The organism is Streptomyces sp. NPDC059247 (genome assembly GCF_042754005.1).
Taxonomy (GTDB): Bacteria; Actinomycetota; Actinomycetes; order Streptomycetales; family Streptomycetaceae; genus Streptomyces.
Map to the genome: position 1 here is coordinate 1 of NZ_JBHYZW010000012.1, position 54,893 is coordinate 54,893.

Annotated in this window: 57 protein-coding genes, 1 tRNA gene and 2 riboswitches (1 of these 60 running past the window's edge); of the genes, 37 read left to right on the top strand and 21 right to left on the bottom strand. The window is 71.5% G+C overall.

From position 1 onward, the window contains the following. Positions 1-177: 177 nt before the first annotated feature. Positions 178-1,518: a tetratricopeptide repeat protein gene (locus ACFXGN_RS21445; RefSeq protein ID WP_384861448.1), complete on the bottom strand. Its 1,341-nt coding sequence runs from the start codon at positions 1,516-1,518 to the stop codon at positions 178-180. A gap of 179 nt (positions 1,519-1,697) precedes the next feature. Here ACFXGN_RS21445 and ACFXGN_RS21450 point away from each other — a divergent pair, with 179 nt between their 5' ends. The 3 genes from ACFXGN_RS21450 to ACFXGN_RS21460 all read left to right on the top strand — a co-directional run bounded on the left by ACFXGN_RS21450 (position 1,698) and on the right by ACFXGN_RS21460 (position 2,912). Continuing rightward, on the top strand, positions 1,698-1,886 hold the full coding sequence (locus tag ACFXGN_RS21450; protein ID WP_384861451.1) for a hypothetical protein: 189 nt from the start codon (positions 1,698-1,700) through the stop codon (positions 1,884-1,886). Then, the gene (locus ACFXGN_RS21455) at positions 1,883-2,353 is read left to right on the top strand and encodes a hypothetical protein (RefSeq protein ID WP_384861453.1); all 471 of its coding nucleotides are present in this window, start codon (positions 1,883-1,885) and stop codon (positions 2,351-2,353) included. Before ACFXGN_RS21450 ends, ACFXGN_RS21455 begins: the two co-directional genes overlap by 4 nt. Positions 2,354-2,474: 121 nt before the next feature. Then, positions 2,475-2,912, top strand: a complete 438-nt coding sequence (locus tag ACFXGN_RS21460; protein WP_384861456.1) for a Mov34/MPN/PAD-1 family protein — start codon at positions 2,475-2,477, stop codon at positions 2,910-2,912. On the opposite strand, the gene ACFXGN_RS21465 is transcribed toward ACFXGN_RS21460, so the two are convergent. Then, positions 2,891-3,847 (bottom strand): GlxA family transcriptional regulator, encoded by a 957-nt coding sequence (locus ACFXGN_RS21465; protein WP_384861458.1) that lies wholly within the window; start codon positions 3,845-3,847, stop codon positions 2,891-2,893. The genes ACFXGN_RS21460 and ACFXGN_RS21465 overlap by 22 nt on opposite strands. Before the next feature lie 72 nt (positions 3,848-3,919). Here ACFXGN_RS21465 and ACFXGN_RS21470 point away from each other — a divergent pair, with 72 nt between their 5' ends. The 7 genes from ACFXGN_RS21470 (at position 3,920) to ACFXGN_RS21500 (ending at position 9,068) form a co-directional block, all read left to right on the top strand. Next, the gene (locus ACFXGN_RS21470; RefSeq protein ID WP_384861461.1) at positions 3,920-4,558 is read left to right on the top strand and encodes an HD domain-containing protein; all 639 of its coding nucleotides are present in this window, start codon (positions 3,920-3,922) and stop codon (positions 4,556-4,558) included. Between the two features lie 32 nt (positions 4,559-4,590). Then, positions 4,591-4,662: riboswitch (cobalamin riboswitch) on the top strand. 60 nt (positions 4,663-4,722) lie between these two features. Further along, positions 4,723-5,694: an ABC transporter substrate-binding protein gene (locus tag ACFXGN_RS21475; RefSeq protein WP_384861463.1), complete on the top strand. Its 972-nt coding sequence runs from the start codon at positions 4,723-4,725 to the stop codon at positions 5,692-5,694. 10 nt (positions 5,695-5,704) lie between these two features. Continuing rightward, positions 5,705-6,799, top strand: a complete 1,095-nt coding sequence (locus ACFXGN_RS21480) for a FecCD family ABC transporter permease (RefSeq protein ID WP_384861465.1) — start codon at positions 5,705-5,707, stop codon at positions 6,797-6,799. Continuing rightward, entirely contained in the window at positions 6,796-7,581 is a 786-nt protein-coding gene (locus ACFXGN_RS21485) for an ABC transporter ATP-binding protein (RefSeq protein WP_384861468.1), read from the top strand. Before ACFXGN_RS21480 ends, ACFXGN_RS21485 begins: the two co-directional genes overlap by 4 nt. A gap of 44 nt (positions 7,582-7,625) precedes the next feature. Beyond that, positions 7,626-7,742, top strand: coding sequence for a putative leader peptide (locus ACFXGN_RS21490; protein ID WP_384861471.1), 117 nt, complete (start codon positions 7,626-7,628; stop codon positions 7,740-7,742). Positions 7,743-7,833: 91 nt separating this feature from the next. Further along, entirely contained in the window at positions 7,834-8,112 is a 279-nt protein-coding gene (locus ACFXGN_RS21495) for a MoaD/ThiS family protein (protein WP_366441042.1), read from the top strand. A gap of 5 nt (positions 8,113-8,117) precedes the next feature. Continuing rightward, the gene (locus tag ACFXGN_RS21500) at positions 8,118-9,068 is read left to right on the top strand and encodes a PLP-dependent cysteine synthase family protein (RefSeq protein ID WP_384861474.1); all 951 of its coding nucleotides are present in this window, start codon (positions 8,118-8,120) and stop codon (positions 9,066-9,068) included. A gap of 381 nt (positions 9,069-9,449) precedes the next feature. Here the strand turns inward: ACFXGN_RS21500 and ACFXGN_RS21505 are convergent, their stop codons facing one another. Beyond that, the gene (locus ACFXGN_RS21505; protein WP_384861477.1) at positions 9,450-9,938 is read right to left on the bottom strand and encodes a type II toxin-antitoxin system PemK/MazF family toxin; all 489 of its coding nucleotides are present in this window, start codon (positions 9,936-9,938) and stop codon (positions 9,450-9,452) included. 200 nt (positions 9,939-10,138) lie between these two features. On the opposite strand from ACFXGN_RS21505, the gene ACFXGN_RS21510 reads away from it, so the two are divergent. Then, positions 10,139-10,891, top strand: a complete 753-nt coding sequence (locus tag ACFXGN_RS21510; RefSeq protein WP_384861479.1) for an MBL fold metallo-hydrolase — start codon at positions 10,139-10,141, stop codon at positions 10,889-10,891. Positions 10,892-11,027: 136 nt separating this feature from the next. Here ACFXGN_RS21510 and ACFXGN_RS21515 read toward each other — a convergent pair whose 3' ends face one another. Together ACFXGN_RS21515 and ACFXGN_RS21520 are read right to left on the bottom strand one after the other, a co-directional pair. Beyond that, positions 11,028-12,293 (bottom strand): PTS transporter subunit EIIC, encoded by a 1,266-nt coding sequence (locus ACFXGN_RS21515; RefSeq protein ID WP_384861482.1) that lies wholly within the window; start codon positions 12,291-12,293, stop codon positions 11,028-11,030. A gap of 286 nt (positions 12,294-12,579) precedes the next feature. Then, a complete protein-coding gene (locus tag ACFXGN_RS21520; protein WP_384861484.1) occupies positions 12,580-13,878 on the bottom strand; it encodes a PTS transporter subunit EIIC in 1,299 nt (432 codons plus the stop codon). A gap of 233 nt (positions 13,879-14,111) precedes the next feature. Here ACFXGN_RS21520 and ACFXGN_RS21525 point away from each other — a divergent pair, with 233 nt between their 5' ends. The 4 genes from ACFXGN_RS21525 to rdgB all read left to right on the top strand — a co-directional run bounded on the left by ACFXGN_RS21525 (position 14,112) and on the right by rdgB (position 16,266). Beyond that, the gene (locus tag ACFXGN_RS21525; RefSeq protein WP_018517946.1) at positions 14,112-14,345 is read left to right on the top strand and encodes a glucose PTS transporter subunit EIIB; all 234 of its coding nucleotides are present in this window, start codon (positions 14,112-14,114) and stop codon (positions 14,343-14,345) included. Positions 14,346-14,430: 85 nt separating this feature from the next. Then, entirely contained in the window at positions 14,431-15,162 is a 732-nt protein-coding gene (gene rph / locus ACFXGN_RS21530) for a ribonuclease PH (protein WP_384861487.1), read from the top strand. 112 nt (positions 15,163-15,274) lie between these two features. After that, the gene (locus ACFXGN_RS21535) at positions 15,275-15,655 is read left to right on the top strand and encodes a hypothetical protein (protein ID WP_351782748.1); all 381 of its coding nucleotides are present in this window, start codon (positions 15,275-15,277) and stop codon (positions 15,653-15,655) included. Between the two features lie 8 nt (positions 15,656-15,663). Next, entirely contained in the window at positions 15,664-16,266 is a 603-nt protein-coding gene (gene rdgB, locus ACFXGN_RS21540) for an RdgB/HAM1 family non-canonical purine NTP pyrophosphatase (RefSeq protein WP_384861490.1), read from the top strand. A gap of 55 nt (positions 16,267-16,321) precedes the next feature. Here rdgB and ACFXGN_RS21545 read toward each other — a convergent pair. The 5 genes from ACFXGN_RS21545 to bcp all read right to left on the bottom strand — a co-directional run bounded on the left by ACFXGN_RS21545 (position 16,322) and on the right by bcp (position 19,967). Continuing rightward, positions 16,322-16,394: transfer RNA gene (locus ACFXGN_RS21545), tRNA-Leu, on the bottom strand. 12 nt (positions 16,395-16,406) lie between these two features. Next, positions 16,407-17,060 carry an HNH endonuclease gene (locus ACFXGN_RS21550; RefSeq protein ID WP_384861493.1) on the bottom strand — a complete coding sequence of 218 codons (654 nt, stop codon included), beginning with the start codon at positions 17,058-17,060 and terminating at the stop codon, positions 16,407-16,409. Then, positions 17,057-17,698 carry an HNH endonuclease gene (locus ACFXGN_RS21555; protein WP_384861496.1) on the bottom strand — a complete coding sequence of 214 codons (642 nt, stop codon included), beginning with the start codon at positions 17,696-17,698 and terminating at the stop codon, positions 17,057-17,059. The genes ACFXGN_RS21550 and ACFXGN_RS21555 overlap by 4 nt, the downstream gene beginning before the upstream one ends. Before the next feature lie 127 nt (positions 17,699-17,825). Further along, positions 17,826-19,322, bottom strand: a complete 1,497-nt coding sequence (proP, locus tag ACFXGN_RS21560) for a glycine betaine/L-proline transporter ProP (protein ID WP_384861498.1) — start codon at positions 19,320-19,322, stop codon at positions 17,826-17,828. A 171-nt stretch (positions 19,323-19,493) separates the two neighbouring features. After that, on the bottom strand, positions 19,494-19,967 hold the full coding sequence (bcp, locus tag ACFXGN_RS21565) for a thioredoxin-dependent thiol peroxidase (RefSeq protein WP_384861499.1): 474 nt from the start codon (positions 19,965-19,967) through the stop codon (positions 19,494-19,496). Between the two features lie 144 nt (positions 19,968-20,111). Between bcp and ACFXGN_RS21570 the strand changes: the two genes are divergently transcribed. The 3 genes from ACFXGN_RS21570 (at position 20,112) to ACFXGN_RS21580 (ending at position 21,288) form a co-directional block, all read left to right on the top strand. Further along, positions 20,112-20,432 (top strand): DUF3618 domain-containing protein, encoded by a 321-nt coding sequence (locus ACFXGN_RS21570; RefSeq protein WP_384861502.1) that lies wholly within the window; start codon positions 20,112-20,114, stop codon positions 20,430-20,432. Positions 20,433-20,478: 46 nt separating this feature from the next. Then, positions 20,479-20,817: a GroES family chaperonin gene (locus tag ACFXGN_RS21575; RefSeq protein WP_384861504.1), complete on the top strand. Its 339-nt coding sequence runs from the start codon at positions 20,479-20,481 to the stop codon at positions 20,815-20,817. A 43-nt stretch (positions 20,818-20,860) separates the two neighbouring features. Continuing rightward, a riboswitch (guanidine-III (ykkC-III) riboswitch) is annotated at positions 20,861-20,934 on the top strand. Positions 20,935-20,967: 33 nt separating this feature from the next. Continuing rightward, positions 20,968-21,288, top strand: coding sequence for a DMT family transporter (locus ACFXGN_RS21580; protein ID WP_384861507.1), 321 nt, complete (start codon positions 20,968-20,970; stop codon positions 21,286-21,288). Here the strand turns inward: ACFXGN_RS21580 and ACFXGN_RS21585 are convergent. Continuing rightward, complete coding sequence (locus tag ACFXGN_RS21585) at positions 21,282-23,528, bottom strand: transglycosylase domain-containing protein (protein ID WP_384861510.1); 2,247 nt, start codon at positions 23,526-23,528, stop codon at positions 21,282-21,284. The genes ACFXGN_RS21580 and ACFXGN_RS21585 overlap by 7 nt on opposite strands. Before the next feature lie 193 nt (positions 23,529-23,721). On the opposite strand from ACFXGN_RS21585, the gene ACFXGN_RS21590 reads away from it, so the two are divergent. Further along, complete coding sequence (locus ACFXGN_RS21590) at positions 23,722-24,522, top strand: ABC transporter permease (RefSeq protein WP_384861872.1); 801 nt, start codon at positions 23,722-23,724, stop codon at positions 24,520-24,522. A 70-nt stretch (positions 24,523-24,592) separates the two neighbouring features. Beyond that, positions 24,593-25,369 carry an ABC transporter permease gene (locus ACFXGN_RS21595; RefSeq protein WP_384861874.1) on the top strand — a complete coding sequence of 259 codons (777 nt, stop codon included), beginning with the start codon at positions 24,593-24,595 and terminating at the stop codon, positions 25,367-25,369. A gap of 27 nt (positions 25,370-25,396) precedes the next feature. Here the strand turns inward: ACFXGN_RS21595 and ACFXGN_RS21600 are convergent, their stop codons facing one another. Next, the gene (locus ACFXGN_RS21600; RefSeq protein WP_384861512.1) at positions 25,397-25,633 is read right to left on the bottom strand and encodes a hypothetical protein; all 237 of its coding nucleotides are present in this window, start codon (positions 25,631-25,633) and stop codon (positions 25,397-25,399) included. Between ACFXGN_RS21600 and ACFXGN_RS21605 the strand changes: the two genes are divergently transcribed. Together ACFXGN_RS21605 and ACFXGN_RS21610 are read left to right on the top strand one after the other, a co-directional pair. Then, a complete protein-coding gene (locus ACFXGN_RS21605; protein WP_384861515.1) occupies positions 25,622-26,632 on the top strand; it encodes an ATP-binding cassette domain-containing protein in 1,011 nt (336 codons plus the stop codon). The genes ACFXGN_RS21600 and ACFXGN_RS21605 overlap by 12 nt on opposite strands. Before the next feature lie 11 nt (positions 26,633-26,643). Further along, positions 26,644-27,912 carry a DUF445 domain-containing protein gene (locus ACFXGN_RS21610; RefSeq protein WP_384861518.1) on the top strand — a complete coding sequence of 423 codons (1,269 nt, stop codon included), beginning with the start codon at positions 26,644-26,646 and terminating at the stop codon, positions 27,910-27,912. A 52-nt stretch (positions 27,913-27,964) separates the two neighbouring features. On the opposite strand, the gene ACFXGN_RS21615 is transcribed toward ACFXGN_RS21610, so the two are convergent. Both ACFXGN_RS21615 and ACFXGN_RS21620 read right to left on the bottom strand, forming a co-directional pair. Continuing rightward, entirely contained in the window at positions 27,965-28,267 is a 303-nt protein-coding gene (locus ACFXGN_RS21615) for a hypothetical protein (RefSeq protein WP_384861520.1), read from the bottom strand. A 37-nt stretch (positions 28,268-28,304) separates the two neighbouring features. Further along, positions 28,305-29,285, bottom strand: a complete 981-nt coding sequence (locus ACFXGN_RS21620; protein ID WP_384861523.1) for a hypothetical protein — start codon at positions 29,283-29,285, stop codon at positions 28,305-28,307. Between the two features lie 228 nt (positions 29,286-29,513). Here ACFXGN_RS21620 and ACFXGN_RS21625 point away from each other — a divergent pair, with 228 nt between their 5' ends. Then, complete coding sequence (locus ACFXGN_RS21625; RefSeq protein WP_384861525.1) at positions 29,514-29,981, top strand: NUDIX hydrolase; 468 nt, start codon at positions 29,514-29,516, stop codon at positions 29,979-29,981. Between the two features lie 51 nt (positions 29,982-30,032). Here the strand turns inward: ACFXGN_RS21625 and ACFXGN_RS21630 are convergent, their stop codons facing one another. From ACFXGN_RS21630 to ACFXGN_RS21640, 3 genes are all read right to left on the bottom strand, one after another. Then, the gene (locus ACFXGN_RS21630; protein ID WP_384861527.1) at positions 30,033-33,170 is read right to left on the bottom strand and encodes a DUF3427 domain-containing protein; all 3,138 of its coding nucleotides are present in this window, start codon (positions 33,168-33,170) and stop codon (positions 30,033-30,035) included. 92 nt (positions 33,171-33,262) lie between these two features. Then, on the bottom strand, positions 33,263-33,748 hold the full coding sequence (locus ACFXGN_RS21635) for a TrmO family methyltransferase (protein WP_384861530.1): 486 nt from the start codon (positions 33,746-33,748) through the stop codon (positions 33,263-33,265). Positions 33,749-33,806: 58 nt separating this feature from the next. Further along, positions 33,807-35,192 (bottom strand): Tat pathway signal protein, encoded by a 1,386-nt coding sequence (locus ACFXGN_RS21640; protein WP_384861533.1) that lies wholly within the window; start codon positions 35,190-35,192, stop codon positions 33,807-33,809. Positions 35,193-35,880: 688 nt separating this feature from the next. On the opposite strand from ACFXGN_RS21640, the gene ACFXGN_RS21645 reads away from it, so the two are divergent. Both ACFXGN_RS21645 and ACFXGN_RS21650 read left to right on the top strand, forming a co-directional pair. Beyond that, on the top strand, positions 35,881-36,519 hold the full coding sequence (locus tag ACFXGN_RS21645; RefSeq protein ID WP_384861536.1) for an ATP-binding protein: 639 nt from the start codon (positions 35,881-35,883) through the stop codon (positions 36,517-36,519). Positions 36,520-36,590: 71 nt separating this feature from the next. Continuing rightward, positions 36,591-37,727, top strand: a complete 1,137-nt coding sequence (locus tag ACFXGN_RS21650) for an MrcB family domain-containing protein (RefSeq protein ID WP_384861539.1) — start codon at positions 36,591-36,593, stop codon at positions 37,725-37,727. Between the two features lie 8 nt (positions 37,728-37,735). Here ACFXGN_RS21650 and ACFXGN_RS21655 read toward each other — a convergent pair whose 3' ends face one another. Then, the gene (locus ACFXGN_RS21655) at positions 37,736-38,737 is read right to left on the bottom strand and encodes a hypothetical protein (protein ID WP_384861542.1); all 1,002 of its coding nucleotides are present in this window, start codon (positions 38,735-38,737) and stop codon (positions 37,736-37,738) included. 63 nt (positions 38,738-38,800) lie between these two features. On the opposite strand from ACFXGN_RS21655, the gene ACFXGN_RS21660 reads away from it, so the two are divergent. Next, positions 38,801-39,586, top strand: a complete 786-nt coding sequence (locus ACFXGN_RS21660; protein ID WP_384861545.1) for a class E sortase — start codon at positions 38,801-38,803, stop codon at positions 39,584-39,586. A gap of 307 nt (positions 39,587-39,893) precedes the next feature. On the opposite strand, the gene ACFXGN_RS21665 is transcribed toward ACFXGN_RS21660, so the two are convergent. Next, positions 39,894-41,534, bottom strand: coding sequence for an MFS transporter (locus ACFXGN_RS21665; protein WP_384861547.1), 1,641 nt, complete (start codon positions 41,532-41,534; stop codon positions 39,894-39,896). Between the two features lie 102 nt (positions 41,535-41,636). On the opposite strand from ACFXGN_RS21665, the gene ACFXGN_RS21670 reads away from it, so the two are divergent. The 5 genes from ACFXGN_RS21670 (at position 41,637) to ACFXGN_RS21690 (ending at position 46,102) form a co-directional block, all read left to right on the top strand. Further along, complete coding sequence (locus tag ACFXGN_RS21670; RefSeq protein WP_384861549.1) at positions 41,637-42,167, top strand: winged helix-turn-helix transcriptional regulator; 531 nt, start codon at positions 41,637-41,639, stop codon at positions 42,165-42,167. 234 nt (positions 42,168-42,401) lie between these two features. Continuing rightward, entirely contained in the window at positions 42,402-42,698 is a 297-nt protein-coding gene (locus ACFXGN_RS21675; protein WP_384861551.1) for a DUF6412 domain-containing protein, read from the top strand. A gap of 109 nt (positions 42,699-42,807) precedes the next feature. Beyond that, the gene (locus tag ACFXGN_RS21680; protein ID WP_384861555.1) at positions 42,808-43,551 is read left to right on the top strand and encodes a YidC/Oxa1 family membrane protein insertase; all 744 of its coding nucleotides are present in this window, start codon (positions 42,808-42,810) and stop codon (positions 43,549-43,551) included. A gap of 137 nt (positions 43,552-43,688) precedes the next feature. Continuing rightward, entirely contained in the window at positions 43,689-44,546 is an 858-nt protein-coding gene (locus tag ACFXGN_RS21685) for a fumarylacetoacetate hydrolase family protein (RefSeq protein WP_384861557.1), read from the top strand. Between the two features lie 107 nt (positions 44,547-44,653). After that, positions 44,654-46,102 (top strand): choice-of-anchor A family protein, encoded by a 1,449-nt coding sequence (locus tag ACFXGN_RS21690; protein WP_384861560.1) that lies wholly within the window; start codon positions 44,654-44,656, stop codon positions 46,100-46,102. Positions 46,103-46,120: 18 nt separating this feature from the next. On the opposite strand, the gene ACFXGN_RS21695 is transcribed toward ACFXGN_RS21690, so the two are convergent. Continuing rightward, positions 46,121-47,227: a Gfo/Idh/MocA family oxidoreductase gene (locus tag ACFXGN_RS21695; protein ID WP_384861562.1), complete on the bottom strand. Its 1,107-nt coding sequence runs from the start codon at positions 47,225-47,227 to the stop codon at positions 46,121-46,123. 56 nt (positions 47,228-47,283) lie between these two features. Between ACFXGN_RS21695 and ACFXGN_RS21700 the strand changes: the two genes are divergently transcribed. Beyond that, positions 47,284-48,372: an ROK family protein gene (locus tag ACFXGN_RS21700; protein WP_384861564.1), complete on the top strand. Its 1,089-nt coding sequence runs from the start codon at positions 47,284-47,286 to the stop codon at positions 48,370-48,372. Between the two features lie 230 nt (positions 48,373-48,602). On the opposite strand, the gene ACFXGN_RS21705 is transcribed toward ACFXGN_RS21700, so the two are convergent. Further along, positions 48,603-49,688, bottom strand: a complete 1,086-nt coding sequence (locus ACFXGN_RS21705; RefSeq protein ID WP_384861567.1) for a TolB family protein — start codon at positions 49,686-49,688, stop codon at positions 48,603-48,605. Between the two features lie 368 nt (positions 49,689-50,056). Here ACFXGN_RS21705 and ACFXGN_RS21710 point away from each other — a divergent pair, with 368 nt between their 5' ends. The 5 genes from ACFXGN_RS21710 to ACFXGN_RS21730 all read left to right on the top strand — a co-directional run. Next, positions 50,057-51,184 (top strand): hypothetical protein, encoded by a 1,128-nt coding sequence (locus ACFXGN_RS21710; RefSeq protein WP_384861570.1) that lies wholly within the window; start codon positions 50,057-50,059, stop codon positions 51,182-51,184. Next, positions 51,181-51,939 (top strand): GntR family transcriptional regulator, encoded by a 759-nt coding sequence (locus tag ACFXGN_RS21715; RefSeq protein WP_384861573.1) that lies wholly within the window; start codon positions 51,181-51,183, stop codon positions 51,937-51,939. The genes ACFXGN_RS21710 and ACFXGN_RS21715 overlap by 4 nt, the downstream gene beginning before the upstream one ends. A 134-nt stretch (positions 51,940-52,073) precedes the next feature. Continuing rightward, positions 52,074-53,195, top strand: coding sequence for a TIGR03364 family FAD-dependent oxidoreductase (locus ACFXGN_RS21720; RefSeq protein ID WP_384861576.1), 1,122 nt, complete (start codon positions 52,074-52,076; stop codon positions 53,193-53,195). A gap of 62 nt (positions 53,196-53,257) precedes the next feature. Beyond that, positions 53,258-53,986: a phosphonatase-like hydrolase gene (locus ACFXGN_RS21725; protein WP_384861877.1), complete on the top strand. Its 729-nt coding sequence runs from the start codon at positions 53,258-53,260 to the stop codon at positions 53,984-53,986. Continuing rightward, positions 53,983-54,893, top strand: partial view of an ABC transporter ATP-binding protein gene (locus tag ACFXGN_RS21730; RefSeq protein WP_384861579.1) — the 5' portion only. The gene runs 142 nt beyond the window's last position; the window shows 911 of its 1,053 coding nt (coding positions 1-911); it begins with the start codon at positions 53,983-53,985; its stop codon lies beyond the right edge, outside the window. Before ACFXGN_RS21725 ends, ACFXGN_RS21730 begins: the two co-directional genes overlap by 4 nt.

The following is a 54,893-nucleotide window of genomic DNA, read 5'->3' on the forward strand; positions in this document are numbered from 1 at the left end:
CCCCACACACCCACCCACACCCCCCCCCCCCTCCTTCCTCTTTGTCGTGGGTGCTCTTTTTTTTTCAACCCCCCCGCCCCCCCCCCCCCCCCCCGGGGGGCCCCCCGGGACTCGTGTGTCCATCGGTTCCTAGCGTCCGGAGCCCTACGGGCTGTGGCACGAGGGTCTTTCTTTCGCTCAGGCCCTGTAGGCACGGGGCGTGATGAGCCGTGCCCGCTCGTACGTGTCGCGAGCCACGTTGTTCTTGATGTGCGGTTTCACGAGGCGCAGCAGATTCAGCATCCGCTGATCCGCTCTTCCTGACTGAACGAGCGGATAGTCATCCATCGCGCTGCTCCATGTGGCACACGCTGCCTCCAGATGCCCCATCGCGAACTGGCGTTCGGCGAGAATCATCCGCTGGTGGACTCGTGTCCTCCGGTAGACGCTGTAACGGAGTCGGTCGGACTGCTGCATCGCCTCTACCGCCCCCGCCAGGTCGCCGAGTTCGTATCGCACCTGACTGGTGTGGTAGTTCAGTGCCGCCGGGTCATAGGATCCGAAAATCTTCTCCTGGGATTCGGCCTTGTCCATGGCTACTTCGGCTTCCCGCAGGTACATGAGGGAGTCCGACCGGTCTCCGATCTGTGCTGCCGCATGGGCCTGTTGTCCGGCCAGGAAGGCACGCATCCTCGGGCCTGCTTGCGGGGAAGCCGCTGCGGCGGCGTTCGCCAGCCGCATCGCGTTCTTTCCGTGGCCCAAGTCCACTGCCTGGACGCTCATTCCTCGGAGCGTGGTGCAGTACGTGAGATGGTCCTCCGATGCCCCTGCCAGTTCCAGGGCTTTCAGGTAGTAGCGCTGCGCCAATCCGTGAAGACCCTCGTCCACGGCCATGTATCCGGTGAGATAGCACAGATCCGATGCCGCTGACATCATCGCCTTGCGGACTTCCTCGGATGCGTCCGCCCTGAGATACGGGGCGACCGTGTTCACGAGAAAAGCCGCTGCCATGGGCCGGGCGTGGCGGCCCCCGAACTGGTCGTCGAGCTCCGACACCCGCTCTGTCATAGCGGCAACCACTTCGACTTCGCGCATCCCTATCCGCTGCGTTCTTCCGGTGTGAATCGCCTCCATTCTTCCCACGACATCAGGCCAGTTCGGGATGGTGAGAGCGACCGAGAAAAGGCTTGCCCCGACAATGCTTCGGCGGGACGGGTCGACGTCATGTCTTCCGAGGTCGATAAGCCCTTCCACCACATTCGGTCGGGTGTTCGCCTCCTTCGGGGGGGTCGGGAAACCTGCCTCGGAGTGCGTGATGGGACGGAGCAGTCTCCGGGCGAAAGCTTCCAGGATCAGCGGGCGAACAGAGTCTTTCGGCATGTGACCGCTCAACCACTGGTGAGCGGATGGCTGCTGGTACTTCAGGGGCGTTCCGCGTTCGGTCCCGACGCGGTTGACCTCTTGGGCGAACTGCCGCAGTGTCCACCCGCTCTCGCGGTACAGCCGCTCAAGTCCGGTGTTCGGCTTTCGTGTCGCCACTGGCCCCAACTCCCGTGCTCCGACCGCTTAACGCTCTTAATCCCCACCCTCTCCTGAAACGGTACCGCTGTGCGTGGTCGGACGGTTGCCTAGTGCGAGCACCGCATGTCGGTGGAGAGAAGCAGAGGTGACGAAACATGGTGGGTACCACGTGGTCTTCCACCCCCGACGGGTATGCGGTGGATACCAGCACCGGGCGCCCCCGGTACGGCGAGATCGTCCGTGCGGACAACGGGCTGTTCGTCCTCCGCCCGCCCGGCGGTGGCGCGCAGTGGCCCGCTTCGGCGCGTACGCTCCGGCGGCCGACCACCGAGGAGTGGGCGAGCATCCTCCTGCTGATCACGCCCGTCCGGAGGGAGGGGCCGTGACGGGCCCGTGGGCGGTGATACTGCCCGCGTACGTCGCCGAGGTGTACGCGGTGGGGCCGGTCGCCGGGACCTGGCTGCCCACGACGTTCAGCCTCGGGCGGTTCGAGACGATCTCGCCGAAGCTCGTACTGCGCTGGCTCCGGGGCGAGGCCCTGCGGCTGGCCGACCGGCTCGACCCCGACCCCGCGCGGATGGACCGGCTCCCACCGCGCACGTACCGCGTCGCACCCCCCGGCCCCCACTGCGCCGACGAACTCCGGGACTGGGCGACGAGCGAGGACGCCGCCGTCCATGCCCGCGAGACCTTGCGCATCCGCAGCCCCTTCCGCCTCACCTTCACCGACCAGGACTGCGCCTACATCCTCAGCGTCTGGCTCAGCACCGCCCGCACCGAGGGCGACCGCCCGCATCCCGCCCCGGCGACCCCACGCGTCGCCACCCTCACGGCCCCGCCGCACCGACCGTGACGCCCCACGCCGCTCACTCCGGGAGCACCCCCCCCACCGGTCCCACCCGCGCCGTCCCAGCATCCGGGCCGTCCCGTACCACTCCTCGGTACGGGGCGGTCCGTCCGCTTATCCTGGCCCCATGTTGACCATCACCCGGGCCCTGTACGACCAGATCGTGGAACACTCCCGCGCGGACCACCCCGACGAGGCCTGCGGCGTGGTCGCGGGGCCGGCGGGCTCCGGGCGGCCCGAGCGGTTCATCCCGATGCTGAACGCCGCCCGCTCGCCCACCTTCTACGAGTTCGACTCCGCGGACCTGCTCAAGCTCTACCGCGAGATGGACGACCGCGACGAGGAACCCGTCATCGTCTACCACTCGCACACCGCGACCGAGGCGTACCCGTCCCGCACGGACATCACCTACGCCAACGAGCCCCAGGCCCACTACGTCCTCGTCTCCACCGCCGACAGCGACGGCGCGGGCCCCTTCCAGTTCCGCTCCTTCACCATCGTCGACGGCGTCGTCACCGAGGAGGACGTCAAGGTCGTCGAGGTCTACGAGCCCGAGACCGTCTGAGCCCCCGCCGTACGGAACCGGGCCAGATACGCGGAGGGCGTGACCCCCACGTGCCGGGCGAACGCCCTCCGCAGGCTCTCGTCACTGCCGAACCCGCCACGGGCAGCCGCCCCCGTCACCCCCGCCCCCGCCTCCAGGAGCATCCGGGCCGCCTCCACCCGCACCCGCTCCACGCAGTCCGAGGGCGTCGCCCCCACCTGCTCCCGGAACAGCCGCGCCAGATGCCGGGGGCTCACCCCCGCCCGGCGGGCCAGCGCCGCCACCCCGTGGTCCGCCGCCGGATCCGCCACCACCGCGTCGAGCAACGGCCGCACCACCGGATGACCGGTCGGCGGGATCCGCGAGACCGCCGAGAACTGCGACTGCCCACCCGGCCGCTGGAGGAACACCACCAGATCCCGCGCCACCGCGCGGGCCGCCGCCGGACCCCGGTCCTCCTCCAGGAGCGCCAGACACAGATCGATCCCGGCCGTCACTCCCGCCGAGGTCCACACCTCCCCGTCCCGCACGTGGATCGCGTCCGGCGCCACCGTCACCTCCGGGTACCGGCGGGCCAGCTCCGCCGCGTGCTCCCAGTGCGTCGTCGCCCGCCGCCCGGCCAGCAGCCCCGCCGCCGCCAGCGCGAACGCCCCCGTGCACACCGACGCCACCCGACCCGCCCGCCCCGCGAGGCCCGCCACGGTCGGCGCCACCGCCGCGCACCGTGCCGGATCGACCGCCCCCGGCACCACCAGGGTGTCCGCGCGATCCACCGCCCCCGCCGCCAGATCCGCCCCGATCCGCAGCCCCGCCGAGGTCCGCACGTCCCGCCCGTCGGGCGTGCACACCCGCACCCCGTAACCCGCGCCCGCCGTCCCGAACACCTCCAGCGGAGCCGACACGTCCAGCAGCCGGACCCCGTCGAAGGCGAACACCACCACCGTGTGCGTCGTCATGTGTCCGATTCTGCGGCATCCCCGTCCGTACGGACATGGCGAGCGCCCGCCCCCCACGACGACGCTGGACCCATGAACCCGCTCGCACTGATCCCCGACAGCCCGCTCGCCACCGCCGCCACCGAACTCGTCCGCGACACCACCGACGAACTCCTCTACCACCACTCCCGCCGCGTCTACCTCTTCGGAGCCCTCCAGGGCCGCGCCCGCGGCCTCGCCTTCGACCCCGAACTCCTCTACGTCGGCGCCCTCTTCCACGACCTCGGACTCGGCGAGGCGCACCGGGCCTCCGGCCGCCGCTTCGAGGTCGACAGCGCCGACGAGGCCGCCGCCTTCCTCCGCTCCCACGGCGCCGACGAGGACGCCGTCCGCCGCGTCTGGACCGCCGTCGCCCTGCACACCACCCCCGGCATCCCCGCCTTCATGGAACCCGAGGTGGCCCTCGTCACGGCCGGGGTCGAGTACGACGTCCTCGGCATCGGCCACGACGACCCCGCCGTCGTGAGTCCCCGGGACCGGGCCGCGATCGTCGCCGCCCACCCCCGCCCCGACTTCAAGCGCCGCATCCTCGCCGCCTTCGCCGAAGGGGTCGCCCCCCGCCCGGAGACCACCTTCGGCAACGTGAAGGCCGACGTCCTGCGCCACTGCCTGCCCGGCTTCGTCCCCGGCGACTTCGTGACCACCGTCCGCGAGTCCTCCTGGCCCGAATGAGACACTGACCCCGACCAACGGGCGGCAGGGCCCAGGAAGCCGGTGCGAATCCGGCACGGTCCCGCCACTGTGACCGCCCCTCCGGGGACGGAAGCCAGGAACTGACCTGCCGCCTCCCGCACCGGTCGGGGACGTGGAAATCCCCGGAGGAGGCACGTTCCGTCATGATCCGCCGCCACAAGCTGCTGCCCGCGCTCGCCCTCGTCCCGCTGCTCGCCGCCTGCGCGACCACCCCCGCGCCGGACGCCACGGCGGGCAAGGCGCCCGCGGGATTCCCGTACACCGTCGACAACTGCGGCGTGAAGAGCACCTACCAGGCCCCGCCGAAGCGCGCGGTCACCATGAACCAGCACGTCACCGAGGTCATGCTCGCCCTCGGCCTGGAGAAGTCGCTCGTCGGCACCGCCTACCTCGACGACACCGTCCTCCCCGCCTACAAGAAGGCGTACGACTCCATACCGGTCCTCGCCGAGGAGTACCCCTCCAAGGAGGCCCTGCTCGCCGCGAACCCCGACTTCGTCTACGGCGGCTACTCCTCCGCCTTCTCCGCCAAGGACGGCCGCAGCCGCGACGACCTGGCCCGCGCGGGCATCGCGACCCGCCTCAACACCGAGTACTGCCCCACCGGTTCGACCTCCGTCGACGACCTCTACCGCGAAGTCCGCGAGACCGGCCGCACCTTCGGCGTCACCGCCCGCGCCGACACCTGGGTGGGCGAGGCCCGCGCCACCCTCGCCGCCACCGAGAAGCGTCTGAAGGGAGTGGAGCCGGTCTCCGTCCTCGTCTACGACAGCGGCGACAAGACCGCCTTCACCGCGGGCGGCAAGGGCATCGGCAACGAACTCATCACCCGAGCCGGCGGCCGGAACGTCTTCGCCGACCTCGACAAGACCTTCGGCGACGCCACCTGGGAACAGGTCGTCGCCCGCAAGCCCGACGTCGTCGTCATCTACGACTACGGCTCCACCACCGTCGAACAGAAGAAGAAGCGGCTCCTCGACGACCCCGCCCTCAAGGACGTCCCCGCGATCAAGAACCGCAGGTTCGCCGTCATGCCGCTCTCCGACACCGTCCTCGGCGTCCGCGTCCCCGCCGCCGTCGACAAGCTCGCCGCCCAGCTCCACCCCGCCCGCTGACCGCGGCCCCGTGAAGACCGCAGCCCGCCCCGCCCCGGCCGCCCCCCGGGCCGGGGCCCCCGGCCTCCCCGCGCCCGCCCGCCCCCTCCGGTACGCCCTCGTCGTCACCGGCCTCCTCGCCGCGCTCGCCGCCGCCGCCCTGGCCTCCCTGGCGCTCGGCTCCGTACGCGTCCCGCCCGGCCAGGTCCTCGACGCCCTCACCGGCCGGGCAGCCCCCTCCCCGTTCCGCACGATCGTCCTCGACGTCCGGCTGCCCCGCGTCCTGCTCGGCGTGATCGTCGGCGCCGGACTCGCCGTCGTCGGCGCCGTCCTCCAGGCCCTCGTCCGCAACCGGCTCGCCGACCCCTTCCTCCTCGGCATCTCCTCCGGCGCCTCCGCCGGAGCCGTCCTCGTCCTCGTCGTCGGCGGCGGAACGGGCCTGATCGCCGGAGTCACCACCACCGTCGCCCTGCCCGCCGGAGCCTTCGCCGGAGCCCTCCTCGCCCTCCTCCTCGTCTACGGGCTCGCCCGCCGGGGCGGCACCATGACCGGCACCCGGCTCGTCCTCGCCGGAGTCGCCGTCTCCTACATCCTGTCCGCGCTCGCCACCCTCGTCCTGGTCGTCGGCGGACGCCCCGAACAGTTCCAGGAAGCCATGTTCTGGTCGCTCGGCGGCCTCGGCAGCGCCCGCTGGGACACCCTCCTCCTGCCCGCCGCCGTCCTCGTCCTCGGCACCGGACTCCTCCTCGCCCTCGCCCGCCCCCTCGACCTCCTCCTCGTCGGCGAGGAGAGCGCCACCGTCCTCGGCCTCGACATCGCCCGCTTCCGCGCCGCCGTCTTCGTCCTCGCCTCCCTCGTCACCGCCGTCATGGTCGCCGCCAGCGGCGCCGTCGGCTTCGTCGGACTGATGGCCCCGCACGCCGCCCGGCTCGCCGTCGGCGCCCCGCACCGCAGACTGCTGCCCGTCGCCGCCCTCGGCGGCGCCCTCGCCCTCGTCCTCGCCGACCTCGCCGCCCGGACCGTCGCCGCACCCCAGGACATCCCCGTCGGCGTCCTCACCGCCCTCACCGGCGGCCCGTTCTTCCTCTGGCTGATGCGCCGCCGCCCGGAAGGAGCAGCCCTGTGACCGAACTGCGCCTGCACGGACTCTCGTACGAGGACCGGCTCCGCTCCGCCGACCTCACCGTCCGCCCCGGCGAGACCGTCGGACTCATCGGCCCCAACGGCAGCGGCAAGACCACCCTCCTGCGCTGCGTCTACGGCACCCTCACCCCCACCGCGGGCCGCGCCCTCCTCGACGGCGACGACCTGCGCGCCCTCGGCCCCAAGGCCCGCGCCCGCCGCGTCGCCACCGTCCCCCAGGACAGCGCCGTCGAGTTCGAACTGACCGTCCGCGAACTCGTCGCCCTCGGCCGCTCCCCGCACAAGCGCTTCTGGGAGGGCGACACCGGCGCCGACCACGAACGCGCCGGGACCGCCCTCGCCCGCGTCGGCCTCGCCGACCTCGCCGACCGCCCGTACCCCACCCTCTCCGGCGGCGAACGCCAGCGCGCCCTGGTCGCCCGCGCCCTCGTCCAGGAACCGGAACTGCTCGTCCTCGACGAACCCACCAACCACCTGGACATCCGCCACCAGCTCGACGTCCTCGCCCTGGTCCGCGCCCTGGGCACCACCAACCTCCTCGCCCTCCACGACCTCAACCTGGCGGCGGCGTACTGCGACCGGCTCTACGTCCTGGAGGGCGGCCGGGTCGTCACCGGCGGCACCCCCGCGGAGGTCCTCACCCCCGCCCTCCTGGAAGCCGTCTACGGGGTCCGCGCCGAGGTCGTCCCGCACCCCACGAGCGGCGTCCCGACCGTCCTCTACCAGCATCGTCCGGCAGTCGGTCAGGAATCATCCACCATGTGAGATCACATTCCGGAACCCGGACCGGGAATCGATACGATGAGCCCATGGTTTCCCACGACGTGAGCGAAGAGACTCCGGGCACGGTCATGCTCGTGGCCCGCCTGCACGTCGACCTGTGCCGCCTCGCCAGCGCGATGTGTCCGTCCCGCGCTGCGTTCTGAAGACCGGCCGAGCGCACCCCGTACGACCCCCCTTCCGCGCGGGGGCCCCAGCAGCGCGCCCAGCACGCCACTTCCGACAGGAGCCCACGCCATGGCCATCGAGGTCCGCATCCCGACCATCCTCCGCACCTACACCGACGGCGAGAAGGCCGTCGAGGGCAGCGGCGGCACCCTCGCCGAGCTCTTCGCCGACCTGGAGTCCCGCCACACCGGGATCGAGGCGCGCATCGTCGACGGCGGCAAGCTCCGCCGCTTCGTCAACGTCTACCTCAACGACGAGGACGTCCGCTTCCTCGACGGCATCGACACCAAGCTCACCGACGGCGACAGCGTCACGATCCTGCCGGCCGTCGCCGGCGGCATGGTCTGATCCACATGCGCTACGACTCCTCGCTGGCGGCGGTCGGCAACACACCGCTGGTCCGCCTCCCCCGGCTCTCGCCCTCGGACGACGTCCGCATCTGGGCGAAGCTGGAGGACCGCAACCCGACCGGCTCGGTCAAGGACCGCCCCGCGCTCCACATGGTCGAGCAGGCGGAGAAGGACGGCCGCCTCACCCCCGGCTGCACCATCCTGGAGCCGACCAGCGGCAACACCGGCATCTCCCTCGCCATGGCCGCCAAGCTCAAGGGCTACCGCATCGTCTGCGTGATGCCTGAGAACACCAGCGAGGAGCGGCGGCAGCTGCTCGCCATGTGGGGCGCGGAGATCATCTCGTCCCCCGCTGCGGGCGGCTCCAACACGGCGGTCCGCGTCGCCAAGGAACTGGCCGCCGAGAACCCGTCCTGGGTGATGCTCTACCAGTACGGCAACCCGCACAACGCGGGCGCCCACTACGCCACCACGGGCCCCGAGATCCTCGCCGACCTGCCCTCGATCACCCACTTCGTGGCCGGGCTCGGCACCACCGGCACCCTCATGGGCGTCGGCCGCTACCTGCGCGAGCACAAGCCCGATGTGAAGATCGTCGCCGCCGAGCCCCGGTACGACGACCTCGTCTACGGCCTGCGGAACCTCGACGAGGGCTTCGTACCGGAGCTGTACGACGCCTCCGTCCTCACCACCCGCTTCTCCGTCGGCTCCGCCGACGCGGTCACCCGCACCCGCGAACTCCTCCGGGAGGAGGGCATCTTCGCGGGCGTCTCCACCGGCGCGGCCCTGCACGCGGCCATCGGCGTCGGCAACAAGGCGCTGAAGGCGGGCGAGAGCGCGGACATCGCGTTCGTCGTCGCCGACGGCGGCTGGAAGTACCTCTCGACCGGTCTCTACACGGCCGCCACGACGGAAGAGGCCATCGCCGCGGTCCAGGGCCAGCTCTGGGCCTGACCCCCGCCCCGAGCACCGGGACACGCCTCCCGCCCCACCCCGGGCCGGGGCGTCGGCTGGGACCCGAGCCCCGGTCCTGACACGGTCCCCCGCCCGGTCCCGGGTGCTGACTCAGGCCCGTGCCCCGGTCCTGGGCAGGTCCCCGGTCCTGGGCAGGTCCCACGCCCAGGGGCCGGGTGTCGGCTCGGACCCGGGCCCAGGCTCGCGGGCGGCCCCCGCGTCCAGGCCCCGGGCCCGGTTCGGGCCCGCGCCCCGGCCCGGGTGCCGGAGGGACGTCCCCCCGGCTCGACCGCGCCCCGTCCGCTGAGCGCGGGTCCTCCGCGCTCCTCCGGGCCCCGGCCGCAGGCCCGCCCGCCCCGGCCGGTTCCGGCGGCTCCCCGCTCAGCGGGCCAGGTGACGGACCTGGTCCCACAGGACCGGGTCCGCCGCTCCCGCTCTGCGGCGGAAACCCGACACCGGGACCTCCCGCAGCTCGTCCGTCTCCAGGAAACTCGGCCGCCCCTGCGCGTCCCCCACCGCGCCCGGCGGCAGCGCGATCACCCCGGGCCGCTCGTCGTGGTACTTGCTGGTGATCTTGGCGACCAGCGCCAGGTCACCCCGTACCGAAAGCACCAGACACGGCCTGTCCTTGGCGCCGGGCCCGTCCTCGTAGGGCACCTCCGCCCACCAGATCTCGGCCGGCCTCGGCCGCCGACCCGGCGCTCCGCCCGGCCCCGAGGGACCGCGCGCCGGACGCCCCGGCGGCCGGGTCCTTCCGGCGGGCCGCCGCCCCGGGGGCCGACGGGCCGAACGCCTCCGCCCGTCGGAGAGCGCCACCACCAGAGCGATCACCACGACCGCGACCAGCGCGGGCCACCACGACGTGTCCATGCTCCAAGACGGTACCGGCGCGCGGCCCGCTCCGCCGCAACGGCCCGCCATCCATCCGAACCGGTGACAGAGCCCGTGAGTTCGCCCACAACGGGCCGTCACGGAGGAGCGACAGGCCCGGCCGCGCCGTACGCTCGACTGACCGCACAGCCTCCCCCCCCAGCGCGCTTTCCGTATCCGTCCACGGAGGTTCCCGCTCCATGAAGCTCACCGTCGTCGGCTGCTCCGGGTCGTTCCCGTCCGCGGACTCGGCCTGTTCGAGCTACCTCGTCGAGGCCGACGGCTTCCGGCTGCTCCTCGACATGGGCAACGGCGCCCTGGGCGAGCTGCAGCGCCACATCGGTCTGTACGACCTCGACGCGATCTTCCTCAGCCATCTCCACGCCGACCACTGCATCGACATGTGCGGGTACTTCGTCGCCCGCTACTACCGGCACGACGGCGGGCGCTGCGACGCGATCCCGGTCTACGCGCCCGAGGGCGCGGAGGAGCGGCTGACCACGGCGTACGCGGACACGCCCTCCCCCTCCTCGATGAGCGAGGTCTTCGACTTCCGCACCCTGAAGTCGGGTTCCTTCGAGATCGGCCCGTTCTCGGTGCGCACGGAGAAGGTGTGCCATCCGGTGGAGGCGTACGGCATCCGGGTCGAGCACGGCGGGCGCTCGCTCACGTACTCCGGGGACACCGGGACGTGCGAGGCGCTGCACGAGCTGGCCGAGGGCACCGACCTGTTCCTCTGCGAGGCGTCCTTCACGCACGGCAAGGAGGACATCCCGGCCCTGCACCTCAACGGCAGGGAGGCGGGCGAGGAGGCGGCCCGTTCGTCGGTGGGGCGGCTCGTCCTCACCCACATCCCGCCGTGGACCGACGGCGAGCGGAACCTGGCGGACGCCCGCGAGGTCTACGCGGGCCCTTCGGAGCTGGCGCGACCGGGCGCGGTCTACGAGATCTGAGCGCGGACGCCCGTACGGCCCGGCCCGTACGGCCCCTCGGACGGCCGGACCGCGCGGACGGAGCCGTACGCACAGAAAAGGGGAGGGCCCCGGAACCTTCTGGTTCCGGGGCCCTCCCCTTCGTACGGGGTGAGGATCACGCCTTGGTGAGGTCCTCGATCTCCTCCTCGGGCTCACGGCCCGGGGTGGGGAGGTTGAACTTGGTGATCGCGAAGCGGAAGACCACGTAGTAGACCGCGGCGAAGACGAGTCCGATCGGGATGATCAGCCACGGCTTGGTCGCGAGGTTCCAGTTCAGCAGGTAGTCGATGCCGCCCGCGGAGAAGGTGAAGCCCGCGTGGACTCCGAAGGCCCAGGTGACGGCCATGGACACGGCGGTCAGGACGGCGTGGATCGCGTACAGGACCGGCGCGATGAACATGAAGGTGAACTCGATCGGCTCCGTGATACCGGTGACGAAGGAGGTCAGCGCGAGGGAGACCATCATGCCCATCACGGCCTTGCGACGCTCGGGGCGAGCGGCGTGGGCGATGGCGATGGCGGCGGCCGGGAGGCCGAACATCATGATCGGGAAGAAGCCCGACATGAAGATTCCGGCGCTCGGGTCACCGGCGAAGAAGCGGTTCAGGTCACCGTGGACGACCTCACCCGCGGCGTTGGTGAAGTCACCTATCTGGAACCAGGAGACGGTGTTCACGAACTGGTGCATACCGACGGGGATCAGTGCGCGGTTGATGAGACCGAAGAGACCGGCGCCACCGGCACCGAGGCCGGTCATCCACTCGCCGAAGTTGGAGATGCCCTCACCGATCGGCTCCCAGACCAGACCGAAGACGACACCGACGGCGGTGCCGACGAAGGCCATGATGATCGGGACGAGACGGCGGCCGTTGAAGAAGCCGAGCCAGTCCACCAGCTTGGTGCGGTGGAACTTCTGCCACAGGACGGCGGAGAGCAGACCCATCAGGATGCCGCCGAGGACGCCCGGGTTGTTGAACGTCGCGGCGACGTCGACACCCTTGTTGGCGGTCGTGTTGACGACGGCGTCGGTGATGGGGAAGGCCTTCAGCACGTTGCTGTAGACCAGGAAGCCCACGAGCGCGGCCAGGGCCGTGGAGCCGTCCGCCTTCTTGGCGAAGCCGATGGCGACACCGATGCAGAAGAGCAGGGGCAGGTTGTCGAAGACCGCGCCGCCTGCCGTGGCGAAGACGGAGGCGACCTTGCCCCAGGCGAGGCCGTCGGCGCCGAAGACGTCGGGCTGGCCGAGACGGAGCAAGATACCCGCGGCCGGCAGCACGGCGATCGGCAGCTGCAGGCTGCGACCGACCTTCTGCAGGCCCTGGAACAGGCCGGATCCGCGCTTCTTCGCGGGAGCGGCGGCCTGGGCGGTGGCCGTACTCATCAACTTCCTCCAGAAAGGCAAGGCGCCGCCAGAGGACAGTGAAAGGGGGACGGCGACGTCTCGTGGAACGCGGTGGTCTGGACCGCGTGGTCTACACCAATCAGTGGTGTAGACCAGTTGTAGCACGTGTGACTTAGATAAGGAACCTGCGAATTCTGTGCTCTCAGCCATAGCCGGAAATAGACGACAGAAGGCCCCTGGACCGTGAGGTCCAGGGGCCTTCGGAGGGCCTTACCGGGGGGTCGAAAGCCCCGAAACGGTCAGCCGTACGGTGGGGGGTGCGGGGTCACTTGACGTTGTCCCGCTCCATCTCCTCCTCCACCTCCTCGGGCTCGCGGCCCGGGGTCGGGAGGTTGAACTTGATGATCGCGAACCGGAAGATCACGTAGTACAGGGCCGCGAAGCCGAGTCCGATCGGGATGATCAGCCATGGTTTCGTCGCCAGGTTCCAGTTGATCAGATAGTCGATCAGACCGGCCGAGAAGCTGAAGCCGTCCTTCACCCCCAGCGCCCAGGTCAGCGCCATCGAGACACCGGTCAGGACCGCGTGGATCGCGTACAGCACCGGGGCGATGAAGAGGAAGGAGTACTCCAGCGGCTCCGTGATGCCGGTGACGAACGAGGTCAGGGCCACCGAGAGCATCAGACCCCCGACCGCCTTGCGCCGGTGCGGCTTCGCGCAGTGGGTCATCGCGAGCGCCGCCGCCGGAAGCGCGAACATCATGATCGGGAAGAAGCCGGTGGTGAACTGACCGGCGTTCGGGTCGCCCGCGAGGAACATGCTGATGTCACCGTGGACCACCGTTCCGTCCGGTTTCGTGTACGAACCGAACTGGAACCAGACGGGCACGTTCAGGAACTGATGCAGACCGATCACGAGCAGGGCGCGGTTCGCGACACCGAAGATGCCCGAACCCCAGGCGCCCAGACCGACCAGCCAGTCGCTGAAGCTCTCCAGGGCGTCACCGATCGGCGGCCAGATCCACAGGCAGAGCGCCGCGAAGACGATGCCGACGAAGGCCATGATGATCGGGACGAGACGGCGGCCGTTGAAGAAGCCGAGCCAGTCCACCAGCTTGGTGCGGTGGAACCGCTGCCACAGATAGGCGGCGAAGAGACCCATCAGGATGCCGCCGAAGACACCCGGGTTCTGGTACGTGTACCCCGCGAAGGCGTCGTCCGCCCCCAGGCAGCCGCCGCTGATGTCCTTCGTACCCGTCGGGCAGGACTTCGGGAACTGGCGCAGCACCGTGTAGTAGACGAGGAAGCCGACGACGGCGGCGAGCGCGGTCGAGCCGTCCGACTTCTTCGCCATGCCGATCGAGACGCCGATGCAGAACAGCAGCGGCAGACCGAGGCTGCCGTCGAGCAGCGCACCGCCCGCGCCCGCCATCACCTTGGCGACGTCGGTCCAGCCCAGCCCGTCCGCACCGAAGACGTCCGGCTGTCCGAGCCGGTTGATGATGCCCGCCGCGGGCAGGACCGCGATGGGCAGCTGAAGGCTCCGGCCCATCTTCTGGAGCCCCTGGAAGAGCGCGCTGCCCCAGGATTTCTGCCGCCCCGCCGCGGCGCTTTCGGTACTCATCGGCGTCCTCCCTGCCCGGAACAAGCCGGGTCCGCGTCTCGTTGCACTGGTGTAGACCAGTTGCGATAGGCTCCGGGAGCCCGTAGGGGACAGGCCGCCGGTGATCGTCATCATTCGACAGAACGGCGGCAGTCGCTCGCATAGTTGGGCCAACCGTGGGTTACCGTGAAAAAGCGGACCATAGGTGCGCCGAGATTCGCGTGCTCGCGAACGGAACGGACAGGGAGAAACACATGGCCAGCAAGGCTGAGAAGATCGTCGCCGGGCTCGGCGGCATCGAGAACATCGAAGAGGTCGAGGGCTGCATCACCCGCCTGCGCACCGAGGTCATCGACCCGAGCAAGGTCGACGAAGCCGCGCTCAAGGCCGCCGGCGCCCACGGCGTCGTGAAGATGGGCACCGCCATCCAGGTCGTCATCGGCACCGACGCCGACCCGATCGCCGCCGACATCGAAGACATGATGTAAGCAGCCGCACCGGCCGCCGTACCGCCCGAGGGGCCCGTTCCGACAGGGGAACGGGCCCCTCACGCGGTACGGCTAGGCTCGTCCCATGTCTCGTATCGACGGCCGTACCCCCGAACAGCTCCGCCCCGTCACCATCGAACGCGGATGGAGCAAGCACGCCGAGGGCTCCGTCCTCGTCTCCTTCGGCGACACCAAGGTCTTCTGCACCGCCTCCGTCACCGAAGGCGTCCCGCGCTGGCGCAAGGGCAGCGGAGAGGGCTGGGTCACCGGCGAGTACTCCATGCTCCCGCGCGCCACCAACACGCGCGGCGACCGCGAATCCGTCCGGGGCAAGATCGGCGGCCGTACCCACGAGATCTCCCGCCTCATCGGACGCTCCCTGCGCGCCGTCATCGACTACAAGGCGCTCGGCGAGAACACCATCGTCCTCGACTGCGACGTCCTCCAGGCCGACGGCGGCACCCGCACCGCCGCCATCACCGGCGCCTACGTGGCCCTCGCCGACGCCGTCACCTGGGCCCAGGGCAAGAAGCTCGTCAAGGCGGGCCGTCAGCCCCTCACCGGCACCGTCTCCGCCGTCTCCGTCGGCATCGTCGACGGCACCCCCCTCCTCGACCTCCGCTACGAGGAGGACGTCCGTGCCGACACCGACATGAACGTCGTCTGCACCGGCGACGGCCGCTTCGTCGAGGTCCAGGGCACCGCCGAGGCCGAGCCCTTCGACCGCGCCGAACTCAACGCCCTGCTCGACCTCGCCTCCGGCGGCTGCGCCGAACTCGCCGAGATCCAGCGCAAGGCCCTCGCCGGCACGCTCTGACGGCAACCCCCCGGGTCCCGACGGCGTCCTGACGGGAAAGCGGGCGTCCGGATACCATCCGAGCGCCCGCACCAGCGCCCGTCCGGGCGCCACCCACCGGGGAGGACCCGCCTTGAAGCGCCGTCTCGCACTCGCCGTGGCCACGGCCGCCGCACTCACCACCGTCCTGAGCGGCTGCGGAGCCCTCGACACCGCCATGGACTGCGTCAAGACCGCCGACGCGATAGCCACCAGCGTCGACAAGCTCCAGCAGGCCGTCTCCAACGCCTCGAACGACCCCACGCAGATCGAGGAATCGCTGAACTCCATCTCCCAGGAACTCGGCAACCTCAAGGGCACCACCGACAACGCGGACCTCTCCAAGGCCGTCGACGACCTCACCAAGGGCGTCGACACCGTCCGCACCGCCGTGAAGAACGGCGACGCCACCCCGGACATCGCCCCCATCACCTCGGCGGCCGGTGAAGTGGCCAAGGTCTGCACCCCGGGATAATCGGTGGCATGACCCGTCTGATCCTCGCCACCCGCAACGCGGGCAAGATCACCGAACTCCACGCGATCCTCGCCGACGCGGACCTCGACCTCGAACTCGTCGGCGCGGACGCGTACCCGGAGATCCCCGACGTCAAGGAAACCGGCGTCACCTTCGCCGAGAACGCCCTGCTCAAGGCCCACGCGCTCGCGCGGGCCACCGGCCTCCCGGCCGTCGCCGACGACTCCGGCCTCTGCGTCGACGTCCTGAACGGCGCCCCCGGCATCTTCTCCGCCCGCTGGTCCGGCACCCACGGCGACGACCGCGCCAACCTGAACCTGCTCCTGGCCCAGCTCGGCGACATCGCCGACGGCCACCGCGGCGCCCACTTCGCCTGCGCCGCCGCGCTCGCCCTGCCCGACGGCACGGAACGCGTGGTCGAGGGCCGACTGGAAGGCACCCTGCGGCACACCTCCGCGGGCACCAACGGCTTCGGCTACGACCCGATCCTCCAGCCCACCGGCCACACCGTCACCTGCGCGGAACTCACCCCCGCCGAGAAGAACGCCATCAGCCACCGAGGCAAGGCCTTCCGAGCCCTGGCCCCAGTGGTCCGCGAACTCCTGGGCTGAGGCCCGGCACACGGAGGGCCCGGCACAGGATGTGTGCCGGGCCCTCCGCGACGAGTACGCCCGGTCGGATTCGAACCGACAGACACGACCACCTAAAGATCGCCGCTCAGCCCTTGGCGTACGGGCGCGTACACGCCTCCTTACTCTACCCGCCGTCCTCCACGGCACCAGGTGTTCGTGACCGCGTGGCAGTTGGGGCACAGCAGCCGCAGGTTCTCGCGCCGGTCGTCGCTCCAGTCCCCGTCGACGTGATCGACCTCCAGGGTCATCGGCCTTCCGAGCCACTCGGGCCCGCTGCCGCACAGGGCGCACTCCTCGGGCACGCCCACCTCATGGAGCGCCCGCCTGAGCAGATGGGTTCTGGTCCGGCGTTCGCCGCCGTGCCGCACGAGGATCCGCGCGGCGGGTCTGGCCGTTCCGGGCCTGCCCCTCTGGTGCGCCTGGCCGAGGAAGTGGGCGGTGTCCAGGCCCGCCTCCGCCGTCCACCGCCGGAACAGCGCACGCGTCTGCCCGCTCTCCCGTCTGCCCAGGAGGCGCAGGGCGCCGGCGATGGAGAGGGACCTCTCGACCGCGTTCCTCAGGTCCTCCACCGCAGGGCGGGGCGGCGGGCCACCACGTCGGCGGTGGGGGAAGTGGGCGATGTCGATGCCGTAGTGCGCGAAGCGTTTCAGCAGGTAACCGCGGAGTTCGACGGACGGCCACACGTCGAGGAAGTCCATCACCTCCTCGACGCTCGCGCACCGCGAGGCCGCCACGGCCAGCCGCTCACGCGTGTACCGGATGCCCTGCCTCACCGGGCGCGCCCCTTCCCCCGGCCCCGGTAGGTGTCCGTCGTCGAGTGGCAGTTGGGGCAGAGGAACCGCAGGTTCTCGATGCGGTTGTCCCTCCAGTCCCCGTCGACGTGGTCGATCTCCAGCGGGAGCGGTCGGCCGCGCCACACGGCCTCGTTGCCGCACAGCGCGCACCGCTTCCGCACGCCCGACTCCGTCAACGCGCGGGCGAGGCGATCACCCGGTACACGCCGGGTCCGAGGGCCGGTCTGCTTCACGAGCAGGGCCTCCGGTGTCCGGGGGAGGCGGGGCGCTCCCCGCCGGGACGGCGCGCGGAAGTGCGAGGTGTCGATCCCGTACGCCCTGACACGACGGCTGATGTGCGTGTGCTGCCCGCCCACCACCGCCACCCCCAGGTGGCGCAGCACCTCGCACATGTTCGTGGAGGCCGCCACCGCCTCCGCCAGGACCTCCGGGGTCCACCGCACCCCCTCCCGCTCGAAGTGGGAGGTGTCCACGCCCAGCTTCCTCATGCGGTCGCGGACGTACCGGCGGGAACCGCCCACCGGGTCCGCTCCCAGCCGCTCCAGCGCCTCCGTCAGTGTCCGCGCCCCTCGCGCGGCCGACTCCAGCCGCTCCCTCGTGTACACGCTCGCCCCCACCCGGGCCCCCTCTCTGTACGGCTCTCGTACGGAGTAACGAGACGTGTGACGGACGGTCACGTCATATCGCGATATCGCGTGCGGGCGGGGTGCGCCGGAGGGGGACTGTGTGGGGGAGGGGAGGGGGTCAGAACTTTGGTTCGGGGGTTTTCGACAGGATCAGTTCCGCCGCTTCCTCCGGGGTTCCCACCGAGGGGGGCGAGCCTTCCAGGGGCTGGCGGGCGGTCTCCTTCATGCAGGCCACCGCGACGACGCCGACGAGGGCCGCGCCCATCGCGTAGTAGGCGGGCATCAGCGTGCTGCCGGTGGCGCCGATCAGGGCGGTGACGACCAGCGGGGTCGTACCGCCGAAGAGGGAGGCCGACAGGTTGTAGCCCACCGACAGGGAGCCGTACCGCACGTTCGTGGGGAAGAGGGCCGGGAGCGCCGCCGACATCGTGCCGAGCAGGCAGACGAGGGAGAGGCCGAGCATCAGCATCCCCGCCGTGATCGCGGGGATGCCGCCCTGCCCGATCAGCAGGAACGCGGGCAGCGACAGGAAGAGGAAGCCGAGCATTCCCGCCATCAGGACCGGCTTGCGTCCGAACCGGTCGCTCAGACGGCCCACCTGGGTGATGACCAGCATCAGGAGCACCATCACGAGCAGCAGGACCAGCAGGCCGTGGGTCTCGCTGTAGCCGAGTTCGTCGGAGAGGTACGTCGGCATGTACGACAGCAGCAGGTAGTCGGTGATGTTGTACGCGCCGACGAGCGCGACGCACAGGACGAGCGCGGGCCACTGCCTGCGGAAGATCCTGCCGAGGTCGCCCTTGGTGGAGGTGTCCGCGGGGTCCGCCGTCCCGGTGGGGTGGGCGGTGTCGGCCTCCAGCCGCTGGAAGGCGGGCGTCTCGTCGAGCCGCATCCGCAGGTAGAGGCCGACCAGGCCCAGCGGGCCCGCGACGAGGAACGGCACGCGCCAGCCCCAGGCCTCCATGGTGTCGGGGCCGAGCCAGGTGGTGAGGGCCGTGACCAGGCTCGCGGCGGCGACGTATCCGGCGAGGGTGCCGAGTTCCAGGAAGCTGCCGAAGTAGCCGCGGCGGCGGTCGGGCGCGTACTCGGCGATGAACGTGGAGGCTCCGCCGTACTCGCCGCCGGTGGAGAAGCCCTGGACCATGCGGAAGAGGACCAGGAGGGCCGGGGCCCAGAAGCCGATGGAGGCGTAGGAGGGGATCAGGCCGATGGCGAAGGTGCCGGCCGCCATGAGGATCATGGTGAGCGCGAGGACCTTCTTGCGGCCGATCCGGTCGCCCATCGGGCCGAAGACCATGCCGCCGAGGGGGCGTACGAGGAAGGCGACGGCGAAGGTGGCGAAGGACGAGAGGAGCTGGACGGTGTCGTTGCCCGAGGGGAAGAAGACATGGCCGAGGGTGACGGCGAGGTAGGCGTAGACGCCGAAGTCGAACCACTCCATGGCGTTGCCCAGCGAGGCGGCCTTCACGGCCCTCCTGACCGCCGCCTCGTCGGTCACGGTGATGTCGGTCCGCCGCAGCCGGGGCCGTCGGCGCCGGGTGACGGCCCGGAACAGGCGGGGGTGGCGTCTGACGGCCTCGGGGTCGGCGTCGGGGTCGCGGTCCGTGACCGGCATGGCCGTACGTCCTCTCTCCGGGAAAGCTGTCGGAGGACCTTCTGCGCGGTCGTGCCGTTCACAAACAAAAGCGGTCGTGCCGTTCACCGGCAGAAGTCGCGCGGGACCGCGACCCCGTCACCTCGGGCGGGCGCGGCCGTCGGGGGCCGCGCCCGGTCGTGCCGGGGGGTTTCAGCCCTCGATGGCGAGATCCCGGATGATCTTGGCGACGTGGCCGGTGGCCTTCACGTTGTAGAAGGCGTGCTCGATCTTGCCGTCCTCGTCGACGACGACGGTCGAGCGGATCACGCCGGTGACCGTCTTGCCGTAGAGCTTCTTCTCGCCGAAGGCGCCGTACGCCTCCAGGGTGGTCTTCTCCGGGTCGCCGACCAGGGTGACCTTGAGGTTCTCCTTCTCGCGGAACTTCGCCAGCTTCTCGGGCTTGTCCGGCGAGACGCCGATGACGTCGTAGCCCGCCGCGGCCAGCACGTCCAGGTTGTCCGTGAAGTCACAGGCCTGCTTGGTGCAGCCGGGGGTGAGGGCCGCCGGGTAGAAGTAGACGATGACCTTGCGGCCCTTGTGGTCCGCGAGGGAGACCTCGTTGCCGTCCGCGTCGGGCAGGGTGAAGGCGGGGGCGGTGTCGCCGGGCTGCAGTCGCTCGCTCATGGCTCTCCTCGGGATGGTTCGCGTACGCGATGAGAGCCTAATGGGGGTCGGGGACGGCCCGACGGCGGCAGAGCTGACAGACTGTCCATCAGGACCGGTCGAGGACCGGTCGGACGACCGGATCACGACTACGGAGGCAGCGCGGTGTCGGAGGCCAGGACCCCTGCGCAGATCGAGGCGGACATCGTCCGCCGGCGCGAGCAGCTCGCCGTCACTCTCGACGAGATCGGTATGAGGGTGCATCCGAAGACGATCATCGGGGACGCGAAGGCCAAGGTCGCCTCGACGGTCGACGAGACCGCCGGGCGCGCCTTCGTCGCCGTGAACCGGGTGGTCTCGGATGTGAAGGCACGTTTCACCCATGAGGACGGCGCTCCCCGGCTCGACCGTGTGGTGCCCGCCGCCCTGGTGGTCGTCGCGGTGGTCGGGCTCCTCGCGGTGTCCTCCCGCAAGGGCAGGGCGTGAGTCCGCCCGGCCACGGGTGCCGGGGCGGGGCGGGTAGGTTCACCCCGTGAGCGAGAACACGCACGACAAGCTGCCCATCCGGATGCTGCACGACCGGGTCCTGGTCCGTACCGATTCCCCGGAGGGGGAGCGGCGTTCCGGTGGCGGCATCCTGATCCCGGCGACCGCGGCCGTCGGCCGGAGGCTGGCCTGGGCCGAGGTCGTCGCGGTCGGGCAGAACGTCCGGACGGTCGAGCTCGGTGACCGGGTGCTGTACGACCCCGAGGACCGGGCCGAGGTCGAGGTGCGGGGCATCGCGTACGTGCTGATGCGCGAGCGGGATCTGCACGCGGTGGCGGCGGACCGGTTCCAGGGCGCTTCGGACTCGACCGGTCTGTATCTGTAGGGCGGGACGGCCGTGTGGGCCTCGGTGACCAGGGTCACCGGGGCCCTTCGCCGTTCTTTGCTAGCCTGGTGACACCCGACGAGACGCGCCGTACCGGGATCGACAAGACGACGCATCCCTGTTGTTCCGTCTCGCGGAGGTGTCGTCGTCATGGCCTGGGTTCTTCTGATCATCGCGGGTCTGCTGGAAGTCGGCTGGTCGATCGGTATGAAGTTCACCGAGGGTTTCACCCGGCTGTGGCCCAGTGTGTTCACCGGTGCCGGGATCGTCGTCTCCATGGTGCTGCTGTCGCAGGCGGCGAAGACGCTGCCCATCGGTACGGCGTACGGCGTGTGGGTCGGCATCGGCGCGGCCGGTGCGGCGGTGGTCGGCATGGTGGCGCTCGGGGAGCCGGCGACCGCCGCCCGGATCTTCTTCGTCTGTCTGCTGCTGGTCGCCGTGGTGGGCCTCAAGGCGACCTCGGGTCACTGACCGCGCGGGCCGGGGGGCGTCCGGGGGCCGCGTGAGGCGGTCCCCGGGCCCGCTTCGCCCGTCAGGTACGGCTGGGCCGGTCCGTCCGTTCGGCCCGCCGGTCCGTCCGTGCCGCCCGCCGGTCCGTCCGTGCCGCCCGCCGGTCCGTCCGTGCCGCCCGCCGTGCCGTCCGTGCCGCTCGCCGTGCCGTCCGGGACCGTCGGCGGGTCCTGTGTCCCGGGCATCAGCCGGAGGTCGAAGTCGCGGGGTTCGCCGTCGGCCAGGGCTTCCCGGGTGAAGGCGCCCCAGATCTCGGCGGGCGGTCCGCCTCCGTTGATCCGGGGCAGTCCGAGGGCTCCGTACAGCGGTTTCTGGTGGCCGGTGCCGGGGTCCTGGCCCATCAGCGCGACGACGGTCGCGAGGTCCGGGGTGTATCCGGCGAACCAGGCGGCCTTGTCGTCCTCCGCCGTGCCCGTCTTGCCCGCCGCCGGGCGTCCGGCGGCCTGCGCGGCCGTTCCGGTGCCCGAGGCGACGACGCTGCGCAGGATCGACGTGGTCGTGTCGGCGGCTTCCCTGCTGACCGCCTGCCGGGCGGCGACGGCGGGCACCGTCACGTCCCGGCCGTCCCTGGTGATCCGTTCGACCAGGGTGGCGGCGCCGTGCCTGCCGTGGGCGGCGAGGGTGGCGTAGGCGGTGGCCATGTCCAGGACGCTGGCGGTGGCGGGGCCGAGCGCGATGGAGGGGGAGGCGGTGAGGTCGGGCGTGGTGGTGGGCACGCCGAGGGCGACGGCGGTGCGCCGTACGTGGCCGGGGCCGACGTCCACGGCCATCTGGGCGTACACGGCGTTCACGGAGAGGTCGGTGGCGGTGCCGACGGGGATCTCGCCGTAGCTGGCGTCGTCCTCGTTGGCGGGGTCGTAGGGGCTGCCGTTCCAGCCCTCCACCGGGCGCCGGTTGCTTCCGTCGTACACGGTGTACGGGGTGATGGGCTCGCCCTGCTGGGTCTGGGCCCCGCTCTGCACGGCGGCGGTGAAGACGAAGGGCTTGAAGGTGGAGCCGACCTGGTAGTCGCGGCGGGTGGCGTTGTTGACGTACTGCCGGGTGTAGTCGATCCCGCCGTACAGGGCGAGGACCTTGCCGTCGGCGGGGTCCACGGCCGCCGCTCCGACGCGGACGTACCGGTCGGCGGGGGAGCGGGCGGGGTCGAGCCGGGAGACGACCCGGTCCTCGACGGCCCGGACGAGCGACTCCTGTTTGGCGGGGTCGAGGGTGGTGGTGATCCGGAAGCCGCCGAGGGCGAGGGTCTTCTCGTCGACGACGCCGTGACCGGTGAGGTACTCCTCGACGGCCCGTACGAGGTAGCCGCGCTGTCCGGCGAGTCCGGCGGAGGTGCGGGCGTCCTCGGGGGCGGGGAAGCGGGCGCCGGTGCGGGCGGCGGGGGTGAGCCGGCCCTCGGTGACCATGCCGTCGAGGACGTAGTTCCAGCGGGCGACGGCCTTGGCGCGGTTCTCGGGGTGGGTGGTGACGTCGTAGGCGCTGGGGGCCTTGAGGAGGGAGGCGAGGTAGGCGGCCTCGGAGGTGTCGAGCCGTTCGACGTCCTTGCCGTAGTAGGCGCGGGCGGCGGCCTGGACACCGTAGGCGTTGCGGCCGAAGTAGCTGGTGTTGAGGTAGCCCTGGAGGATCTCGTCCTTGGTCTTCTCGCGGCCCAGTTTGATCGCGATGAAGAACTCCTTCGCCTTGCGGCTGAGGGTCTGCTCCTGGCCCAGGTAGTAGTTCTTGACGTACTGCTGGGTGATGGTGGAGCCGGACTGGCGGCCCTTGCCGGTGACGGTGTTCCAGGCGGCGCGGAGCATCGCCTTGGGGTCGACGGCCGGTGAGGTGTGGAAGTCGCGGTCCTCGGCGGCGAGGACGGCGTCCCGGAGGGCGGGCGGGACGCGGTCGAGGGGGACGCTCTCGCGGTTGACCTCGCCGTCCCGGGCGAGGGTGCTGCCGTCGCGGTACAGGTAGACGTTGGACTGGGCGACGGCGGCGGAGTTGGCGGGCGGGATCTCCACGAGGAGGTATCCGGCGACGAGGGCCCCGGCGAGGGCCAGGGTGCCGAGGAGGGACAGCCCGAGGAGGGCGCGCAGGACGCGCCGGAGGGGGCGGCGCCTCGGTGCGGGGGGCGGGGGAGCGGGGAGGGTGGGGTCCCTCGGATCCCAGCCGGGTGGAGGGGTCGGCCGGGGGGCGTCGGGATCGCTCGTACCGGAGGAAGGGGGCATGGCACCCCATACTGCCCGCAAGGCCCGGAAAGTCTTGATTGCGACCCGAATGTCACCTTTTTCCGTGGGTGTTCGAGAGCGGCCTAAAACCGGTCGCGGTGCCCCGCCACCCCCGCTAAGGTCGTGCGCTTCGGCGTTTTTTCGGGTGGTGCGCGGAGCCGCGGCCCCGCGCGCCGGAAGGGGGGACGACATGCTGCGGCTGTACGCGACGGTGGCCGCGGGCGGGTTCCGGCGCCACGCCACCTACCGGGTGGCGACGGTGGCGGGCGTCTTCACCAACAGCGTCTTCGGCCTGGTCATCTCGTACACCTACCTCGCGCTCTGGGACGAGCGCCCGCACCTCGGCGGCTACTCCGCGGACGACGCCCTCGCCTACGTGTGGCTCGGACAGGCCCTGCTCACCGTCTGCGGACTCATGGGCGGCGGCTTCGAGGACGAGATCATCGAACGGGTCAGGACCGGGGACATCGCGGTCGACCTCTACCGCCCCGCCGACCTCCAGACCTGGTGGTTCTCGGCCAACGCGGGCCGGTGCGCCTTCCAGTTCCTCGGCCGGGGCGTCGTCCCCATGGTGATCGGCTGGTGCGTCTTCCGCTTCACCCTGCCCCCGGACCTCGGCACCTGGCTCGCCTTCCTGGTGGCGGTGGCCCTGGGCACCGTCGTCAGCTTCGCGATCTGGTACCTCGTCGCGATGAGCGCCTTCTGGCTGCTCGACGGCCAGGGAGTGGTCCAGGTGGCCTGGCTCACCGGACTGTTCTTCTCCGGGATGCTGCTCCCCCTGAACGTCTTCCCCGGCACCCTCGGCGAGATCGCCCGCGCGCTGCCCTGGGCGGCGCTGCTCCAGGTCCCGGCCGACGTGTACCTGGGCGAGCACCGGGGCTGGGGGCTCGCGGGGGCGTACGCCTTCCAGGGCTGCTGGGCCCTCGCCCTGCTCGGCGCGGGCCGGGCGGCGCAGACGGCGGCGACCCGGAAGGTGGTGGTCCAGGGTGGCTGAGCGACCGCTCCAGGAGGACCCCGCCCCGCGCGCGTACGGGCCGCCGGTCGGTGCCTGGACGACGTACCGGATGGTGGCGGGCATGTGGATCCGCTCCACCATGACGTACCGCGCGTCCTTCGCGATCACCCTGGTGACCAGCTTCTGCGTCACCTTCTTCGACTTCGTCGTGATCCTGCTGATGTTCGGTCAGGTGCGCGGGCTCGGCGGCTTCTCCTTCGCCGAGGTCGCCCTGCTCTACGGGACGGCGGGCACGTCCTTCGGGATCGCGGACCTGACGGCGGGCTCCATCCAGCGGATGGGACGGCGGGTCCGGGACGGTTCCCTCGACACCTTCCTGATGCGCCCGGCGCCGCTCCTCGCGCAGGTCGCGGCGGACAAGTTCGCGCTGCGCCGGTTCGGCCGGGTGCTCCAGGGGCTGACCGTCCTCGTCTGGGGGCTGTGCCTGCTCGATGTGGCGTGGACCCCGGTGAAGGCGCTGCTCCTCGTGGTGGCGGTGGTCTGCGGGGCGGTGATCTTCGTCGCGCTGATGGTGCTCGGGGCGTCCGCGCTGTTCTGGATGCAGGACGCGGCGGAGGTGACGAACGCCTTCACGTACGGCGGGAACACCCTCCTGGGCTATCCGCCCACGCTCTTCGCGCAGGACCTCGTCCGGGGCGTGGTGTACGTGGTGCCGCTGGCGTTCGTGAACTGGCTGCCGGTCCTCCACGTCCTCGACCGCCCGGCCCCCGCGGGCGTACCGGAATGGGCGGGCTTCGCGTCACCGCTGGTCGCGGCCGTCTGCTGCGGGGTCGCGGCGCTCGCCTGGCGGGCGGGGGTCCGCTCGTACCGGTCGACGGGGAGCTGAGGGGCGGGTGGCCGTCGAGCACGGGCGTCACGGGCGGGCGGGGTCGTACGGGGCGTACGAGGCGTACGGGGTGGGGGTGCGGCCGTCATGGGCGGCCGGGGCCGTACGGGACGGCCGGAGACCGAGGACCACCGCGTCCCCGGCACCGGCATCGCAGTCGGAGCCGCGGCCGACGACGGAGCCGTACCCGGCACCGGCATCGCAGTCGGCGTCGGAATCGGAGTCGTACCGATCGAAAGGAAGCTGAGGACCGTGCCGTTCCACGAGCCGGAATCGCCCGAGGGGCCGTTCATCGAGCTGGAATCCCTGGAGAAGACGTTCACGGTCCGCCGCCGGACGGGCCCGTTCCGCCGCGAGCGGTGCGAGGTCCGGGCCGTCGACGGCATCAGCTTCCGCGTCGAGCGCGGCGAGATGGTCGGCTACATCGGCCCCAACGGCGCCGGGAAGTCCACCACCATCAAGATGCTCACCGGCATCCTCACCCCCACCGGCGGACGGCTGCGCGTCGCGGGCATCGACCCGGCCCGTGAACGCACGCGGCTCGCCCAGCGGATCGGAGTCGTCTTCGGACAGCGCACCACCCTCTGGTGGGACCTGCCGCTGAAGGACTCGTACCGGCTGATGCACCGCATGTACCGCATCCCCGACGCCCGCTACCGGGAGAACCTCGCCCGCTGCGTGGAGCTCCTCGAACTCGGCGAACTGCTCGACGTGCCCGTCCGGCAGCTCTCCCTCGGCCAGCGGATGCGCGGCGACATCGCGGCGGCGCTGCTCCACGACCCGGAGGTGCTCTACCTCGACGAGCCGACCATCGGCCTGGACGTCGTCTCGAAGTCACGGGTACGGGAGTTCCTGCGGGACCTGAACGACACCCGGAACACCACGGTCCTCCTCACCACCCATGACCTCACCGACATCGAACAGCTCTGCTCCCGGGTCATGGTCATCGACCACGGGCGGCTGATGTACGACGGGGCGCTCGCCGGACTCCACGCCGTCGGCGAGAGCGAACGGCTCCTCGTCGTGGACCTCGAACGGGAGGCGCCGCCGATCGAGGACGTGCCGGGAGCCCGCTTCGTACGGGCGGAGGGACCACGCCAGTGGCTCGCCTTCCCGGCCACCGCCTCGGCCGCGCCGCTGGTCGCGGCGGTGGCCGCCCGGCACCCCTTGATCGACCTCTCGGTGCGGGAACCCGACATCGAGGCGGTGATCGCGAAGATGTACGGGGGAACTCGGGAGGACCGCCGGGAGTCCCTGAGGTAGGAGGTCAGCTCATGGTGAGTTTTTCGTACACGGCCGCGGACGAGGAGAAGAGCAGAGGGGTCCGCCGCATGAAGGTGCTGGCGACCTCGCTCCTCGTCGGCGTGGCGGTGGTCTACGCGCTCGCCACCTGGGCGCGGAGCGCGGGCGCCGGGCCCTGGGCCGGTTACGTCGCGGCGGCGGCCGAGGCGGGCATGGTCGGCGCGCTCGCCGACTGGTTCGCGGTGACGGCCCTCTTCCGGCACCCCCTGGGGCTGCCGATCCCGCACACGGCGATCATCCCGAAGAAGAAGGACCAGCTGGGAGCCTCGCTCGGCTCGTTCGTCGGTGAGAACTTCCTGTCGGCCGATGTCGTACGGGGCAGGCTCGCCGCCCTCGCCATCGGCCGCAGGCTCGGCGGCTGGCTGGCCGACCCGGCGCACGCGGACCGGGTCACCGCGGAGGCGTCGACCGCGCTGCGCGGGGCGCTCACCGTCCTGCGGGACTCCGACGTGCAGGCGGTCGTCGGCGAGGCGATCACCCGCCGCGCCGAATCGGCGGAGATCGCGCCGGGTCTCGGCAAGACCCTGGAGAAGGTCGTCTCCGACGGGGCCCACCACCGGGCCGTCGACCTGATCTGCACCCGCGCCCACGACTGGCTCGTCACCCACGGCGACTCCGTGATGGACGCGGTGCAGGGCGGCGCGCCGGGCTGGACGCCCCGCTTCGTGGACAAGCGCATCGGGGAGCGCGTCTACAAGGAGCTGCTCCGCTTCGTCACGGAGATGAGGGACATGCCGGCTCATCCGGCGCGCGGCGCGATCGACCGTTTCCTCACCGACTTCGCGGCCGACCTCCAGGCCGACACGGACACCCGGGCCCGCGTGGAACGCCTCAAGTCGGAGCTGCTCGCCCGTCCCGAGGTCCAGGACATCATCGCCTCGGCCTGGTCGTCGGTCCGCAACCTGATCATCGCGGCGGCCGAGGACGACCGGAGCCAGCTCCGGCTGCGGGCCCGCGCCTCCCTGATCTCCCTGGGCAACCGCCTGGCGACGGACACCCGCCTCCAGACGAAGGTGGACGGCTGGGCGGAGGACGCGGCGGCCTACCTGGTGACGACGTACCGCGCGGAGATCACGTCCCTGATCACGGACACGGTGGCGAGCTGGGACGCCACCCAGACCTCGAAGAAGATCGAGGCGAACATCGGCCGCGACCTCCAGTTCATCCGCATCAACGGCACGGTGGTCGGCGCGCTGGCGGGCCTGCTGATCTACACGGTGAGCCACGCGGTGGGCGGCTGAACCGCCGTCGGCAGGACCTTGCCGGTGGAGGCGGGCCCCCGCGGACGCGGGCTCAGCCCTTGTCGCGGGTGACGGCCCAGGAGGCGGCGGCGACGGCACCGGCGGCGGAGAACACGGCGGGCCAGGCGCCGATCTTCCTGGCGAGGGGATGGGACCCGGCGAACCCGGCGAGGTAGACGGCCCCGAGCCCGGCGGCCACCTTCGCCCCACCGACCCGCCGCCACTCGTACGCGGCCACACCCCCGGCCCCGACGAGCACCACCCCACCGAACGCCCGCTTCCCGCTCCACCGGGCGACGGCGTAACCCCCCACGAGTCCGGCGGCGGCGATGGCGGGGGAGGGGAGGGCGGGCATGGGGGGCCTTTCGGGCGGGAGCGGTGACGGGTCGAGCCTACGAGAGGGCGCGAGCGTTCTCCCTGCCGGGCACGGCGCTCGGCTGGTTCGGGGTGTGCGTGGCGCATTCGGAGCAGAGCGTCTCGTCGGCGAGGGGCCGGAACAGCATGGGCTGGATGTGGCTGCCGGAGCATTCGCGTGTGCCTTCGAGGCGAGCGGAGAGTCGGCTCCCCGGCTGTGGCGGCAGGGCGAGGGGCGGTACGTCGCGGAGAAGGTAACGGACGAGGCCACCGGGCCGGTGTACGGGTGTTCCGGTGCCGGGTAGCCCGCGCAGGACGTGTTCGTGGACGTCTGCGGAGGTGTGCCCGGCGTCGAGCCAGCGGGCGGCGAGGCGAACGAGTTCGTCGCGCATTCCGTGCGGGATGTGGCGGAGGGCGGGGGAGAGGAGGGGCAGTGCGCCGACGAGGGCGCGGGCCTCTTCGCGGCAGGGGCTGCTGGGTGGGCCGTCAGAGGGCTCGGTGCTGGGCCCGACGGGCGCACCCTCACCCGCCACCGGCGGAGGGTTGGAGGTGTCTTCCTGTAGGTCTTTCTTTGGATGACGGCCGGTGTGCGGGGTTACCGGTCCACCGGCCGTCGGGGCACCGGCGACCGGTTTCCGGGGACTCGGTACGACCTGCGGGGATACGAGGTTCGCGCAGGCCAGGAGTGGGGTCCGGGCGAGGAGTTTGGTGGCCTCGTCCGAGGTCAACGGTGTGTTGGAGACGAGCTGTTGGGTGCCCCAGTGCCCTCCGCTGCCCTGGACCCTCCGCTCGTGCACGAACCCCTCTTCCTTGAGCTGCCGCTTGGCCCGGCTGAAGGCACATGCCCCGATCCGGGCACGCTCGGCGGTCTTGGAGAGCGACTCGCGAGCGCCGTGGGGAAGGGAGAGCTGCCAGGTCAGGAGCCGAACGGCGTCGGAACTGAGCCGAGGATGCCGGATGAGCTCGTGCGAGAACTGGGTGAAGGCATGAGAGGGCGCGATAACGTTGCGGTAGATCACGGTGGCTGCTTCCACTGGTGGTTCAGGCCCTCGCCGATGGGTGCAACCATCGGTGGGGGCCGTTTTGCGTGAACGTACCGTACGGAACGCGTCTGGGAAATCACGTTAAGTGAAGAACGCTCGTGTGAGTGAAGAACGGACTCATGAGTGCCGGGCAGCGGCAAGGCTTCGACGCTGTACGGGCCGACGCACGGCCGTGGATGCCCAACCAGGAGGGGACCGCCGCACATGGGCAGGACCGAGTACTACAACGACCCGAGCGCGCCCAAGGCCAACACCCTCATTCCGGCCAGCAACCTGCTGGTCGTCGATGAAACCGGCGCCATCCTGCTCCAGCGCCGCCGTGACACCGGCCAGTGGGCGCTGCCCGGAGGCGCCCAGGACATCGGCGAGACCGCTGCCGAGTGCGCGGTGCGCGAATGTCTGGAGGAGACGGGGATCGTCGCCGAGATCACCGGCTTCCTCGGCGTCTACACCAACCCGCGGCACATCGTGGCGTACACCGACGGTGAGATCCGTCAGCAGTACGAGAACACCTACATCGGCCGACCTGTGGGCGGCGAGCCCACCATCAACGACGAGGCAGACGGTGTCCGCTTCGTCCAACCGGCCGACCTGGACCAGTACGACATCCATAGGAGTATGCGCCAGCAGATCGGCGACTATCTCGCTGGCACGTACCCCTACCTCGGCTGAACGCATCCGTTCGGGGAGCGGCCCGGTGCCGACCCCCGAACGGAAGCTGACTCAGCCGTTGGTGATGGTGGAGTACGTCCATACGTCGGCAGGCATCTCGTGCTGGAGGTCCCAGACGATCCCCATCGGCTTGCTGCCCTCGTGGGACACGTACTCGGCAGGGCCAAGGAGGAGCCAGGGCTGAGGGCCGCCGATGTCGGTCTTCTTGTAGCGGCGGACGAAGAGAAGCACATGAGAGCCATCAGCTTGGTGGCTCTGATAGCGGCGGCCCGTCGCTGACGTCTCTGAAGTCCGGTTCTGGGACTCCCAGTGGAAGCGGAGCTCGTTCAGTGCGAAGTCCCGATAGCGGGTCTGGGGAGAGAAGTCCTTCTCGTCCTTCTCAAGGGTGATGAACAGAGCATCGGTACTGATCCCCTCACACCACTTCACGCCCTCCCGGAAGTGCCCGGGGAGGTCACGGTCTACGAATGCCTGCCCCAACGCAGGGAGGATTTCTTCCCGGCTGTAAGAAGCGTGGATGGTCAGCGGAAGGCTTTCGAGGGGGCCCACCAGCCTGATCGGGACGTGGTCGAGCCGCTCCAGCACGTGGGCCAAGACCTGGCGGATCTCACTTCGCACGGCAGGGTGGGGGCGGAGCGATTCCAGGCCTTCCTCGAAGCTGCTGAAGCCGCTCAGCGGCCATAGCGAGAAGTAGAGCATTCGGGCGAACGCCTGATCGCGCTCGCTCAGGAGGCCGTATCGCGGTGCGTCGTCAGCCAGCAAGTCCGAGTAGGCTCTGATCCGTTCGGGGTCATCGGCGTGCTGGAAAGCCGTCACTCGCTTCAGGAGCGCTTCTTCACCCTGGGGGCTTTCCTTGGACAGTAGGCCTGATCGACGGAGAAGTCCGGTCCACGATCCTCCGTTGCTTCGATAGATCTCCTTGAGCTCGCGACCGCTCTCCGCGAGGTAGGCGGTGAGATCGGAAACCCCGTAACGCCGGACTTCCTGTGCGAGCTGAGTGACGTTGACGCTGAGTTGATTGCGGATGTTGTCGATGATCAGTTCCTTGGCCTTCGACTCAAGGATGATCTGGCAACCGGAAGGAAGCTGAGGGAAACCTTGCTCAACGCTGGAGAGGAGGCGCTTGCGCGTCAGATTGGTCAGCGCACGGAACTGCTCCTCGAAGCGGAATTCCTTACGGTGCTGTCCGATGAAGTCCAGGACGGTGAGCACCGCCTTGGTCTCTGTGCGGCGAAGTCCACGCCCCAACTGCTGGAGGAAGACGGTGGCGCTGGAGGTCGGCCGCAGAAGGAGCAGGGTATCGACGTCTGGAATGTCTAGACCCTCGTTGAAGAGGTCAACGGAGAAGATCACTTGGATGGTTCCGGCGCTCAGATCGGCGAGCGCGGATTTACGGACTTCTTGGGGACTTTCGCTCGACAGGGCGACGGCCTTGAGGCCGGCGCGCTGGAAGTACTCGGCCATGAAGGTGGCGTGCGCGACGGAGACGCAGAATCCCAGCGCACGCATGGAGCCAGGGTCCACCACTTTGTCCTGCACGGCTCGGACGACGAGCCGCGCCCTTGCTTCGTTTCCGGTGAACAGTGAGCTGAGTGCGGTGGAATCATAGCTGCCGCGCTTCCACTCGACTGCGCTCATGTCGGTGTTGTCGGTGATGCCGAAGTAGTGGAAGGGGCTGAGTAGATCGTTCTCCAGGGCTTCCCACAAGCGCATCTCCGCAGCAATGCGTCCGTTGAAGTACTCGTCCTGAACGTTGCGGCCGTCCATCCGCTCAGGGGTCGCAGTGAGCCCCAAGAACTCCATCGGCTGAAAATGGTCGATGATCGCTCGGTAGGTCGAGGAGACGCCGTGGTGGAACTCGTCGATGACGATGACATCGAAGTGGTCGCGAGAGAGCTGGTCCAGCCGCTGCGACTTCAGCGACTGCACGCTAGCAAAGACGTGCTCCCAGGCGTTGGGTACGAGCCCGCTGTGCAATTCCTCACCGAAGTTGGCGTCCCCCAAGACGTCCTGATAGGTGCGCAGTGACTGGCGGAGGATTTCCTGTCGATGCGCAATGAAGAGGAGACGCAGACCGCGGCCATGCTGTTGCCGAAGGCGTCGATAGTCCAGCGCTGCCATCACGGTCTTGCCGGTTCCGGTTGCCGCCACCAGAAGATTGCGGTGCCGGTCGTGTACGTCCCGCTCCACCTGGAGGCGCTCCAGCATGTCCCGCTGGTGCGGATACGGTCGTACCTCCAACCCGGACAGGGTGATCCGCTGGTCCGACGCCGGGCTTTTGCCCCGCCCCGCCACTCGGAGGGCTTCGCTCAATCGTTCGGCGTCCCGCTCGGGGTCGTAGAGCTCGAAGGAGGGATCGTTCCAGTAGGCATCGAAGGTGGATTCAAACTTGCGGATCACGTCGGGAGTGGCCACGGACGACAGACGGACGTTCCATTCCAGTCCGTCGAGGAGGGCTGCCTTCGACAGATTGGAACTGCCCACGTAAGCGGTGTCGTATCCGCTGTGTCGGCGGAAGAGCCATGCCTTGGCGTGTAGCCGTGTCGACCGGATCTCGTAGTTGACCTTCACTTCCGCGCCGAATCGCTGCACGAGTCGGTCAAGTGCCTGACGTTCCGTGGCGCCGATGTAGGTCGTCGTGATGACCCGTACGGGTACGCCTCGTGCATGGGCTGCTTCAAGCGACTGCTCGATCACCCGGAGGCCGTGCCACTTGACGAAGGCGCAGAGGAGGTCCACCCGATCGGCCGTCGCAAGTTCCGCCCGCAACTCGAAGCCGAGACTCGGATCTTCCGGAGCGTTGGTGATGAGGGCGGTTTCGGTGAGTGGAGTTGCCGGGCGGATGCGGTACACGCCCTGGGATTCCTGCTCCGCGATCGCCAAGAGTTGGCGAGGGCCATCGGCAACGAGGTCGACCCACTCACGTGCGCCGTCGATGGTGCTCATCGACTGGAGGATGTCGTTGGCGGCATGAACACGTTCCGCCTCGGGCAACCCTTCCAGAATGTGACGTACCGTGTCGGACACGTGCTTTGCGAGGATCCTAGGGGCGGACTCGGGCCCAATCGCATCATCGATGGCGTGCAAGCCACGCTCGGTGAGCTCCTTGAGACGACTTTCGAGTCGAAGCGTTATCAATTGCTCATAAAGGCCAAAAATCGGTTCGCTAGAACTCGGCAGCGCACTCATCAGTTCCCTCCCTGGTCGACCTCCTTATTGGTACCAGGTGTCTCTGACGCACCTTGAGCCCCTGCCTTGCCCGATGCTCTGGCTCGGCCGACTCAACGCTCCGAGGCGTCCCGCCAGTAATCGGTGAGCATCTCGCCCGGCCACGTCGGCTGGGTGAGGGGGCCGCGCGGAAGCATCTCCTTGAACACCGCCACGAGATCGATGACCTCGGTGCCCTCGTCGGCGTCGAGGTCCGTCACGTGCAGATCGAGACCCTCCACCTTGAGCAATCTCGGGAAAGAGGTCGCGATGCGGGCCGGGCGTCGGTGGTTGTGGTGGACGAAGGTGCCGGTGGCGGGCCACGCGGGATTGTCGCGGGGGCTCCGTGCGTGGAGGGCCACATCGTCAGGAGAGCCGAGGTTGAAGAACCATGTGACCTGGAGGTGGGAGAACTCCTCGATGCCTCGGAGCGTTTCGACGGGGAATTCGGACCTCAGCCGGATGATCGACTGTACGCCGCCCTTGAAGTCGTCACGTCGTCCGAGATGACCTCCGATGACATCGGCGATGACCGGTACCTCGATGAACTGGGCTGACACGGCTGCCCCTTCCTCTTCCTCGGCGGTGCCGCCCGTGGAGCTCGGCGGCTCGGCGGCGTCAGGTTACTCGCCGCAGTACGCTCCGGGCCCGCGCGTTCACTTCCGAGGCGCCGGGGATGCCTCGGTCGCGGAAGGGGGAAAGGGCCGCACACATGGTGACGGCCGCTTCCCGGGTCCTGCCGGACTGGACGCCGTCCATGGCGTCGAGCGCCCGAGACCAGGTCCGGCAGGCCGCGTCGATGTTGCCCTGCCCCGCTTGGACCGTACCCATGTAGCCGAGGGTGACGGCATGGGTCCTACTGAAGGAGTCGGCCCTACGGCGACGGGCGCTGTCGCGGAAGTGGCGGAGGGCGCTGTCGAGGTCGCCCAGGGCCCACAAGGTGCGGGCCGTCTCGTGGGCGAGAGAGGCGTCCTGGAAGAACCAGACCCGTCGAGGTTCCGAGTCACCGGGCAGGGCCTCGCCGAGATCCGCCTCAGCCCGGTGGATCGCCGCGAGGGCCTTGTGTCGTTGGCCGTCCGCGGCCAATGCCCGTGCACGCACGATCCCGATCAGAGCGCGTTCCCGCGGGGTGGCATGGGAGTACCTGTTGCGCTCGACGGATGCGTTGGCGAGACCCAAGGCCGCCTTGGTGTGTCCCAAGTCCATCGCCTGATGGGCCATCGCCCGCAGAATGTGACCGGCGAGGGGGGCGTCGTCGGCTTCGGCGGCCAGCCTCAACGCGAGGGTGAAGTGGCGTCGTGCGGCTTCGTGTTGGGAGGCGTCGAATCCCATCCACCCCGCGACGTAGACGACTTCGGCCGCTGCCGAGTACAGCGAGCGGCGCGCCTTCTCGCCGTTGAAGATCCCGCTGAGGTATCTGGCGACATCGTCGACGATGTACTGGTGCAGGGCGGTCCGGCCGTCCACACCCCCATGCCGTTGATCACGCTGGGAGAAGAATTCCGTCATCTCGCGAATCGCCCGCACTTCGGTCTCACCGACCTTGCGGTTCGTGCCGGTCGGGCGAGAACGAGCCCGTTCCGGGGCCTCGTCCCACCAGGAGTCCTTGGGGAGGGCTAACCCTCCGACGGAGTAGGCGGCACCGGCAAGGATCCGGCGTCGTTCGCGATCCATGCTGCTTCTCCCCAGGTCGAGCAGAGTGGTCAAGGTGTCCGTGGCCCACTCGAATTCAGTGGTTCCGTTCGGGAACTTCCTCGCGAGACCGATCTCCGTGAGTGTCACGGGGCGCGTCAGGCGCCGCGACAGCGTTTCGCACAGGATGTCACCCGCTCGCCCCCGGGGCTGGGTGCCAGCGATCCACATCGCGATGTGCGAGCGCTTGACGGTGAGCAGTTCCGCGACACCTGTTTCGGCGGCCACTCGTACCAGAGCGGCTGCCACAGCTGTCTGTGACCAGCCTGTTTCCGCGATCACCAAGGCCAAGGCCTCGTTCCTGCGCGCCATGCTGCGCCCCTCTTCACAAGGGAACGATCTTTGACGGGTTTGACGGCATCGGGGCCTGGACGGGGGTGTCCGCCCGCCGCGAATCACGGTTCGCTGAGAGAACACGAAACCACCGATCAGCGACGCCGGGAGGCCGACTGATGACTTTCAGTCACGTGGGTGATGGCGATGCGTGGGGCGGGCCAACCCTCGCCCCTGCTGCCCCGAACGGGCGGGACGCGCGAGGGGAATCCCATGCCCCGCCGTCGTGGCCTCCTGCCCTAGACGCGACGGCCGGTCCTGCGGTTTCCCGTCCCACGGGGCACCCCGCGTACTTTCAGACCCTCCCGCGCGAGCCGAAGAGCGCGATGGTCGCCCGCGGGCTGGTTCGCACGGCGCTGACGCTTTGGACGCTGGAGCCTCTGATCGAGGACGCCGCTCTCGTGGTCACCGAGCTGCTTTCCAACGCGGTTGACCACGGTCGACTTCCGTGGATCCGCGTGGGCGTCGCGAGGCCCTCCCCTCATGTGGCGCGTCTCAGCGTGGCCGACCGTTCCAGAGTCGTCCCGCCCCGGAGAACGATTGGGGACGACGATCGCTTTCGGGGGAGGGGACTGTTCCTCGTCGACGCTCTCGCGCTGGAGTGGGGAGCCGATCAGTACCCGTGGGGCAAGCAAGTGTGGGCCGAGTTGGGGAAGAGCGGGGCGGCGTGAAGGGCGCGGACGGTTGCGTGGTGCGTGAGACGTGGGAGCTGTCGTTCCTCGCGGAACCACGGGAGGTCGCAGGGCTCCGCCGTGTGGTGCGACTCCATTTGAAGCTCTGGGGACTGTCCCGGCAGAGCGATGCGGCCCAGCTCTGTGTGAGCGAGCTGGTCTCTCGGGTGATTCGACAGGGAGGAGCGGGCACCCCGGCATCGCTCCGCTTTTCGATGAGCGGCACTTCATTGCGGATCGAGGTCCGGGATGCCGGGTGGCACGTGCCGCCGACGCTCACCGCACCCGCCGCTGAGATGGACACCGGTCTCGCTCTGGTGGACGGGGTCACGGACTGTTGGGGTGTTCTGTGGGAACCGGAACACAGGGTCACCTGGTGTGAGATCGCCACCGACCTCACCGCGCCCCACGGGCACAGTGGTGATGCTCGCGTCATGCGGGCGGAAGCCATGCTCTGCCTTTACGGCGCTGTCGCCCTTTCCCGACCGGGCGCGGCGAGTCGGCTGACGGTGGCCGCGACCAACCGTGCGGTGATCGAGGTGATCATCGACCTTCTCCGCTGGGTGGACGCTCATGGGTATGACGCCGACGACATCCTTGACGCGGCTCAGACGCGGTTTGAGGCCGGACGCTGAGGAGATCGAGAAGGTGACGAGGTAGGACCAGCGCGTATCCGTGATGAGAAGCCGTGATCTAGATTCTCCGCATGGGGATGCGAGATTTGCTCGGCGAGGTCACGAAAACCTATGACCGCACGGCCGGTTCGAAGCGTGACGTCGTGGGACAACAGGTGTTGAGGGGCGTCGCGAGCCGTACGGATCTCTCGCTTCCCACGGGGTTCAAGGCTAAGGGGCACGGAGGGCAGGCCAGTCCCGCGGCGACTCCATGGATCGGTGTCTTCGATGAGGGGGGAATGTGGGACCCCAAGAAGGGCCTGTACCTCGCCTACATTTTCAGCGCCGATCTGAAGAACGTGGCGCTGACCTTGCAGCAGGGGATCACCTGGTTGGAAGACCATCTGGGGAAGGGGCTCGCGCGGGAGGCACACCTCCGTCATCACGCGGCGCGACTTCGCCGGGCCGTGAGGCGTCAGGAATGCCTTGACTGGGTGGACGAACCGGCGCTCCGGGATGGCGCGACGCGTCCGAAGGCGTACGAGGCGGCCAGCGTGATCGCCAAGGTGTACGACACCGCCGCGCTTCCCAGTGACATCACGCTGATGGAAGACCTTCTGCTGGGCATCGAGTCCCTGCGGCGGGCTGAGGAGTTCGACCGCGTCTGGTGGATGAGCAATGACGCGGACGCGATCCAACTGGCCTATGACTTCAGTGGACACGTCTCCGCTCCACAAGCCGCCACCTCACCCGCCGACTTCGACCCGCTCGCTGACTTCCAGCCGAAGGACAGCGGTGAGTACAAGGTGCAGATCAGCGCTCGACAACAGATCAAGCAGCGCTTTCACGAGGATCTGATCAAGGACTTCGGCCTCTACATCGCAAAACATGGATATCAACCCATAACGCGTCGACAGCACCCCAAGGACTTGGTCCTGAAGAAGTCACAGGAGCCCGGAGCGCAGGAATCCGAGTGGTTGGTCGAGGCGAAGGTCGTGCGCAACGGAAACGCGACGACGGCGGTCCGTGAGGCGCTGGGTCAGCTCTTCGAGTACCGCCACTTCCTGTATCAAAAGGAGCCGGAACCCTTCCTCATAGGGCTGTTCTCCGAGGGGATCGGCGCCTACGTTCCGTATCTGGAAGAGCAGGGCATCGCCTCGATCTGGCGGTCCGAGGACGGATGGGACGGATCCCCCAAGGCGCGGGCCTGGGGGATGACGACCACATAGCGGCGGCCTCAGGCGGAGGAGCCCCCGTGACACCCCCCGTAAACCCCCTCGCCCCCGCACCAGCACCCCTCGCCCCAGGCCGGGGGCCATGTCGTGGCTCGGCCTCGGGCGGCGAGGGTGGTGGCGTACTGGGGGAGGAGGGCCGGGTTCGCGGGGTGGGTGGATTCCGAGGCCGCGAAGGCTTCGTAGGAGGGGACCGTGGCGCGGACGATGCCCAGGTTCGGGGTGCCCGCCTGGGCGAGTTCGCGGAGGGAGGCCTCCAGGTCGGTCAGATGGGCCGTGTACGTGGGGTATTCCGCCTCCAGCTCCGGGTAGGCCGTCAGCAGCTCGTCCAGTTCCGCTTCCGGCCAGTGGAGGACCGCCACCGGGAAGGGGCGGGAGAGGGCCGTCCGGTAGGCGCCCAGTTCGGAGCGGAGCCGGGTGATCTCCGCCTGGAGCTCCGCCGGGTCCGAGGAGCCGAGCGCCCACAGCCGCTTCGGGTCGTGCAGCTCGTCCAGCGGCACCTCCGCCGGGTGCAGCCGGTCCGCCTGGTCGTCCCAGGTGTCGTGCGGGAGCGCCAGCATCCGGCGGACCCGGTGCCGGGTCGTCAGGAGGGACCGGGTGGCGTGCGGGAGTTCGTCGGAGACGGCCAGCAGCGTCGCCGCCTCCGTCAGCGTCGACTCCGCCGCCTCCAGTTCGTCGTGGGCCTCCAGCGTCTCCGCCACGATCTCCCAGGCCGCCGCGTCCGAGGGCTTCGCCCACCGCACGCCGTCGATGATCGCGCGGGCCTCGGCCTCATGGCCGTACTCCCACAGGTTCGCCGCCTTCAGCGCCCTGATGAGCACGGGGTTCGCGGGGGACGCGGACAGCAGGTCGTCGTAGAGCACGGTGGCGCGGGGGCGGTCGCCCGCCAGCTCCAGGTGGGCAGCCGCCCGCAGGAACAGCGGCTCCCTGTCCCCGGGGTACTGCGTCGCGGTGCGCAGCAGTCGCTCGGCTTCGGTGGTGTGGGCGGCAGGCGTGTCGGGGCGCATGGTCTCCACCGTACTGCTGTGCGGGCCTGGAGAGTTGGCGCGCCGGCGCCTATCGTGCCCCGGGTGCGGGCACGGAGGGGACAGCGGGTGCCGGTGGTCGTCCAGGGACGGGGGCGGCGCCGTACCGGTGCGCGCGTGCTGTGGGTCGCCGCCGAGACCGTCGTCACCTGTGGTGTCGTCGTCCTCCTCCTCGTCGTCCATCAGCTCTGGTGGACCAATCAGGAGGCCCTCGCCGAGGCCCGTGACCAGGTGCGGGTGCTGGAGCGGCGGTGGGAGGCCCCGGGCGGGGTCCCCGGGGATCCGTCGCCGTCCGTCTCCCGGCCGGAGCCGGGGCGGCCCACCGGAGCGGGTACGGCCCCCGGGCCCGCCCCCGCCGGTTCGCCGGACACCGCCGGGCCCGGGAGCACGGGAGCCTTCGCCGTCCTCCGCATCCCCCGGCTCGGGCTCGCCGTGCCCGTCGCGCACGGCGTCTCCAGACGTTCCGTCCTCGACCGGGGGTTCGTCGGGCAGTACCCCGGCACCGCCGGTCCCGGCCGGACCGGGAACTTCGCGCTCGCCGGGCACCGCAACACCCACGGCGAGCCCTTCCGGTACGTCAACCGGCTGGTGAAGGGGGACGAGATCGCGGTACGGACCCGGGACGCCACGTACACCTACCGCGTCGACCAGATCCTGCCGCGCACCGCGCCCCGGGACGTGGGGGTCGTCCGGGCCGTGCCCCGCTCGCTCGTCCAGCCGTCCTACGGGTACACCGCCCCCGGCGCCTATCTCACCCTCACGACCTGCACCCCCGAGTTCAGCAGCGCCTACCGGCTCGTCGTCTGGGCGAAGCTGGTCTCGACCGGGTGAGTCGATACGGCGGCGGGCCCGAGCCGCTGCGGCTCCTCCTCCCGTACGTCCGTCTCGTACGTCCGTCCCGTTCGCCGCCCGCGCCGCCGTCCGTGAGCCGGTGCCGTTCCTCGTCCTGAGGCCGGGTTCTCTCTCCGTCGTTCCGGGGCCGGTCGGCGCCGAGGCGGACCTCGTGCCGTCCCAGCCGGTCAGGGACTCCCGGCCGGGCTCGGCGTCGACCTCGCCGTGAGCGTCCTCGTCGGCCCGTACGGGCCTTCCGGCCGGGCCGACCGCCGGTCCGGCGGGGAGGTCCTCGCGGGTGAGGGGTTCACCGGCGTGGCCGTCGGGACAGGCCGAGGGTGACCGCCGCGCCGGTCAGCGCGAGCGCCGCCGAGACCAGGACGGCGGTGTCGGGGCCCGTGCCCGCCGTCGCCAGGGCCAGGGTCAGGGCCACGCCCGCAGAGGAACCGATGTAGCGGGCGGTGTTGTTGGCGCCCGAGCCCATCGCCGCCCGTTCCGGCGGCACCGAGTCGACCGCGAGCCGGGGCAGGGCCGCGTTCAGGAGGCCGCTGCCCGCGCCCGCCACGAGCAGGCCCGGCAGCAGCCGGGGCCAGGACCCGGCCGGGCCGTCCAGGGCGCCGAACAGCGCGAGGACCCCCGCCGCCGACAGGACGAAGCCCAGCGCCAGTTGGTACGGGGCCGAGAGCCGGCCCGCGAGCCGACGCGCCTGGAGCGCCACCACGAACGCCGTCCCCGACCACAGCACGAACAGCCACGCGGCCCCGAGCGGTGACATCCCGGCCCCGCTCTGGAGCAGCGCGGGCACCACGCTGAACAGGCCGATCACCGCAAGGCCCGTGAACAGCGCCCCCAGCGTCGAGGCCAGGAACGCGGGCCGCCGCAGCAGCGCCAGGTCCACCATGGGCGCCCGGCTCCGGCGCTCGACCACCACGAACAGCGCGGTCAGCGCGGCGGAGGCCAGCAGCAGAAGGCCCACCTGGGGCCGCAGCCAGCCGTCCCGGCCGAGGGTGATCGCGGTCAGCAGCGCCGCGAGGGCGAGCCCGAACGCCGCCGCACCCGCGAGGTCGGGACGGGGCCGGGGGGTGGTCCTGGGGGAGGGGACGCCGCCCCCGCCCGGCGCGGGTCCCCCGCCCGGGGTGCCACCCACACCCGATCCGGACCCACCACCCGGGCCGTCGCCCACACCCGATCCGGACCCACCGGCCGGGGTGCTGCCCACACTCGGTACGGGTCCACCGCCCTGGGCACCGCCCACACCCGGTACGGGTCCACCGCCCGGGGCACCGCCCACGTCCGGTACGGACCCACCGGCCAGGCCGCCGCCCCCGCCCGGCGCGGGTCCGGTGGCCGGGGGCGCGCCCAGTGTCCTCGCGCCCACCGCCGCCGTCGCCAGGGCCGCCGCGCCGAGCACCCCGTACGCGAGCCGCCAGTCCAGCAGGCTCAGCGCGCCCGCGAGCAGCGGGCCGAGGGCGATGCCGCCGCTGACCGACGCCCCCCAGATCCCGGTCGCCCTGATCCGGTCCCGGCCCGCCGGGTAGGACTCGGCGAGGAGTCCCAGGCTGCCCGCGAGGACCGCCGCGCTCGCCGCGCCCTGGGCGATCCGGGCCGCCGTGAAGGTGACCGTGCCGCCCGCGAGGGCGCCGAGCGCGGTGGTGAGGCCGAGGGCGAGGGTGCCGAGGAGGAAGATCCGGCGGCGCCCGTGCGCGTCGGCGAGGCTGCCGGCGACCAGGAGGAGGACGGCGAGGCCCAGCGGGGTGCCGTTCAGCAGCCATGCCTGGGCCGAGGCCGGGGTCCCGAAGGCGGCGGCCATGTCGGGGAGCGTGAGCATCGGCGCGGTGTAGTTCATCAGCGCGACGGCGGTGGCCGCCGCGGTGACGGCGAGGACCCCCCGGGGGCGGGCGCCGAGGGGCGGGGCGGAGGCGGGAGCGAGGGACGCGAGTCGGGGCACGGCGGGAACCTCCACCCGTGGGTTCGGTGAACGAACTTGGTAGGTGGACTCACCGTACCAGCAAGGTTCACTCAATGAACCCGCATTGGGTAGGATGGGTCCATGGCTCTCGGCAAGGACTACGCCCACCAGCAGTGCTCCATCGCCCGCGCCCTCGAAGTCGTCGGCGAGCGCTGGACCCTCCTCGTCGTCCGCGACGCCTTCTACGGCGTGCGCCGCTACAGCGACTTCCTCGCCCACCTCGGCGTCCCCCGCGCGGTCCTCGCCGCCCGCCTCCAGGCCCTCGTCGACGCCGGGGTCCTCGAACGGCGCCGCTACCAGCAGTCGCCCCCGCGCGACGAGTACCTGCTCACCGGGCGCGGTCTCGCCCTCTGGCCCGTCCTGCGCTCGCTCGGCGCCTGGGGCCGGGCCGAGGTCCCCGGGGCCGTACCGGTGCGCCACTTCCACCACGCCGACTGCGGCACGGAACTCGGTCCGTACGGCGAGTGTCCCGTCTGCCGTGTCCCGGTGCCGCCCGCCGACGTCGAGATGCGGCCCGGTGCCGGGCTCGACCGGGACCCCGCCGACCCCGTCAGCCGCGCGTTCCTCCACCCCCGCCGCCTCCTGACCCCGCTGGAACACGCGCCCGCCTGAGATCCGAGGCGTACGGGTACGGAGGAGGCGTACGGGTACGAGTGCGGGGGCGCCGCCGGGTCGCCCGCGCCCGTCAAGGGGACGGTGTGCGAATATCGAACGGGTGAACCCGTGGTGCCCGTACGCCCGGAGGGAACTTCCGTTCCTTCCCGCGCGTCCTCATCGCGGGACCCCGTACGAAATCCACGAAGCGCGGGACCCGCACGATCCGCAGCCGGGAGGGGAGGGCAGGCCATGACCGTCAGGGACCTCTTCCCGCGCGTCGTCGCACCGCTGTTCTTCCTCCTCGCCCTCGCGGACCTCCTGCTCTCCGACGGCGCGAGCGTCTCCGCCGCCGTCGCCCTCGCCGCGACCACCGTCGTCTGCTCCCTCTTCGGAGCGCGTACGGCCCTCGCCGTACCGACCACCGCCGTCCGCACCGCCATCCGCGACCGCGAGCTGCGCACCGCCTTCCTGCCCCAGCGCGACCCCGACGCGGCCGGACGCCGCAGACCCCGCGCTCCCGGCCGTCTCCTCCCGACGGCCGCGTAGGGAGCCCCCGCACCACACCGCACCACCTCCGACCGGGCCCCGCGCGGATCCGTCATGCCGAGAACCCCTTTTCTCCCCGGCACGACGAGACCCCACGGAGGGCTCCCCCTTGTCCGTCTTCGCTTCCCTGGTCGAGTGGCTCGCCGACCTGCTCCAGCCGCTGTTCGCCGGTACCGCGACGGCCGCCGCGATCATCCTCTTCACCGCGCTGGTCCGGCTCGCGGTCCACCCGCTGTCCCGGGCCTCCGCCCGGGGGCAGAAGGCCCGCACCCGGATCGCGCCCCAGCTCGCCGCGCTCCGCAAGAAGCACGCCAAGAACCCCGAACGCCTGCGGAAGGAGGTCACCGCGCTCCACGCGCGCGAGAAGGTCTCGCCCTTCGCCGGAATCCTCCCGAGCCTGCTCCAGGCACCCGCCTTCTTCCTCATGTACCACCTGTTCTCCGGCGGCCGGATGACCGGGCACGCGCTCTTCGGCGCGCCGCTCGGGAACCACTGGGCCGACGCCCTCGCGGACGGCGGGCTCCTCGGCCCCGCCGGGCGGGTCTACCTGGTCCTGTTCGCGCTGGTCGCCGCCGTCGCCACCTTCACGTACCGGCGCACCAGGCGGCAGCTCGCCGCCCAGCCCCTCGACCTGGGCGAGCAGGCCCCGGGCATGGGGGCCCTCGCCAAGGTCATGCCGCTGCTCTCCTTCTTCACCCTCGTCACGGTCGCCGTCGTCCCGCTCGCCGCCGCCCTCTACGTCGTCACCAGCACCACCTGGACCGCCGTCGAGCGGTCCCTGCTCTTCCGGGACCAGGAGGACCGGGGGAAGCGGCCGGAGAAGGGCGTCGCCGCCGTCGCTACTCGCGCGTAAGGGTCCACGGGCTGAACGGGGTCTTGCCGCGTGACCCGTTCTCTTGGAGGATCGACCAATCCTCCGATGGCCGCACTCCATCGGCCGGGGCACCTCGGGGCCCTTCCCGGGCCCACCTCGACCACAGGGAGAAGTCCATGAAGCTGCTGCGTGTCGGCCCGCCGGGGGCCGAGCGGCCCGCCCTGCTCGACCAGGGCGGGACCCTCCGCGACCTGTCCGCGCTGGTCGACGACGTCGACGGCGGTCTGCTCGGCGACGCCTTCGCGCTCGACCGGGTCCGGGCCGCCGCCGGGTCCGGGGTCCTGCCCCCGCTCGACGCCACCGGACTGCGCGTCGGCCCGCCCGTGGGCCGGATCGGCAAGGTCGTGTGCATCGGACTGAACTACCACGGCCACGCGGCCGAGGTGGGCGCCGCGGTCCCGGCGGAGCCCGTCGTCTTCCTCAAGGCCTCCGACACCGTCGTCGGCCCCGACGACACCGTGCTCGTGCCGCGCGGCTCGGTGAAGACGGACTGGGAGGTCGAGCTGGCGATCGTCATCGGCCGCACCGCCCGCTACCTGGAGACCGACGAGGAGGCCCTCGCGCACATCGCCGGGTACGCCGTCGCCCACGACGTCTCCGAGCGCGAGTTCCAGATCGAGCGCGGCGGCACCTGGGACAAGGGCAAGAACTGCGAGACCTTCAACCCGCTCGGGCCCTGGCTGGTCACCGCCGACGAGGTGCCGGACCCGCAGGCCCTCGGCCTGCGCCTCTGGGTCAACGGCGAGCTGAGGCAGGACGGGCACACCTCGGACCAGATCTTCCCGGTCGCCGAGGTCGTGCGGTACGTCAGCCGGTTCATGACCCTCTACCCGGGCGACGTCATCAACACCGGCACGCCCGCCGGGGTCGCCATGGGGCAGCCCGACCCCAAGCCGTACCTGCGCGCCGGTGACGTCGTCGAGCTGGAGATCGACGGACTCGGACGGCAGCGGCAGGAACTCAAGGGAGCCTGACGGGGGCCGGACCCGGCGGTCGGCCGGACGAGGATCCTCGGCGAAATCGGCGGCGCCCCCGCGTGGGGCGTCGCCTTTTTCATACCCTTTTTTGCATATTGCCGGATATGGAACGAAACGCGCATGAGCAACGACGTGACCTGCGCCGCCTCGCGGTCATCGCCGCGTCCACGGTCGGGGCGACCGCCCTGGTCGGGGCGCTGGCCGTGACCGGCTGGGCCGAGCCGTTGCCGGGCGGCCTCGGTCCCTGCAAGCCGGGCAACTGCCCCGCCACGTACCCGGATCTCGGCAGCGGGCCGGTCCGGTACCGCGACAACAACATCAACGTCTTCGTCGGTGGTGACTTCCGCGTCCGCGAGGGGGCGGCCGAGGCCGAGGGCAAGGTCGTGGTCCTCGGCGGCTTCGACATGAACAAGCGGGCGGGCGCCTCCAGCGTCTACAACGTCGGCGTCGCGGGCGTCGGCTCCCGCGTCCCCCCGGACGACGGCACCGACTTCCTCACCGTCGGCAAGGACCTCGCGGTGGCCGCCGGCCAGCGGCTGCTCGCCGAGGAGGGCACGATCAGCGGCGTCGTACGGTACGGGGGAACGCTCTCCGGCACGGTGATCCCCACCCCGGTGAACGACTCCGGGGCGGCGGACCCGTACACCGCGCTGCGCGGTCAGCTCACCGAGGCGAGCCAGTGCTACGCGTACGTGAACGGGGCCTCCCGCACCCCCACCGGCACCGCCGTCAACAAGGGAGGCGAGACCCTCTTCACGGGTGACGGCGCCTCGAAGCTCCAGGTCTTCACCGTCGACTTCGACCTCCAGTCCGCGAACGGCGGCCAGCAGGGCATCCGGTTCACCGGCATCCCCGCCGACGCGACCGTCCTGGTCAACCTCCTCGGCGCGAGCCGTACCGTCGACTCGTACATCGACCAGCTGCCGAACGGTCTGCGCGAGCGGGTCCTGTGGAACTTCCCGGACGCCACGACGGTGAAGTTCGAGGGCACCGCCCAGTTCGCGGGCAGCGTGCTGATCGGCGACCAGGCCAGCACGGCGACGGTCACGATGCCGGGCATGAACGGCCGCTTCTTCACCACCGGCGCCCTGACGCACGCCTCGGAGCAGGGCGGCGGCGGGGGACAGGAGTTCCACGCCTACCCGTTCGACGGCGATCTGCCCGACTGCACGGAGCCGACTCCGACCCCGACCCCCACGCCGACCCCGACTCCCACTCCCACGGAACCGACCCCCACCCCCACGGGGCCCACGCCCACGCCGACCGAGCCGACCCCCACCCCCACCGAGCCCACCCCGGCGGGACCCACTCCCACCCCCACGGACGCGACCGACGGCGGTACGGCGGACGGCGGGACCGACGGCGGCTCCGGCGACAACGGCGGTGACGGCGGCTACGGGGACTCCGGCGGCGGCCACCACGGTCCGGGCGGCCACCTCCCCGACACCGGCGCGGGCACCGGGGAGATCGTGATGGGCGTCACCGCCGTCGCCCTCGCCCTTGGCGGCGGCGCGCTCGTGATCGTCAGCCGCAAGCGGCGACGGACGAACTGAGCGGAGGAGGAAGGGCGTTCACAGCCTCACCGTGACGCCCTCGCGGGCCGAACGGCGGGCCGCCGCCAGGACGTCGAGGGCCGCCGCCGCCTCGTGCGCCGTCACCGGGTTCTCCCCGGTGCCGCGCAGGGCGGCGGCGACGGCCGCGTAGTACGCCGGGTAGTCGCCCGGCAGCGAGGCCACCGGCGTCCCGCCGCCGGTCAGCGGCGACTCGCCCGCGCCGAGCCTGCCCCACAGCTCCTCCGGCTCCTCGCCCCAGGCGCCCCCCGGCACCGGCCGCAGCCCCTCGCGCAGCGCCGCCTCCTGCGGATCGAGCCCGTACTTCACGAAACCCGCGTCCCGCCCGAGCACCCGGAAACGGGGGCCGAGCTGGGCGGCGGTGGCACTCACGTACAGATGGGAGCGGACCCCGTTCGCATGGGTCAGCGCCAGGAAGGTGTCGTCGTCGGCCTCCGCGCCCGGCCTGCGCACGTCCGACTCGGCGTACACCGCCACCACCGGCCCGAACAGCACCAGCGCCTGGTCCACGACATGGCTCCCCAGGTCGTACAGCAGACCGCCGATCTCCTCCGGCGCGCCCGACTCGCGCCAGCCGCCCTTGGGGCGCGGACGCCAGCGCTCGAAGCGCGACTCGAAGCGCTGGACCTCGCCGAGCGCGCCCTCGGCGAGGAGCCGGCGCAGGGTGCGGAAGTCGTTGTCCCAGCGGCGGTTCTGGAAGACGGAGAGCAGCAGACCCCGCTCCTCGGCGAGCGCGGCCAGGGCGCGGGCCCCGGCGGCCGTCCCGGCGAGCGGCTTGTCCACGACGACGGGCAGCCCGGCCTCCAGCGCGGCGGTGGCGACGGCGACGTGCGTCCTGTTCGGGGAGGCCACGACGACCAGGTCGAGCCCGTCCGGCCCGTCCGCCCACAGCTCCTCGGGGGAGGCGGCGACCCGGACGCCCGGATGGGCGGCCCGCGCCCCGGCGGCCCGCTCCGGGTCACGGGTGGTGACGGCGGCGAGTGTCAGGTCCTCGGAGGCGGCGATCAGCGGGGCGTGGAAGACCGAGCCCGCGAGGCCGTAGCCGACGAGCCCGACGCGCAGGGGGGTACGGGGGGCGGCGCTGCCGGTGGGGTCCGTGCCAGTCATGCCCCTCACTTAAGCAACGGTGTTGCCTAAGTGCAAGCGGCGGCGACAATGGACCGGTGAAGACGGACCTCGGCGGAGTGAACGTACCGGCGCTGCGCAGCCACAACACGGCGCTCGTCCTCGACCTGCTGCGCACGGCGGGCGAGACCGGCATCAGCCGCCTCGGACTCGCCGGGCGCACCGGCCTCACCCCCCAGGCGGTCAGCAAGATCACCGCCCGGCTGCGCGCCGAGGGCCTGGCCGCCGAGGCGGGGCGCCGCGCCTCGACCGGCGGCAAGCCCCGGACGGTCCTGCGGCTCGTCCCCTCCGCCGGGCACGCCGTCGGCGCCCACCTCGACCGCGACGAGCTGACCGTCCTCCTGGTGGACCTCGCGGGCACGCCCGTGGCCCTGCGCCGGAGCGCCCTGGACCTGGGCGCGGGCCCGGGACCCGTCCTCGACGCGGTGACGGACGAGGTCCTGCGGCTGCTTGCCGATGCCCCCGGGCCCGTCCTCGGCATGGGCGCGGCCATGCCGGGGCCCCTGGACCACCGCGCGGGCGTGCCGGGCCGCGTCACCGGCTTCCCGCGCTGGGCGGGCCACCCCGTCCGCGCCGAACTGGCCCGCCGCACCGGGCTGCCCGTCGCCCTCGACAAGGACACCAACGCCGCCGCCCTCGGCCTCGCCCTGCGCCCCGCCGCCCCCGGCTCCTTCGCCTACGTCCACCTCGGTACGGGGCTGGGCGCGGGACTCGTCCTCGGCGGGGCTCCGCTGCGCGGGGACCGGACGGGCGCGGGCGAACTCGGTCACCAGACCGTGCTGCTCGACGGGCCCCCGTGCGCCTGCGGCGGGCGCGGCTGTCTGGAGGTCCTGTGTCTGGCGGCGGTCGCGCGCGGCGACCTGGCGGGGGCCGCGCGGCTCCTCGGCACCGGCGCCGCGAACCTCGTCCGGCTCCTCGACATCGACCGGGTCCTCCTGGGCGGCCGGGTGGCGCTGGCCGCGCCGGAGGTGTTCGCCGACGGGGTGCGGGAGGTCCTGGCCGGGCTGGGCCTGCCGACCCCGGTCGAGGTGGCGACCGGCCGGGACGCGGTGGCCGAGGGAGCCGCCTGGCTCCCCCTGACCTCCGTCTTCGGCACCCGCGCGGGCCGGGTGTCGACGGAGGGCTGAGGGAACCAGGCGGGGGCGGGACCTCCGGTCTTCCCGCGCCCTCCGGTCCTCTCCGCGCCCTCCGGTCTTCTGTGCCCTCCCGCCATCCGGTGCCGTGCCGGTCCCGGGCGGGGTCGGCACGGCACCGGTGGGTGCGGGAGTGGGGGGCGGCCGGAACGGTCAGCGGCCGGGGATCAGAAGAGGGGCCCGGGAGAACGGGGCCCGGAGGAACGGGGCCCGGGAGAAGGGGATCAGAAGAAGCGGCGGACGAAGACGTCCGACGTGCCGTTGGTGTCCCCGGGGACGATGCCGTCGGCCGCCGACTGGAAGACGACGTCGCGTCCGTCGGCGCTGACCGCGTCGGTCTCCGCCGTGGCGGGCTGGTCGGAGACGGTCTCGTCGGTGCCCGTCCGGAGGTCGCGCAGGACGAGCGACGGTCCGCCCGTGCCGTTCGGGGTGTACAGCAGATAGCGGCCGGTGGGGTCGATGGCCACGCCCTTCACGTTCGGCACCAGTTGGGCGCTGCCCGAGCCGACGTCGTGGACGTAGGTGTCGGAGCCCGAGAGGTAGACGACCTTGGTGCCGTTGTCGCTGAGCTGGACGAGCGACACGCTCTTGGACGGGCCTTCGAGCGGGGCGGAGGAGGTGCCCGTGGTGCGGTCCCAGAGGTACACGTCCTCCTTCTGGTACCCGAGGTCCTGGTAGGCCACGTAGCGGCCGTCGCCGCTGACGGACGGCCGGGCCGGAGCGAGGCTGCCGCTGGTGGCGATGGTCACCGAGCCGCCGGTGCGGTCCGCGACCACGACCTTCCGGGACAGTCCCGGCTGGACCAGGAGGCTGTAGGCGAGATAGCGGCCGTCCGCGCTCAGCGACGGCTCGTTGCAGCGGGAGCAGTTGGCGGAAAATGCGCCCAGGTCCAGCGAACGCTGCTGGATCCGCTGGGCGGTCATCCCCTGCGGCGGAACGGTGGCGGCGACCTGCCTCCCGTCCCCGCTGATCGCCGGGGTCCAGCCCTCGATCATGGGCTCGGTCCTGGTCAGCCCCGTCCGCCGGTCGAGGACGTACACCTCGTTGCCGCCCTGCGGCGGGCCGTTCTTCAGCGAGGTGAAGACGACGCTGCGACCGTCGGGCGTGATCGAGGCGGCGCCGTAGCCCTCGTCGGTCGCGACGCTGATCCTCTCGACACCGGCACCGGCAGCGCCGACACCGGCGCCGTCTAACGCGACCGTCGGTCCGGCTGTGACGGCTGTCGCGGCCGTGACCGCGCAGACCACGAACGCTGTGCCCAGGACGGCTCTCGCGCGTCTGGAAGTGCTCCGGTTCGGGTCTCTCCTCATGTTTTCCTCCCAGGTGTGGTTCCTCCTCCGGTCCGTACCGAAGGAGGCCACAGGGATGCAACCCGTGATAGCCCTATGAGGTCAATGGGTCACATGCAGTAGTGCGGAACACTGCTTCGGCCGTGCCGAGAGTGGTCAGCCCCGCCCCTTGCGGTTCCGTCCACCTCTCGCTTCCCTCTCCTCCCGTCCCCTCCGGGCTCCCCGCACCAGAGGGCGTGCGATCAGCCGACCTTCGTACCATCCGCTGATCGGACCGCCCGTCCCGCTCGTCCGAGGGACCCCGCCGGTGCCGTCGCCCCTCCCGCCCCCGCCGCCGTGGCAGCGTCGCGGCCGACCCGTACGCCCGCGAGCAGCAAAGGCCCGGCCCCATGGCATCAGCCCCCCTGCGACCGCGCAGCGCCCGCCCCCTCACGGCAGCCGCCGCCCTCATGGCCGCCGCCACGGCCCCCCTCGCCCTGGCGGCCCCCGCACCGGCCGCACCGGCCCCCGTCGTCCTCGCCGCCCCCGCCGCGCCCCACAGCGGTCTGGCGGCGCCCGCGCCCACCCCCACCACCCCCCGTGGCGGCCCCGCCGTGCCCGCGCCCGATCCCCCCACCCCCGTCTGCGGCACCCCGTCCGGGCCCGCGTTCCCGCTGGGCGCCCGCATCCGGGGCGGGCCCGTCGACTATCCGGCGGGCGGGACCTTCCAGGAGTGGTGGCTGGATCTGACCAACACCACCGCCGCCCCCTGCTCCGGCATCCACCCCGTGCTCGTCCTCACCGACCGCGACCGGGTGCTGCGGCCCGGACAGATCCGCTTCGAGTTCTACGACGAGGGGGCCGCCCGCTGGCGCCCGGTCGCCTTCGAGGCGACCGACGAGGCCGAGAACGTGGGCGCGTTCACCGGCTTCGGCGGCTTCGCGGTCCCCGCCGGAGGAACCCTCGCCGTCCCCGTACGGCTCGCGTTCCGCGCCGGGACCGCCCCCGAGGAGGTCGTCGTCAGCGCGGCGGTGGTGCAGCGCCGGGGCGCCGACGGCGACTGGGTCGGCGAGTCCGGCGACTACCGGCTGACCGTCGGCCCCGCAGGACCCGACAGCGCGGCCGAGCCGCCCGCCCCCACGGCGACGGACGCCCCCGCCGACGCCCCGGCCGACGCCTCCGCCGACACCCCCGCCGACGCCCCCGTCGGCTCCTCCGCCCCGGGCGACCGGCCCGCCCGGCCGCCCGCACCTGACACATCCGGCGGCCCCCGGCCGCCCGCTTCCACGCTCCGCCCGCCCGTCGGCACCGCCGTACCCGGGCCCGCCGAGCCCGATCCGTCCGGCGTCCCCGCCCGTCCCGAACTCGCCCAAACGGGAAGGGAGTCGGAGGAAACGGCCCGGCGCACCGCCCCGTACGCGGGCGCCCTCGTCCTGCTCGGCGCCGCTCTCGTCCTCGCCGGACGCCGGGCCCGGCACCGCCGGGTCACCCCGCGTACACCTTCCCGTTCATCCCCGTCTGCGACCATCCCCCGGTGAACTACCTGAGCACCCCCGGCGGTCCCGTCCGTTCCGGCGTCCCCGAGCACGGCCGTGTGCCCAAGTACTACGCGGTGAAGGCCAAACTCGCCCTGGTGGTCGATGAGTTGGGGGAAGGCGGACTGCTGCCCACCGAGCGGGAACTCGCCGTCCGGTACGAGGTGTCCCGGGAGACCCTGCGGCAGGCGCTGCGCGAACTCCTCCTGGAGGGGCGGGTGCGCCGCCAGGGCCGGGGCACGGTCGTCGCGGGCCCCAAGCTCGAACAGCCCCTCTCGCTCGCCAGCTACACGGAGGGCGTCCGCCGCCAGGGACTCCGCCCCGGTCGTGGCCTGATCTCGCTCGACCGCTTCCCCTGTCCGGACGCGCTGGCCCCCGAGGTCGGCGCCGAACCGGGCGACCCCGTATGGCACATGGAGCGGGTGCTGCTCGCCGACGACGAGCGGGTCGGTCTGGAGAGCACGTACGTCTCCGAGGCCCGCGTGCCCCGCCTGAACACCGACTTCGACCCGGACTCCTCCTTCTACGCCTACCTCCACGACCGGCTCGGCATCACGTTCGGCGACGCCGACGAGCGCATCGAGACCGTGCTCGCCACCCCCCGCGAGGCCCTGCTGGTGGGGACCCCGCCCGCGCTCCCGATGCTGCTGCTGCACCGGCTCTCCCGGGACACCTCGGGCCGCCCCCTGGAGCGGGTCCGCACCCTCTACCGGGGCGACCGCTTCAGCTTCACCGCCCATCTGGGGCGCCAGGGCTGACCCGGAAGGGCCTGTTCCGGCCCCCCTTCTCATCACGGGAAGGTAACGGGTCTGGTCCAAGCTTGTCGGGCCGTTCACCGTCCCGTCGTCCACCGGCCCCGCCCGGGACACCCGCCGCCGCGACCGTCGACGGCATGAAGGTGATCGTCGTAGGGGCGGGCGTGGTGGGAACCATGCACGCCCGGCAAGCAGTGGAACGCGGCCACGAGGTCGTACACATCGAGCGCGAGGCCGAGGCGCGCGGAGCCTCCCTCCGCAACTTCGGCCAGATCTGGGTCAGCGGACGGGCGGGCGGCGAGGAACTCGACACCGCCCTGCGCGCCCGGGAGCTCTGGGAGGGCATCGGCGCCCGCGTCCCCGGACTCGGCTTCCGGGCCATCGGCTCCCTCACCCCCGTACGGAACGCGCTGGAACTCGCCGTCGCCGAGGCCGCCGTGGCCCGGCCCGACGCGGCGGCCCGGGACTACCGGCTGCTCACCGCGGCCGAGGCCCGCGCGGTCAACCCGGCCCTGCGCGGCACCTTCGAGGCCGCCCTGTGGTGCGGGCGGGACGCCGCCGTCGAACCCCGCACCGCGCAACTCGCCCTCCGCGAGGCCCTCCTCGCCACCGGGAAGTACACCTTCCTGCCGCACCGCGAGGTCCGTGACGTCGTCGGCGAGAACGCCGTCCGCGACGACCGGGGCGAGATCCACCGGGGCGACGCCGTCGTCCTGTGCACCGGAGCCTCGCTCTCCGGACTCGTCCGCGAGGTCGCGGGCGAGGTCCCCGTCCGCCGCGTCCGCCTCCAGATGATGCAGACCGACCCCCTCGGCGAGCCGCTGACCACCTCGGTCGCCGACGCCGACTCCTTCCGCTACTACCCGGCCTACGCCTCCGACGCCCTCGACGCGCTCCGGGCGGGCCAGCCGCAGGACCCCACCGCCGCCGCCCACGGGATGCAGCTCCTCATGGTGCAGCGCCTCGACGGCGGACTGACCATCGGCGACACCCACGAGTACGAGCACCCCTTCGCCTTCGACACCCTCGAAGACCCCTACGAGCACCTCACCCGTGTCGTCGAGTCCTTCCTCGGCCGCCCGCTGCCGAAGATCCGCCGCCGCTGGGCCGGGGTGTACGCGCAGTGCGCCGACACCACCCGGGTCGTGCACCGCCAGCGGGTCCGCGACGGCGTGTGGCTGGTGACCGGACCCGGCGGCCGGGGCATGACCTGCTCGCCCGCCATCGCCGAGACGACCGCCGACGAACTGGGCTGGTGAACACCGTGACCACGACTCCGACCTCGACCACGATTCCGACCACGATTCCGACCACGACGCCGATTCCGGCCCCGGCCCCGACCACAGCCACAGCCACCGCTCCGGCTCCGGCTCCGGGCCCCAGGAAGAACCTCGTCGTCCTCGACATGGCGGGCACCACCGTCGCCGACGACGGCCTCGTCGAACAGGCCTTCACCGTCGCCGCCGAACGCCTCGGCGAGGACCCCGCGACGATGATCGGCCATGTCCGCGCCACCATGGGCGAGTCCAAGATCTCCGTCTTCCGCCACCTCCTCGGCGACGAGGACCGCGCCCGGCAGGCCAGCCTCGCCTTCGAGGAGGCGTACGGGGAACTCGTCGCCGACGGCAGGATCGCCCCGCTCCCCGGCGCCGCCGAGACCGTCGCCGCCCTCCAGGAGCAGGGCCGGACCGTCGTCCTCACCACCGGCTTCGCCCGGGTCACCCAGGACGCCATCCTCGACGCCCTCGGCTGGCGGGACCTCGTCGGCCTCACCCTCTGCCCGGCCGACGCGGGCGGCCGGGGCCGCCCGTACCCCGATCTGGTCCTCGCCGCCCTCCTCCGCACCGGCGCCGTCGACGACGTCCGGGGGATCGCGGTCGCCGGAGACACCTCGTACGACATGCTCAGCGGCGTCCGCGCCGGTGCCGGGCTCGTCGCGGGCGTCCTCACCGGCGCCCACGACCGGGCCGCGCTCACCGCGCACGGTGCCCACCACGTCCTCGCCTCCGTCGCCGGACTCCCCGCGCTCATCCGGGAGTCCGAGGCATGACCAGCGGCATCCGCTTCGACGCCGTGTCCGTCGCGTACGGCGGCACCACCGTCCTCGACCGCCTCGACCTGACCGTCGAACCCGGCGAGGTCATGGCCCTCCTCGGGCCCTCAGGCTCCGGCAAGACCACCGCGCTGCGGGCCGTCGCCGGATTCGTACGACCGGCCTCGGGGCGGGTGTTCATCGGCGACCACGACGTCACCGCCCTCCCGCCGCACCGGCGGGGCATCGGCATGGTCGTCCAGCAGTACGCCCTCTTCCCGCACCTGCGGGTCGAGGCCAACGTCGCCTTCGGCCTCAAGGCGCGGAAGGCGCCCAGGGCCGAGATCCCCGGCCGGGTCGCCGAAGCCCTGGAGATGACCGGCATGGCGGCCTACGCCCACCGGTACCCCCGCGAACTCTCCGGCGGCCAGCAGCAGCGCGTCGCCATCGCGCGGGCGCTCGCCATCCGCCCCCGGGTCCTCCTCCTCGACGAGCCGCTCTCCGCGCTCGACGCGCAACTGCGCTCCGGGATGCTCGCCGAACTGGCCAGGCTCCACCGCGAACTGCCCGACGTGTCGATCCTCTACGTCACCCACGACCAGATCGAGGCGCTCACCCTCGCCGACCGGATCGCCGTCATGGACAAGGCCCGCCTCCAGGACTGCGGCACCCCGCAGGACCTGTACCGCAGGCCCCGCACCGCGTTCACGGCCTCGTTCGTCGGCAACGCCAACCTGCTGCCGGTCACCGTCGCCCCCGGCGGAGCCGTCCTCGGGGAGACCCTCCTGAAGGTCGCCACCGACGGCATCGCGCCCGGCGCGGGCGCCACCCTCTGCGTCCGGCCGCACCTCGTCGGCCTCGGGGACGGCCCCAACGCGCTGCGCGGCCGGGTCGCCGAGGTCCAGTGGCGCGGCTCCACCCACCG

Bases quoted from the DNA above. Each gene is read 5' to 3' on its own strand.
- ACFXGN_RS21460 (WP_384861456.1), top strand. From the start codon at position 2,475: ATGTTGACCATCACCCGGGCCCTGTACGACCAGATCGTGGAACACTCC.
- ACFXGN_RS21465 (WP_384861458.1), bottom strand. From the start codon at position 3,847: ATGACGACGCACACGGTGGTGGTGTTCGCCTTCGACGGGGTCCGGCTG.
- ACFXGN_RS21470 (WP_384861461.1), top strand. From the start codon at position 3,920: ATGAACCCGCTCGCACTGATCCCCGACAGCCCGCTCGCCACCGCCGCC.
- ACFXGN_RS21475 (WP_384861463.1), top strand. From the start codon at position 4,723: ATGATCCGCCGCCACAAGCTGCTGCCCGCGCTCGCCCTCGTCCCGCTG.
- ACFXGN_RS21490 (WP_384861471.1), top strand. From the start codon at position 7,626: ATGGTTTCCCACGACGTGAGCGAAGAGACTCCGGGCACGGTCATGCTC.
- ACFXGN_RS21495 (WP_366441042.1), top strand. From the start codon at position 7,834: ATGGCCATCGAGGTCCGCATCCCGACCATCCTCCGCACCTACACCGAC.
- ACFXGN_RS21500 (WP_384861474.1), top strand. From the start codon at position 8,118: ATGCGCTACGACTCCTCGCTGGCGGCGGTCGGCAACACACCGCTGGTC.
- ACFXGN_RS21505 (WP_384861477.1), bottom strand. From the start codon at position 9,938: ATGGACACGTCGTGGTGGCCCGCGCTGGTCGCGGTCGTGGTGATCGCT.
- ACFXGN_RS21510 (WP_384861479.1), top strand. From the start codon at position 10,139: ATGAAGCTCACCGTCGTCGGCTGCTCCGGGTCGTTCCCGTCCGCGGAC.
- ACFXGN_RS21515 (WP_384861482.1), bottom strand. From the start codon at position 12,293: ATGAGTACGGCCACCGCCCAGGCCGCCGCTCCCGCGAAGAAGCGCGGA.
- ACFXGN_RS21520 (WP_384861484.1), bottom strand. From the start codon at position 13,878: ATGAGTACCGAAAGCGCCGCGGCGGGGCGGCAGAAATCCTGGGGCAGC.
- ACFXGN_RS21525 (WP_018517946.1), top strand. From the start codon at position 14,112: ATGGCCAGCAAGGCTGAGAAGATCGTCGCCGGGCTCGGCGGCATCGAG.
- rph (WP_384861487.1), top strand. From the start codon at position 14,431: ATGTCTCGTATCGACGGCCGTACCCCCGAACAGCTCCGCCCCGTCACC.
- rdgB (WP_384861490.1), top strand. From the start codon at position 15,664: ATGACCCGTCTGATCCTCGCCACCCGCAACGCGGGCAAGATCACCGAA.
- proP (WP_384861498.1), bottom strand. From the start codon at position 19,322: ATGCCGGTCACGGACCGCGACCCCGACGCCGACCCCGAGGCCGTCAGA.
- bcp (WP_384861499.1), bottom strand. From the start codon at position 19,967: ATGAGCGAGCGACTGCAGCCCGGCGACACCGCCCCCGCCTTCACCCTG.
- ACFXGN_RS21580 (WP_384861507.1), top strand. From the start codon at position 20,968: ATGGCCTGGGTTCTTCTGATCATCGCGGGTCTGCTGGAAGTCGGCTGG.
- ACFXGN_RS21585 (WP_384861510.1), bottom strand. From the start codon at position 23,528: ATGCCCCCTTCCTCCGGTACGAGCGATCCCGACGCCCCCCGGCCGACC.
- ACFXGN_RS21595 (WP_384861874.1), top strand. From the start codon at position 24,593: ATGGTGGCGGGCATGTGGATCCGCTCCACCATGACGTACCGCGCGTCC.
- ACFXGN_RS21610 (WP_384861518.1), top strand. From the start codon at position 26,644: ATGGTGAGTTTTTCGTACACGGCCGCGGACGAGGAGAAGAGCAGAGGG.
- ACFXGN_RS21615 (WP_384861520.1), bottom strand. From the start codon at position 28,267: ATGCCCGCCCTCCCCTCCCCCGCCATCGCCGCCGCCGGACTCGTGGGG.
- ACFXGN_RS21625 (WP_384861525.1), top strand. From the start codon at position 29,514: ATGGGCAGGACCGAGTACTACAACGACCCGAGCGCGCCCAAGGCCAAC.
- ACFXGN_RS21630 (WP_384861527.1), bottom strand. From the start codon at position 33,170: ATGAGTGCGCTGCCGAGTTCTAGCGAACCGATTTTTGGCCTTTATGAG.
- ACFXGN_RS21640 (WP_384861533.1), bottom strand. From the start codon at position 35,192: ATGGCGCGCAGGAACGAGGCCTTGGCCTTGGTGATCGCGGAAACAGGC.
- ACFXGN_RS21650 (WP_384861539.1), top strand. From the start codon at position 36,591: ATGGGGATGCGAGATTTGCTCGGCGAGGTCACGAAAACCTATGACCGC.
- ACFXGN_RS21655 (WP_384861542.1), bottom strand. From the start codon at position 38,737: ATGCGCCCCGACACGCCTGCCGCCCACACCACCGAAGCCGAGCGACTG.
- ACFXGN_RS21670 (WP_384861549.1), top strand. From the start codon at position 41,637: ATGGCTCTCGGCAAGGACTACGCCCACCAGCAGTGCTCCATCGCCCGC.
- ACFXGN_RS21675 (WP_384861551.1), top strand. From the start codon at position 42,402: ATGACCGTCAGGGACCTCTTCCCGCGCGTCGTCGCACCGCTGTTCTTC.
- ACFXGN_RS21685 (WP_384861557.1), top strand. From the start codon at position 43,689: ATGAAGCTGCTGCGTGTCGGCCCGCCGGGGGCCGAGCGGCCCGCCCTG.
- ACFXGN_RS21690 (WP_384861560.1), top strand. From the start codon at position 44,654: ATGGAACGAAACGCGCATGAGCAACGACGTGACCTGCGCCGCCTCGCG.
- ACFXGN_RS21695 (WP_384861562.1), bottom strand. From the start codon at position 47,227: ATGACTGGCACGGACCCCACCGGCAGCGCCGCCCCCCGTACCCCCCTG.
- ACFXGN_RS21705 (WP_384861567.1), bottom strand. From the start codon at position 49,688: ATGAGGAGAGACCCGAACCGGAGCACTTCCAGACGCGCGAGAGCCGTC.
- ACFXGN_RS21710 (WP_384861570.1), top strand. From the start codon at position 50,057: ATGGCATCAGCCCCCCTGCGACCGCGCAGCGCCCGCCCCCTCACGGCA.
- ACFXGN_RS21720 (WP_384861576.1), top strand. From the start codon at position 52,074: ATGAAGGTGATCGTCGTAGGGGCGGGCGTGGTGGGAACCATGCACGCC.